General features: G+C 61.8%; 52 protein-coding genes and 2 riboswitches (1 of these 54 only partly in view). Of the genes, 25 read left to right on the top strand and 27 right to left on the bottom strand.

Translation table 11 applies throughout. The annotated features are described in order from the left end of the window. Positions 1 to 556: 556 nt before the first annotated feature. The 3 genes from rpsT to mutM all read right to left on the bottom strand — a co-directional run bounded on the left by rpsT (position 557) and on the right by mutM (position 2,689). A complete protein-coding gene (gene rpsT / locus JHW44_RS13620) occupies positions 557 to 826 on the bottom strand; it encodes a 30S ribosomal protein S20 (protein ID WP_089342393.1) in 270 nt (89 codons plus the stop codon). Between the two features lie 153 nt (positions 827 to 979). After that, positions 980 to 1,756, bottom strand: a complete 777-nt coding sequence (locus tag JHW44_RS13615) for an enoyl-CoA hydratase (protein WP_089342394.1) — start codon at positions 1,754 to 1,756, stop codon at positions 980 to 982. Positions 1,757 to 1,843: 87 nt separating this feature from the next. Next, positions 1,844 to 2,689: a bifunctional DNA-formamidopyrimidine glycosylase/DNA-(apurinic or apyrimidinic site) lyase gene (mutM, locus tag JHW44_RS13610; protein ID WP_089342395.1), complete on the bottom strand. Its 846-nt coding sequence runs from the start codon at positions 2,687 to 2,689 to the stop codon at positions 1,844 to 1,846. Between the two features lie 76 nt (positions 2,690 to 2,765). Between mutM and ubiE the strand changes: the two genes are divergently transcribed. Together ubiE and ubiB are read left to right on the top strand one after the other, a co-directional pair. Beyond that, positions 2,766 to 3,512 (top strand): bifunctional demethylmenaquinone methyltransferase/2-methoxy-6-polyprenyl-1,4-benzoquinol methylase UbiE, encoded by a 747-nt coding sequence (ubiE, locus tag JHW44_RS13605; protein ID WP_089342396.1) that lies wholly within the window; start codon positions 2,766 to 2,768, stop codon positions 3,510 to 3,512. Further along, on the top strand, positions 3,513 to 5,051 hold the full coding sequence (gene ubiB / locus JHW44_RS13600) for a 2-polyprenylphenol 6-hydroxylase (protein WP_089342397.1): 1,539 nt from the start codon (positions 3,513 to 3,515) through the stop codon (positions 5,049 to 5,051). Positions 5,052 to 5,055: 4 nt separating this feature from the next. On the opposite strand, the gene JHW44_RS13595 is transcribed toward ubiB, so the two are convergent. The 5 genes from JHW44_RS13595 to JHW44_RS13575 all read right to left on the bottom strand — a co-directional run bounded on the left by JHW44_RS13595 (position 5,056) and on the right by JHW44_RS13575 (position 9,297). Continuing rightward, positions 5,056 to 5,397, bottom strand: a complete 342-nt coding sequence (locus JHW44_RS13595) for a hypothetical protein (RefSeq protein ID WP_089342398.1) — start codon at positions 5,395 to 5,397, stop codon at positions 5,056 to 5,058. Beyond that, on the bottom strand, positions 5,394 to 6,011 hold the full coding sequence (locus JHW44_RS13590; RefSeq protein WP_089342399.1) for a hypothetical protein: 618 nt from the start codon (positions 6,009 to 6,011) through the stop codon (positions 5,394 to 5,396). The genes JHW44_RS13595 and JHW44_RS13590 overlap by 4 nt, the downstream gene beginning before the upstream one ends. 91 nt (positions 6,012 to 6,102) lie before the next feature. After that, the gene (locus tag JHW44_RS13585; protein WP_089342400.1) at positions 6,103 to 7,425 is read right to left on the bottom strand and encodes an ATP-binding response regulator; all 1,323 of its coding nucleotides are present in this window, start codon (positions 7,423 to 7,425) and stop codon (positions 6,103 to 6,105) included. Continuing rightward, positions 7,415 to 8,590 (bottom strand): FIST N-terminal domain-containing protein, encoded by a 1,176-nt coding sequence (locus JHW44_RS13580; protein ID WP_089342401.1) that lies wholly within the window; start codon positions 8,588 to 8,590, stop codon positions 7,415 to 7,417. The genes JHW44_RS13585 and JHW44_RS13580 overlap by 11 nt, the downstream gene beginning before the upstream one ends. Further along, positions 8,590 to 9,297 carry a response regulator gene (locus JHW44_RS13575; protein WP_089342402.1) on the bottom strand — a complete coding sequence of 236 codons (708 nt, stop codon included), beginning with the start codon at positions 9,295 to 9,297 and terminating at the stop codon, positions 8,590 to 8,592. Before JHW44_RS13575 ends, JHW44_RS13580 begins: the two co-directional genes overlap by 1 nt. Positions 9,298 to 9,511: 214 nt before the next feature. On the opposite strand from JHW44_RS13575, the gene JHW44_RS13570 reads away from it, so the two are divergent. Continuing rightward, on the top strand, positions 9,512 to 9,850 hold the full coding sequence (locus JHW44_RS13570) for an EF-hand domain-containing protein (RefSeq protein ID WP_089342403.1): 339 nt from the start codon (positions 9,512 to 9,514) through the stop codon (positions 9,848 to 9,850). A 51-nt stretch (positions 9,851 to 9,901) separates the two neighbouring features. On the opposite strand, the gene JHW44_RS13565 is transcribed toward JHW44_RS13570, so the two are convergent. From JHW44_RS13565 to pqqA, 6 genes are all read right to left on the bottom strand, one after another. Continuing rightward, on the bottom strand, positions 9,902 to 10,675 hold the full coding sequence (locus JHW44_RS13565) for a quinoprotein dehydrogenase-associated SoxYZ-like carrier (protein WP_089342404.1): 774 nt from the start codon (positions 10,673 to 10,675) through the stop codon (positions 9,902 to 9,904). 3 nt (positions 10,676 to 10,678) lie between these two features. Next, positions 10,679 to 11,812 (bottom strand): pyrroloquinoline quinone biosynthesis protein PqqE, encoded by a 1,134-nt coding sequence (gene pqqE / locus JHW44_RS13560; RefSeq protein ID WP_089342405.1) that lies wholly within the window; start codon positions 11,810 to 11,812, stop codon positions 10,679 to 10,681. Then, positions 11,809 to 12,114 (bottom strand): pyrroloquinoline quinone biosynthesis peptide chaperone PqqD, encoded by a 306-nt coding sequence (pqqD, locus tag JHW44_RS13555; protein ID WP_089342406.1) that lies wholly within the window; start codon positions 12,112 to 12,114, stop codon positions 11,809 to 11,811. The genes pqqE and pqqD overlap by 4 nt, the downstream gene beginning before the upstream one ends. Further along, complete coding sequence (gene pqqC / locus JHW44_RS13550) at positions 12,111 to 12,863, bottom strand: pyrroloquinoline-quinone synthase PqqC (RefSeq protein WP_419182504.1); 753 nt, start codon at positions 12,861 to 12,863, stop codon at positions 12,111 to 12,113. The genes pqqD and pqqC overlap by 4 nt, the downstream gene beginning before the upstream one ends. After that, complete coding sequence (gene pqqB / locus JHW44_RS13545; protein ID WP_089342407.1) at positions 12,860 to 13,741, bottom strand: pyrroloquinoline quinone biosynthesis protein PqqB; 882 nt, start codon at positions 13,739 to 13,741, stop codon at positions 12,860 to 12,862. The genes pqqC and pqqB overlap by 4 nt, the downstream gene beginning before the upstream one ends. A 75-nt stretch (positions 13,742 to 13,816) precedes the next feature. Beyond that, complete coding sequence (gene pqqA / locus JHW44_RS13540; RefSeq protein WP_043131127.1) at positions 13,817 to 13,909, bottom strand: pyrroloquinoline quinone precursor peptide PqqA; 93 nt, start codon at positions 13,907 to 13,909, stop codon at positions 13,817 to 13,819. Between the two features lie 137 nt (positions 13,910 to 14,046). Between pqqA and JHW44_RS13535 the strand changes: the two genes are divergently transcribed. The 10 genes from JHW44_RS13535 to argC all read left to right on the top strand — a co-directional run bounded on the left by JHW44_RS13535 (position 14,047) and on the right by argC (position 25,618). After that, positions 14,047 to 15,108 (top strand): quinoprotein relay system zinc metallohydrolase 2, encoded by a 1,062-nt coding sequence (locus JHW44_RS13535; RefSeq protein WP_089342828.1) that lies wholly within the window; start codon positions 14,047 to 14,049, stop codon positions 15,106 to 15,108. 106 nt (positions 15,109 to 15,214) lie between these two features. After that, on the top strand, positions 15,215 to 16,552 hold the full coding sequence (locus JHW44_RS13530) for an ABC transporter substrate-binding protein (protein WP_245846709.1): 1,338 nt from the start codon (positions 15,215 to 15,217) through the stop codon (positions 16,550 to 16,552). A gap of 85 nt (positions 16,553 to 16,637) precedes the next feature. Beyond that, positions 16,638 to 17,633, top strand: a complete 996-nt coding sequence (locus JHW44_RS13525) for a carbohydrate ABC transporter permease (protein WP_089342408.1) — start codon at positions 16,638 to 16,640, stop codon at positions 17,631 to 17,633. Further along, positions 17,633 to 18,766, top strand: coding sequence for a carbohydrate ABC transporter permease (locus tag JHW44_RS13520; protein WP_089342409.1), 1,134 nt, complete (start codon positions 17,633 to 17,635; stop codon positions 18,764 to 18,766). The genes JHW44_RS13525 and JHW44_RS13520 overlap by 1 nt, the downstream gene beginning before the upstream one ends. Then, a complete protein-coding gene (locus JHW44_RS13515; RefSeq protein ID WP_089342410.1) occupies positions 18,759 to 20,303 on the top strand; it encodes an alpha-glucosidase in 1,545 nt (514 codons plus the stop codon). The genes JHW44_RS13520 and JHW44_RS13515 overlap by 8 nt, the downstream gene beginning before the upstream one ends. A 24-nt stretch (positions 20,304 to 20,327) precedes the next feature. Beyond that, complete coding sequence (locus JHW44_RS13510) at positions 20,328 to 21,464, top strand: ABC transporter ATP-binding protein (RefSeq protein ID WP_089342411.1); 1,137 nt, start codon at positions 20,328 to 20,330, stop codon at positions 21,462 to 21,464. 140 nt (positions 21,465 to 21,604) lie between these two features. Further along, complete coding sequence (locus tag JHW44_RS13505) at positions 21,605 to 22,558, top strand: GAF domain-containing protein (protein ID WP_245846710.1); 954 nt, start codon at positions 21,605 to 21,607, stop codon at positions 22,556 to 22,558. A 137-nt stretch (positions 22,559 to 22,695) separates the two neighbouring features. Continuing rightward, positions 22,696 to 24,222, top strand: coding sequence for an aldehyde dehydrogenase (gene adh, locus JHW44_RS13500; protein ID WP_089342412.1), 1,527 nt, complete (start codon positions 22,696 to 22,698; stop codon positions 24,220 to 24,222). A gap of 79 nt (positions 24,223 to 24,301) precedes the next feature. After that, positions 24,302 to 24,631, top strand: a complete 330-nt coding sequence (locus JHW44_RS13495; protein WP_089342831.1) for a DUF779 domain-containing protein — start codon at positions 24,302 to 24,304, stop codon at positions 24,629 to 24,631. Between the two features lie 69 nt (positions 24,632 to 24,700). After that, positions 24,701 to 25,618, top strand: coding sequence for an N-acetyl-gamma-glutamyl-phosphate reductase (gene argC, locus JHW44_RS13490; protein WP_089342413.1), 918 nt, complete (start codon positions 24,701 to 24,703; stop codon positions 25,616 to 25,618). Positions 25,619 to 25,657: 39 nt separating this feature from the next. On the opposite strand, the gene JHW44_RS13485 is transcribed toward argC, so the two are convergent. Further along, positions 25,658 to 25,975: an antibiotic biosynthesis monooxygenase gene (locus JHW44_RS13485; RefSeq protein WP_089342414.1), complete on the bottom strand. Its 318-nt coding sequence runs from the start codon at positions 25,973 to 25,975 to the stop codon at positions 25,658 to 25,660. A 172-nt stretch (positions 25,976 to 26,147) separates the two neighbouring features. Between JHW44_RS13485 and JHW44_RS13480 the strand changes: the two genes are divergently transcribed. Then, positions 26,148 to 27,200: a glycosyltransferase family 61 protein gene (locus JHW44_RS13480; RefSeq protein WP_089342415.1), complete on the top strand. Its 1,053-nt coding sequence runs from the start codon at positions 26,148 to 26,150 to the stop codon at positions 27,198 to 27,200. Here JHW44_RS13480 and JHW44_RS13475 read toward each other — a convergent pair. The 9 genes from JHW44_RS13475 to fliK all read right to left on the bottom strand — a co-directional run bounded on the left by JHW44_RS13475 (position 27,197) and on the right by fliK (position 36,942). Further along, positions 27,197 to 27,634: a thioredoxin family protein gene (locus JHW44_RS13475; RefSeq protein WP_089342416.1), complete on the bottom strand. Its 438-nt coding sequence runs from the start codon at positions 27,632 to 27,634 to the stop codon at positions 27,197 to 27,199. The genes JHW44_RS13480 and JHW44_RS13475 overlap by 4 nt on opposite strands. Positions 27,635 to 27,655: 21 nt before the next feature. Beyond that, positions 27,656 to 30,493, bottom strand: coding sequence for an aminomethyl-transferring glycine dehydrogenase (gene gcvP, locus JHW44_RS13470; RefSeq protein ID WP_089342832.1), 2,838 nt, complete (start codon positions 30,491 to 30,493; stop codon positions 27,656 to 27,658). An 82-nt stretch (positions 30,494 to 30,575) separates the two neighbouring features. Next, positions 30,576 to 30,932 (bottom strand): glycine cleavage system protein GcvH, encoded by a 357-nt coding sequence (gene gcvH / locus JHW44_RS13465; RefSeq protein ID WP_179217614.1) that lies wholly within the window; start codon positions 30,930 to 30,932, stop codon positions 30,576 to 30,578. A gap of 14 nt (positions 30,933 to 30,946) precedes the next feature. Continuing rightward, a complete protein-coding gene (gene gcvT / locus JHW44_RS13460) occupies positions 30,947 to 32,071 on the bottom strand; it encodes a glycine cleavage system aminomethyltransferase GcvT (RefSeq protein ID WP_089342418.1) in 1,125 nt (374 codons plus the stop codon). Positions 32,072 to 32,216: 145 nt separating this feature from the next. Beyond that, positions 32,217 to 32,307: riboswitch (glycine riboswitch) on the bottom strand. A 95-nt stretch (positions 32,308 to 32,402) separates the two neighbouring features. Further along, positions 32,403 to 33,482, bottom strand: a complete 1,080-nt coding sequence (locus tag JHW44_RS13455) for an ABC transporter ATP-binding protein (protein ID WP_245846711.1) — start codon at positions 33,480 to 33,482, stop codon at positions 32,403 to 32,405. Positions 33,483 to 33,551: 69 nt separating this feature from the next. Further along, positions 33,552 to 34,331, bottom strand: coding sequence for an SDR family oxidoreductase (locus tag JHW44_RS13450; protein WP_089342419.1), 780 nt, complete (start codon positions 34,329 to 34,331; stop codon positions 33,552 to 33,554). Between the two features lie 149 nt (positions 34,332 to 34,480). After that, positions 34,481 to 35,170, bottom strand: coding sequence for a ribulose-phosphate 3-epimerase (rpe, locus tag JHW44_RS13445; RefSeq protein ID WP_089342420.1), 690 nt, complete (start codon positions 35,168 to 35,170; stop codon positions 34,481 to 34,483). 89 nt (positions 35,171 to 35,259) lie between these two features. Further along, a complete protein-coding gene (locus JHW44_RS13440; protein ID WP_089342421.1) occupies positions 35,260 to 35,916 on the bottom strand; it encodes a flagellar hook capping FlgD N-terminal domain-containing protein in 657 nt (218 codons plus the stop codon). A gap of 12 nt (positions 35,917 to 35,928) precedes the next feature. Further along, positions 35,929 to 36,942 (bottom strand): flagellar hook-length control protein FliK, encoded by a 1,014-nt coding sequence (gene fliK / locus JHW44_RS13435; RefSeq protein ID WP_089342422.1) that lies wholly within the window; start codon positions 36,940 to 36,942, stop codon positions 35,929 to 35,931. Between the two features lie 100 nt (positions 36,943 to 37,042). Here fliK and JHW44_RS13430 point away from each other — a divergent pair, with 100 nt between their 5' ends. The 6 genes from JHW44_RS13430 to JHW44_RS13405 all read left to right on the top strand — a co-directional run bounded on the left by JHW44_RS13430 (position 37,043) and on the right by JHW44_RS13405 (position 40,245). Then, entirely contained in the window at positions 37,043 to 37,294 is a 252-nt protein-coding gene (locus tag JHW44_RS13430; RefSeq protein ID WP_089342423.1) for a hypothetical protein, read from the top strand. Then, positions 37,287 to 37,601: a hypothetical protein gene (locus JHW44_RS13425; RefSeq protein ID WP_089342424.1), complete on the top strand. Its 315-nt coding sequence runs from the start codon at positions 37,287 to 37,289 to the stop codon at positions 37,599 to 37,601. The genes JHW44_RS13430 and JHW44_RS13425 overlap by 8 nt, the downstream gene beginning before the upstream one ends. Positions 37,602 to 37,779: 178 nt before the next feature. Further along, positions 37,780 to 38,622, top strand: coding sequence for a flagellin N-terminal helical domain-containing protein (locus JHW44_RS13420; protein WP_089342425.1), 843 nt, complete (start codon positions 37,780 to 37,782; stop codon positions 38,620 to 38,622). Between the two features lie 66 nt (positions 38,623 to 38,688). Continuing rightward, positions 38,689 to 39,051 (top strand): flagellar biosynthesis regulator FlaF, encoded by a 363-nt coding sequence (gene flaF, locus JHW44_RS13415; protein WP_089342426.1) that lies wholly within the window; start codon positions 38,689 to 38,691, stop codon positions 39,049 to 39,051. Beyond that, the gene (flbT, locus tag JHW44_RS13410; protein ID WP_089342427.1) at positions 39,051 to 39,452 is read left to right on the top strand and encodes a flagellar biosynthesis repressor FlbT; all 402 of its coding nucleotides are present in this window, start codon (positions 39,051 to 39,053) and stop codon (positions 39,450 to 39,452) included. The genes flaF and flbT overlap by 1 nt, the downstream gene beginning before the upstream one ends. 10 nt (positions 39,453 to 39,462) lie before the next feature. After that, the gene (locus JHW44_RS13405; protein WP_089342428.1) at positions 39,463 to 40,245 is read left to right on the top strand and encodes a DUF1217 domain-containing protein; all 783 of its coding nucleotides are present in this window, start codon (positions 39,463 to 39,465) and stop codon (positions 40,243 to 40,245) included. 51 nt (positions 40,246 to 40,296) lie between these two features. Here JHW44_RS13405 and thiQ read toward each other — a convergent pair whose 3' ends face one another. The 3 genes from thiQ to JHW44_RS13390 are packed head-to-tail and all read right to left on the bottom strand — an operon-like array spanning position 40,297 to position 43,488. Further along, positions 40,297 to 40,989, bottom strand: a complete 693-nt coding sequence (thiQ, locus tag JHW44_RS13400; protein WP_089342835.1) for a thiamine ABC transporter ATP-binding protein — start codon at positions 40,987 to 40,989, stop codon at positions 40,297 to 40,299. Then, positions 40,982 to 42,526, bottom strand: a complete 1,545-nt coding sequence (locus JHW44_RS13395) for an ABC transporter permease family protein (RefSeq protein ID WP_089342429.1) — start codon at positions 42,524 to 42,526, stop codon at positions 40,982 to 40,984. Before JHW44_RS13395 ends, thiQ begins: the two co-directional genes overlap by 8 nt. Further along, positions 42,502 to 43,488, bottom strand: a complete 987-nt coding sequence (locus JHW44_RS13390; RefSeq protein WP_179217592.1) for a thiamine ABC transporter substrate-binding protein — start codon at positions 43,486 to 43,488, stop codon at positions 42,502 to 42,504. The genes JHW44_RS13395 and JHW44_RS13390 overlap by 25 nt, the downstream gene beginning before the upstream one ends. Before the next feature lie 34 nt (positions 43,489 to 43,522). Beyond that, positions 43,523 to 43,624, bottom strand: a riboswitch (TPP riboswitch). Between the two features lie 100 nt (positions 43,625 to 43,724). Here JHW44_RS13390 and mutS point away from each other — a divergent pair. From mutS to pstA, 5 genes are all read left to right on the top strand, one after another. Further along, positions 43,725 to 46,361: a DNA mismatch repair protein MutS gene (gene mutS, locus JHW44_RS13385; RefSeq protein ID WP_089342430.1), complete on the top strand. Its 2,637-nt coding sequence runs from the start codon at positions 43,725 to 43,727 to the stop codon at positions 46,359 to 46,361. Continuing rightward, complete coding sequence (gene aroC / locus JHW44_RS13380; protein WP_089342431.1) at positions 46,358 to 47,458, top strand: chorismate synthase; 1,101 nt, start codon at positions 46,358 to 46,360, stop codon at positions 47,456 to 47,458. The genes mutS and aroC overlap by 4 nt, the downstream gene beginning before the upstream one ends. 140 nt (positions 47,459 to 47,598) lie before the next feature. Then, positions 47,599 to 48,648: a substrate-binding domain-containing protein gene (locus JHW44_RS13375; RefSeq protein WP_089342432.1), complete on the top strand. Its 1,050-nt coding sequence runs from the start codon at positions 47,599 to 47,601 to the stop codon at positions 48,646 to 48,648. A 60-nt stretch (positions 48,649 to 48,708) separates the two neighbouring features. Beyond that, the gene (gene pstC / locus JHW44_RS13370) at positions 48,709 to 50,085 is read left to right on the top strand and encodes a phosphate ABC transporter permease subunit PstC (RefSeq protein ID WP_089342433.1); all 1,377 of its coding nucleotides are present in this window, start codon (positions 48,709 to 48,711) and stop codon (positions 50,083 to 50,085) included. Between the two features lie 13 nt (positions 50,086 to 50,098). Then, positions 50,099 to 51,386, top strand: partial view of a phosphate ABC transporter permease PstA gene (gene pstA, locus JHW44_RS13365; protein ID WP_089342434.1) — the 5' portion only. The gene runs 5 nt beyond the window's last position; the window shows 1,288 of its 1,293 coding nt (coding positions 1-1,288); it begins with the start codon at positions 50,099 to 50,101; its stop codon lies beyond the right edge, outside the window.

The following is a 51,386-nucleotide window of genomic DNA, read 5'->3' as shown; positions in this document are numbered from 1 at the left end:
CTTCTTGCCCTATCTGTTCTGTCCCCGACCCAGCCGAAAATGCGGCTGGGCGATGGATCCACGACCTGTCCGGGGGGAGGCACGCAACAGATCACCCCTGCGACCAAAACCGGCACGCATGAGTGGGCCACAAGCCCTCAACCATAATAGACACGGAATTCACAGGGCCGATGGCAGCCGGCCATATGAATCCGAGGGCAGAAGAGAGATGACTCTGCTTCGTCGCCTGGCCGGTCCTGATCGGGGCGTGATGACCCGATGGGTGGAGCGGCCCGTCCCCCAAAAGCGACGTGAATCGCAGGGTGAAACTAGCAACAGCTTCAGGCGTCGCGCAACCGAACTATGCGCTTGACAGGTTGTTTACGAATTCGAATCTCGGATGCCTTTGACTCTACAGTAAAAAAACCTAAAGGCATTGAAAATTAACGATTTATTAAGTCGTTTCGCACGTGCGGCAACGGGAATCGGGCGCAAGCTGCATGCTTGCGCCCGATCTGGGTTTCAGGGCCTTGGCAGGCCTATTCACTGGGTTTTTTGGCTGGCTTGCCGTTCGGAATCAGGCCGCCGACAGCGCCTTCACGCGCGCTGCCAGACGCGAGATTTTCCGCGCTGCAGTATTCTTGTGGACGACGCCTTTGGTCACGCCGCGCATCAGTTCGGGCTGGGCTGCCTTCAGGGCGTCACGTGCGGCATCGGCATTGCCCGATGCGATGGCTTCCTCGACCTTGCGCAGATAGGTGCGGATGCGCGAGCGACGTGCCTTGTTGATGTCGGTGCGGCGCAGCGCCTGGCGTGCGCGCTTTTTGGATTGGGGCGTATTGGCCATGGTACAGGTCCTATCGGGTCTTTGACATTTCAATTGCGCAAAAGACCCATTCCTGCCGCTTCGAATGAAACGGACATGATTCTTGCCTAAGCGGGCCCACGCGCATGTAAGCGTGGGTCCTTAAGGCAAGAAAGCCGGAAAGGGAACCCCTAATCAGCGGTCGCGGAACTGGGCCTCGCGCTTTTCAAGGAAAGCGGCCATGCCTTCTTTCTGGTCATCCGTGGCAAACAGCGAATGGAAGGCGCGACGTTCGAACAGCAGGCCTTCGCGCAGCGTGGTTTCATAGGCGCGGTTGACCGATTCCTTGACCACCTTGGTGGCCACGGCGGATTTCTCGGCAATCTTGCGCGCCGCGTTCATCGCCTCGGGAATCAGCTTGGGCGTGGGGACCACGCGGCTGACCAGACCCGAGCGCTCGGCCTCGGCTGCATCCATGAAGCGACCGGTCAGGTTCATGTCCATGGCCTTGGATTTGCCGACAAAGCGGGTCAGGCGCTGGGTCCCGCCGATTCCGGCCACGACGCCAAGGTTGATTTCGGGCTGTCCGAATTTGGCATTCTCGGCAGCAATGATGAAATCGCAGACCATGGCCAGTTCGCAGCCGCCACCCAGGGCATAGCCGCTGACGGCGGCGATGATCGGCTTGCGAATCCGCTGGATGGCCTCGATCTTGGCACCGAACAGATCCTCGGAGTAGACCTCGACAAAGCTCTTCTCGGCCATCTCCTTGATGTCGGCTCCGGCGGCAAAAGCCTTTTCGCTGCCGGTCAGAACGATGCAGCGCACCTTGTCGTTCCTGTCGGCTTCGGTCAGCGCCTCGGAGAGTTCGCCCAGAAGCGTCGCATTCAGCGCGTTCAGGGCCTCGGGCCGGTTCAGTCGCACAAGGGCGACCTCGTCGTCGATTTCCACGATGATGGTTTCATAAGCCATAGGCCTGGACCTCGTTGCGAATAAGCGTTGTGCCGATTCCTATCAGCATGGCGGAGTGAAAGCCAAGCACTTGGCGCGGGTGGGTCGTTACCGCTGACATCGCGGGCAAAAAAAGCTGGATCGGCCCGATTGAACGATTCGGTTTATCTGTCCGTCGCAGCCGGTTCGCGGGCAGGGCCGCCCCTCGCGATCATAGACGTGAAAGCTGTGCTGGAAATAGCCCAGCTCGCCTGTCGCCTGCCGATGATCGCGCAGGGATGACCCGCCTGCGGCAATGGCCTCGGTCAGAACGTCGCGAATATGGCCGGTCAGCCTGGCCAGCCGCGCCCGCCCGATTCGTCCCGCCGCGCGGCGGGGGTCGATACCGGCACGATGCAGGGCCTCGCTGACATAGATGTTGCCCAGACCGGCGACGATCTTCTGATCCAGCAACGCCTGTTTCACGGGCAGGCGCCGGCCGGAAAAGACCCCGGCCAGATAATCAGGAGTGAATTCAAGGTCGAAGGGTTCGGGTCCCAGGTGGTCCAGCAAAGGATGGGATTGCCCGTCGCGGATCAGATCGACCATGCCGAAACGGCGTGCATCATTGAAGGTGATCGTCGTGCCGGCCTCGGTGGTCAGCACGACATGATCGTGGCGGGGCAGAATCGAGGGATCGCGATGAAAGCCGCCAAGCTGGTCGTTCTCGATCAGCATCCGCCCCGACATGCCCAGATGCAGCAGCAGGATGCCGCCGCGATCCAGATCGGCCATCAGGTATTTCGATCGCCGCCGCAGGGTGGTGACGGTGGCGCCGGTCAGCACCTGAACCAGATCCGGCGGCAGGGGCCAGCGCAGATCGGGACGGCGCGCCTCGGCGCGCGCGATCCTTTGCCCTTCAAGATGCGGCATCAGGCCACGCCTGACGGTCTCGACTTCCGGCAGTTCTGGCAATCTGTTCCCTTTCGCTGCATTGTGCGCGCGTCGCACGGGACTTATCTGGCGGCTGAGGCAAGGAACGGCAAGCGGCATGAGTGACAAGAAGCAGACACATTTCGGTTTCCGGACGGTCGACGAGGACGCCAAGGCAGGGATGGTGCATGAGGTCTTTTCCAGCGTCGCGTCACGCTATGACCTGATGAACGACCTGATGAGTGGCGGAATCCACCGCGTCTGGAAGAATGCCATGATGGACTGGCTGGCGCCGCGCGACGGTCAGCATCTGCTGGATGTCGCCGGCGGCACGGGCGATATCGCCTTTCGTTTCCTGGACCGCGCACCGGGCGCGCGTGTCACGGTCTGCGACATGACCGAATCCATGCTGGTCGAGGGGCGCAAGCGTGCCGATGCCGCGGAAAAGATCGACCGCCTGGCCTGGGTCGCGGGCGATGCCATGGCCCTGCCTTTCGCGGACAACAGCTTTGACCGCTATACGATCAGCTTCGGCATCCGCAATGTCACCCGAATTTCCGATGCGCTGAGCGAGGCGTTCCGGGTGCTGCGTCCGGGCGGGCGGCTGATGGTCCTGGAATTCAACAGGATCCCGGTCCCGGCGATGCAATGGGCCTATGACCGCTACAGCTTCAACGTGATTCCCGCCATGGGACAGGCGGTGACCGGGGATCGTGACAGCTACCAGTATCTGGTCGAATCGATTCGCCGTTTTCCCGAACAGCAGGAATTTGCCGACATGATCAGCGCGGCAGGCTTTGACCGTGTGCAATATCGCAACCTGTCGATGGGAATCGCGGCGTTGCATTCAGGATGGAAGCTCTAGATGCGCGGCCCTCACAATCTTTTGCGCCTGATCCGGACGGGCGCCACATTCGAGCGCACCGGAGCCATGCAGGTCGCGCTGGACGCGGTCGAGGCTCCGCCGCGTCTGCGCATCGCGGCGCGCGTGCTGGGCTGGCCGTTTCGCTGGCTGGGCTACAAGGGGGACCCGAATCTGCCGCCGCTGACGCGGGCAATCACCGCGCTGGGACCGGCCTATATCAAGTTCGGGCAGATTCTCTCGACCCGGGCAGATGTCGTGGGCACCGAACTGGCCGATCAGCTGCGGATGCTGCAGGACCGTCTGCCGCCTTTCCCCACCGAGATCGCCAAGCGTACCATCGAATCCGAATTGGGCCAGCCGGTCGACAGCCTGTTTTCCGAGTTCTCGGAACCGGTTGCAGCGGCCTCGATCGCGCAGGTGCATCGGGCGCGCATTGCCGAAACCGGGCAAGAGGTTGCCGTGAAGGTGCTGCGCCCCGGAATCGCGGCCGCCTTTCGCCGTGACATCGACGCATTCCATTTCGCTGCGGGGATCATCGAATTCCTGTCACCGGGCAGTCGCCGTCTGCGCCCGCGCGATGTGGTCAGCCATTTCGAAAGCGTCGTCGCCGGTGAACAGGACATGCGGCTGGAGGCCGCTGCCGCCTCGGAATTTGCAGAAAACACCAGGGATGACGAACGATTTGCGGTGCCCGCGCCGCATTGGCATCTGTCGGGTCGTCGGGTTCTGACCTCGGATTGGGCCGAGGGGCTGCCGATGGGCGACCGCGAGGCGCTGATCGCGGCGGGCCATGATGTCACGCGCATCGCGACACGGGTCATTCAACTGTTCCTGCAACATGCCTTGCGGGACGGTTTTTTCCACGCGGACATGCATCACGGCAATCTGAAGGTCGCGGCGAATGGCGATGTCATTGCCTATGATTTCGGGATCATGGGTGAAATCGATGAATATTCGCGTCGCGTCTATGCCGAGATCCTGATGGGCTTTATCCGCCGCGACTATCGCCGCGTCGCCCGCGTTCATTTCGAGGCCGGATATGTGCCGCGCGACCGTGACGAGGCCGCCTTTGCCCGCGCCCTTCGGGCCGTCGGAGAGCCGATCTTCGGTGTTGATGCCAGCCAGATTTCCATGGCGAATCTGCTGGGCTATCTCTTCGAGGTGACCGAGCGTTTCGGTATGCGGACGCGGACCGAACTGATCCTGCTGCAACGCACCATGGTGGTCGTCGAAGGCGTGGCGCGTTCGGTCGATCCGCAGTTGAACATCTGGGATGCCGCCAAGCCGGTGGTCTCGGATTACATCAAGTCCAATCTGGGTCCCAAGGCCGTGGCGGCCGATATGAGCAAGATCGTCCAGACCGTCGGACGCTATGGCCCGCTGTTGCCGCAGATGGTCGAACAGGCCCTGTGGGAGCGCGCACATCCCGAGGATGTCGCGGCCGAGGCAGACAGCCGCGCGAAGACGCAGGTGCCGCTGTGGCTGGTGACGGTGCTGTCGCTGGCGGCGGGCGCGGCCATCGGGCTGGCGCTGGGATAGGCGGCTAGAAGCAGAGGATTTCTGCTTCAGCCTCGGCCCGGCGCAGGCGTGCGACGAATTCGTTCATCTCGGCCATTCCCTTGAACATCGATGCGCGTTCGCCGCTGATCTGCTGCATGCGCAGCACGGTTTCGGCATTGACGTAATCCTCGTAGGGCAGAACCGAGGCAATCTGGTCGATGGCGCAGGCACAGCGGTCCAGCATGGCGCGGTTCTGGCCATTGGTTGCCATGCAGGTAAAGACATATTCTGCCCGCGCATTGGTCGGATAGTCATTCACCGCCTGACCCCAGCCCGGGGTCGCCGCCGCAAGCGCCAGGCAGGCCGTCGCAAGCCGTTTCTTCATTGCAGAACCATGTGGTTGAGATAGCCGGGGATATCGCCTTCTGTCTCGGCGCGCAGCTCGCGGATGGGCGCGGCCGGATCATCCAGCACGAAGGTCAGCTTCAGTGTCTGGAACCCGTTCATCTTCGCGGCATTGGGATCGGCAGCGAAAGGTTGGAATGTCGCGACGACGGAATCGCCATCCCGTGCGATCTGCCCGCCGCGAAAGACCGCGTCCTTGATGCGGTTGCGGATGTAGAACGGGCTTCCGCCGGTCAGCCGCGCCATGTCGCGCGAGGTCTGTTCAAGGAAAAAGGTCAGCACCGGATCGCCGCCCGAGATCGGAAAGGGACCGATCTTCTGGCTCCGTGCATCCGTCTTGCGGATCAGTTGCAGCGCGGGTTGCTGATCTGACGGGTCGATGATTTCCGCCAGCGTCACCGACCCATCATGCACTGGCAGGAAACCGGGTGCCTCGGGGCCCGCGACATTCACGGTCCAGGCGATCGAACTGTCAGGCAGCGACCATGGGCCCCGATTGGCAAAGACGATATCGCCCGCCTCGCCCGCCACCACAGGCCCGCTGGCAAGCCCCGCCAGCATTGATACCAGCATGATTGCGAATAGGCGTCTCATTGACCTCTCCTCCATGTCCATCTCACAGTTGCGGGGTGTGCGCCGCAGGGCAAGCCCCCGCCTGTCGTCCATCAGCCCTTGGTCGCAGAGCTCAGCCCAGAACCCGTGCCAATGTCTCTCCCAGTTCGGACGGACGCAGCGGCTTTTCCATCAGATGCACGCCCATGGCGGCACAGGTGCGCGCGATATCGGGATCGCGATGGGCGGTGACCATGATTGCGGGAACCGGCTGGTTCAACCGCGAGCGCAGGGCCTCGATCGCGGCAACGCCGGTATCGCCATGTTCCAGGTGGTAATCCGCGATGATCACCTCGGGGGGTTCTTCGCCCATGGTTGCAACCGCTTCGGCGGTGCTGCCGCAAAGCCGCGCCACCATGCCCAGATGATCCTGCAGTGTCAGCTCATAGCCTCGCCGCATGGCTTCGTCATTCTCGATGATCAGGGCTACGCGCCCGCGCAACGTGGTGGTCAGCAGATCCTTGACGGCGGGGCGGGGGCAGTGGTCGCTCTCGGCGGGGGGCAGGCCGACCTTGAAGACGGTGCCGCGCATGGCTTCGGAATTCAGGCTTATCGGATGGCCCAGCTTGTTGCAGGCCCGGCGCACGATGGACAGGCCCAGCCCCATCCCCGGCGTGCCGGAATCATGGCCGAGACGCTGGAATTCCTCGAAGATGCGGTTGCGATCCACGGCAGGTATTCCCGCGCCGGTGTCATAGATGCAGAGCCAGCAGGTGTTTCGCTGCCGGCGCACTCCGACCACGACACCCCCGCGGCTGGTATATTTGATCGCATTCGATATCAGGTTCTGCGCAATGCGTCGCAGGAACACCGGATCGCTTTCGACGACGGCATCGGTCTGGACGAAGGACAGTTTCAGGTTCTTGGCCTCGGCCAGCGGGGCATATTCGGCCGCAAGCTTGCGAAACAGATCGTGCAGCGGCACCGGCTGGCGGTTGAACTCGATCCGCTGGCTGTCCAGCCGGGAAATATCCAATACCGCATGCATCAGTTGTTCCACCGATTCAAAGGCACCTGACAGCCGGTCGGTCAACTCCAGTTGCTGGGGATCCATCGGCGTATCGGTCAATGCCGACAGGAACAGCCGCGCGGCCGAAAGCGGTTGCAGCAGATCGTGGCTGGCTGCACGCAGGAACCGGGTCTTCGAGCGGTTGGCCTCTTCGGCGGCCGCGCGGGCCACGGCCAGTTCACGGTTGCGCTGTGACAGATCGGCCATGGCCTGTTCCAACTGGCGGGTGCGGGTCAGAACCTCTTGTTCCAGTGCGACGGCGGCCTGAAACATCGACCAGGCCGAGCCGCGCGATTCTTCCAGCCGGTCGATACGGTCGATCAGCACTTGGTTGATGCGGGTCAGCTTTTCGACCTTGCGCGCGGCCGAATCGTCCTCACGCAGCATCGGGATTGCCAGTCTGCGCAGCCTTGTCCGGCGCCATGAAGGCCAGTCCGACAAAGGTCTGATTCACATGCATGCCGCTGTGCTGTTCGCCATAGGTGTTGAAACCCGCCACGCGATATTTGGCAAACAGATCGCCCATCCGGTCGCTGAGTCCCGCGCGCTCCAGTGCCAGCCGTCGCAGAATGCAGTCGAAGCCCAGCACCATCAGCGGCGCATGGGGCAGATCGTCCAGCGCATCGGCGAATCCCTGTGTCAGATCGTCGGCCCGCCCCAGCGTCAGCACGGTGCCGGTGTCGATTGCAGACATCAGCGACAGCCCGCCATCCTCGGTGATGGCGCTGATGGCGCGGACATGGTGGCGTCGTCCCATGCGCAGCAACAGCGGATGGCGGGCAAATTCGGTCGGGGTCAGCTGATCCTGGGGGACGCCGATGATACGGGCGTATTCCTCGGCGGCGGGTTCGGCGTTCAGTTCCAGGATCCGGCGCTTGTCGGGCAGGGCGGCGGTGACGACGGCGCGCGTCGCGGTGGGGCTGAAATGGGCAAAGGTGACCTCGCTGATGGTCAAGCCGGTCTCGACCATCAGGAATATGGCTGCATTCGAAATGATCTCGTCATTCAGCAGCAGCGAGGTATGTCCGAACTCCAGCCCGTCCCCGGCCGAGCCGCCAAGCGTGGGAACCGAGGGCAGCGCCGCGTCGATGGTGGCGACCAGCGCGTCCTCCTGTCCGGCCAGCCCGTCCACCAGCAACAGGCCGAACAACGACCGATCCGGATCGGGACAGAAATCCTTGTGCATCCGGCGTAGTGCCGTCATCCATTCCGAGACCGGCAGCCCCGACAGATTGGACAACTGCAGGGCATGGGCGCGGAATTCGGAAGCCGGAAATCCGATGGCCAGCACGCTCTGGCTGGTATAGCCGCAAGGCCCGATCTCCCCGGCCGAGGAACAGCCTGCGACAAGACAGCCGGGCGGCAGTGCGTCGCGCAGCCCCCTTGCCAGATCGCGCAGCCGGGTCTGATCGTCGGTGAACAGCAGCACCAATGCGGGATCGATGCCGCGCAGGCCGGCCAAAAGAGACTCCTGAGCGTCGTCTGCGTCGCGGTCGGCCTGCACAGCCACCGGCCCGATGGCACCCTCCTTTGCAATCAGGCCGGTATTCATCAACCAGCCTCGAACAGCCGGATGGAATTTGCCAGCAGGACTGCCTGAGTCCTGCGGCGTGCGTTGATCTTGGACATGATCGCGGTGATATGCGTCTTGACGGTCGCCTCGGCGATCGACAGTTCGTAGCTGATCTCCTTGTTGGCCTTGCCCTGGCAGATCAGCCGCAGGATGCGCATCTGCTGCGGTGTCAGCGAGGCGAAACGGCGCATCAGTTCCGCCTTGGCCTGTTCATCGGCATCTGCCTCTTCGGGGCGATAGCCCTCGGGGGTGACATGCTCGCCATCCCACATGCGCCGCAGGCTGTCGACCAGAGCCTCGCGGCTGAGCGATTTGCTTATATATCCCTGAGCGCCAGCCGCCATGGCCGCCGAAATCATTGCCGCCTCCAGATCGGCGGAAATCATCGTGATGGGCACGTCGGGCAGTTGCCGGCGCAGCGCGACGATCCCTTCGGATCCGCGCGCATCGGGCAGGTTCAAATCCAGGATGACGGCGTCAGGGGCCCCTTGCGCCTTGATCTGTTCGATGGCCGAGGCAAGGCTGCGTGCGGTACGGACATGTTTCAGTCCGAAACTGATCTTCAATGTCAGCGCCAGCGCGTCACACATGAGTGGATGATCATCCACGATCAGGATTTCTCTGACCTGATCTGCGCACAGTCGTGGCGGATTTGACACGCGCGCCGTTGTGGCTGCGGTGATCATGGTTATTCCTCCCGTTAGAAGAGTGCAGTCAGGCTCCTCCTCCGCTGCAACTCATACTTAGATTGTAGAGGCGGTGGAAGGTAAAGCAAGCCTGCTGTGGGCACAGTCATGCAAATTTGGCGACAGGTTTCGTCGTTTACCCTGCGTTTATTCCGATGGGTCTAAACCTCCTTCAACCGCGGCAATGCCGACGGATGTTTGAAAGGACGACAAAGTGCAAAAGAAAATCATCATCGCCATGACCGGGTTGTCAGTTCTGTTCGCGGGGGTCGCATCGGCCGAGCAGCAGCGCCCGAAGATGGCCCCGGCTGCCATGATGCAGCATCTTGATGCAAACAAGGACGGCAAGATCAGCAAGAAAGAGTTCATGCAGGGGGCCAAGCAACGCGAAGCGAAAAAGGGCGACCGGTCCAAGGGCAAGCATGAAGGTGGCAAGCGCCCGAACATGAACCCCGAAAAGATGTTCGCCCGTCTGGATCAGAACAAGGATGGCGTGGTGACCAAAGGCGAGCTTGCGCATATGGCTGAAGCCCACAAGAAGTCCCGGAAATGAACAGCGGGAATGCGAATTGGCCGCCCGGTTCCGGGCGGCCCTTGTCGCGGTTCAGCCTTTTGCACCAAAGGTCTGATCCCAGACATGGCCATCCAGATCCTCGGCATGCACCGTGATCGGCTGGCCGTTGGGATCATAGGCAAAGCGGAACACCGGATCCTCGCTGACCGAGATGCCCGCCTGCATCGAGAACAGCAGCTCATCTCCCTGGCGAACCTGCAGCCGGTCGATGAAATTCGCCGGAATATTCAGCAATGTGACCTGATCACGCTGCAGGCCCGAAAACATCGGATGACGGATCATCAGGGTGCCGATGCTGCGCCCGTCCTGCATGGTGCTTTTCCAGCGCATCTGCCCCATGGATTGTTCGACCGCGGCCATATCCTTGCCCGCCGGAGCCGAACATCCGCCCGATGCCTTGACGAAACGCCCTGACATGACCTTGCCGCCATCGGCAAGATCGCCAATGGCACGAACATCGGAATAGGCATCGACGCGAACTCGGACTTCGAAATCCAGCGGCATCAGCGCCGGGCCGAATTCATATTCTGCGGCGACCGGCGCGGGGTTTTCATCAATGACCAGCGTCAGGCCGTCAATCGGTGGTGCATCTGTCGGCTGGGTCAGCCGGATGGGCACGATGGCGGCGTCATTGGCGCGCATCGGTGCCTCCAGGTCCAGGATCGCGCTGTTCAGAGGCGGCTCCTCGTCAAGGCCTACGACGGTTTGGCGCAGATCTTCCCAGGTTTCGGATGGCAGCAACGGGTTTTCCTGCGCCAATGCGGGCGACGCCAGAAGCAGCCCGGTCAAAAGCCATGCCTTCATCTCTCATCCTCCCTTTTTCATGCGCCGATAGATGAAATCATCCCTGTCGGTGGCCGCGTCCTCCTCGGCCCGCGCGACGACCTGCGCATGCAGCGGCGATTTCGAGCACACCGGATCGGTCGCCCGCGCCTCTCCCGCCAATGCCATAGCCTGACATCGACAGCCGCCAAAATCCACGTTTTTCCGCTCACATGATCGGCATGGCTCGGCCATCCATTCGGTGCCGCGAAAGGCGTTGAAGGCATCAGACAGGTGCCAGATGTCCGACAGGCTGCGATTGCGGACATTGTCAAAACGCATCCAGGGGATCGACGGTGCGGCGTGGCAGGGCAGGACAGATCCGTCAGGAGCGACATTCAGCCCGGTGCTGCCCCAGCCACCCATGCAGGCCTTGGGGTAAATGGCGTGATGGTCGGCGGGCACATAGTCGATCACCATGCGTCCGCGCAGCCGAATCCGCGCTGCGTTGACCACCTGTCGCGCAATGGCGGCCTGTTCGCGCGTTGGCATCAGTGCGGCGCGGTTCAGATCGGCCCAGCCGTGGAACTGCACGGTCGCGACCTCGATCCGGCGCGCGCCCAGTTCTTCGGCCAAGTCGATCATGTCGGGCAGGCGATCCATGTTCTGGCGATGCACCACCGCGTTGATGGTCAGGGGAAAACCGATTTCCGTCACCCAGTCGGCGAAGGCCATCTTCTTGTCCCATGATCCCGGATGACCGCTGATGCGATCGGCCATGTCGGGGCGGATGCCTTGCAGGGACAGCTGGACATGATCGACCCCGGCGCGATCCAGTTCGATCAGTCGCGTACGGGAGATACCAATGCCCGAGGTGATCAGGTTCACATAGAGCCTGGCATCCTTCGCGCCAGCGACGATCTGCGCCAGATCACGGCGCGCGCCGGGTTCCCCGCCCGATATATGCACCTGCAAGACGCCCAGGTCCGCCGCCTCACGGAAGACCCGCACCCAGTCCTCGGCGGGAAGTTCGGCCTGCGCGCGGGTCAGTTCGACCGGGTTCGAGCAATAGGGACAGGCCAGCGGGCAGCGATGGGTGATCTCGGCCAGCATGGCCATGGGCGGGCCAGAGCTGACCGGGTTGCCATCGATGTCGTGGGGGGCAGGTTGGTCCTTCATGGCGCGTCCTTCACGAAAACCATGCGCCGTTCGATCAGCCCGGTCAGGAATTCGCGCATGTCGGCCGCAATCTGATCCCGGGGGGCCTGATAGCGGGCGGCCAGATGAGCCGCGATCACGGACAGGCTGCGGCTTCCGTCCAGTTCGGACAGGATGGCATCGCCGATCTGGTCCAGCTGTATGGCGCGTTCGGGGGCCTGCAACACGCGAATGCCCCGCACCCTGTCGTCCTGAAGCCGCACCCCGCGTGGCAGATAGGGGATGTCATCCATGCCGATCAGCGGGGAGGAAGGGCTGTTCATGTCGCCATGCCTTCACCGGGACGCCATGCGCCGGGGGGGATGTGGCCCTCGACATAGCCATGCCAAAGGGCGTCAAGCTGCGCCCAGAGAACATCGGTCTTGAAGATCAGCGCCGCTGCCGCCGCATCCTGCTTTTCGCGGGTATCGGCATGGGTCAGCACGTAATCCAGCCCGAATTTCACGTCTTCGGGGGCCTCGGTCAGGCGTTTGCGGAAATAGGCCAGACTGCTGTCATCCGCAAAATCGTAATGGGCCAGCAGGCCTTCGATGCGCTGGGCATGGATCTTGGGCGCGAACAATTCGGTCAGGCTGGCCGCCACCGCATCCAGCAACGGCATGTCGCGCACGAAGCGCACATAGGCCTCCACGGCGAACCGGGTGGCCGGCATGATGCCGACTCCGCTGGCCACATAGTCGGGATCCAGCCCCACAGCACGGGCCAAGGCCAGCCAGCGGCGCAGCCCGCCGCCTTCGGTCCTGCCGCCGTCATGATCCTCGATCCGCTTGCGCCAGGCGCGGCGCAGGTCGGGATCTTCGACCCGGCTCATGAAGGCGGCATCCTTCATCGGGATGCGCGATTGATACATCCAGCGATTGATGACCCAGGCGCGCACCTCGTCAGGGGTGCAGTCTCCTCCGTGCAGGCGGGCATGGAACGGATGGCGGTCGTGATAGCGCTGTGCGCCAATGGCCCTCAGACGGGCTTCGAATTCCTCGCGGCTTTGCGGGGCGTCGGGCATGTCTTTCATAGGGCGATCTCCATCCCGTCGCGGCCGATCCGCCAGCCCTGCCGTTCGGCCTCATCGGATTCTGCGCTGGACGGGTCGGTCAGCGGATTGGAATTGTTCATATGAACGAACAGGCGTTGTCCCACCGGCACATCGGCCAGGCTGGCGATACTGTCCTGTGCGGCCATATGGCCCATGCGGCGGCCGGTCTTCTTGCCCAGCCCCATGCGGATCATCTCATCGTCCTGCCACAGCGTACCGTCAAACAGCAGCGCATCGGCGCCGGAAATGCGCGCCTTCAGCCAGCCCGGCATTTCGGCACAGCCGGGGATATAAAGGGCGCGCCGTTCGGCACTGCGCAGTTCCACGCCCACGGTCGTCTCGCCCATCAACCCGGTCTCGACGACCTCGCCTTCCTGATACAGCGGTACCTTGCCCGGCACGGCAAACAGGGTTGCCGTCAGACCCGGAAGCAGATCGATCGTCTGATCCAGCGCGAGGGTGCGGCGCGGCACGATATCGGGCTGCAGCGCCCCCATCATCGGGTTGGCGGCCAGCGCGTCATGGATGGCTGCGGTGGCGAACAACGCAAAGGGTTGGCTTTCGCGCAGGGTCAGCAATCCGGCGACATGATCGATATCGCCATTCGTGACCAGCACGGCTCGCAAGGGCATCCGACGCGGGCCCGTGGGGTGCAGAGCCGGCGTCGCGGCCAGTTGCATGCGGATGTCCGGAGAGGCGTTCAGGATCGCCCAATCCGTTCCATCCGCGCTGACCGCGACAGAGCTTTGCGTCAGGGACGGGATGCGCCCCTGTCTTGCTGCGTCACAATTGGCGCAACCACAGTTCCATTGTGGCAGGCCGCCACCGGCAGCCGCACCCAGAATGACGATTTTCATGTTTCACCAAGGCAGACGGCCCCGCCCGAGGGGATCGGACAGGGCCGTGTATCACGTCTGTTTTCCAAGGAACCCTTAGAACAGTACGGGCTCGTCCTCTGCCGGGGCATACATGTTGATTTCCATGCCGCAGGCGATTTCCTTCAGGATCGGTTTGGTCCAGGCCATATTCGTTCTCCTCCGAAAGCCATGTCGCAACACAGCGACTGGATTTCATGTTAGATGAGGGGCAGGATAGGTCAACACTACTAAGGTAGCAGGGCGCCAAACGCCGTCTTTCCATGCAAATGCAGGAAAACATGCTCATGTTTCATCTTGTTTTGACTGCCTGTTTTGCCGCTTCTTCCCCGCTGTGCATGCCGGTTCTGCTGCCCGCGGGCAGCGCGGCGACAAGGGAAGACTGTCGCCATGGCGCGGCGCGAATCACGCAGGACTGGCTGCAGGATCACCCGGATCTGACGGGGAACGGATTTCGCTGTGTCGCCGGCAATCAGCTTCCGGCGCTGGACCTGCGCGAAATCGCTCCGGGGGTTCATGTCTATCAGGGCCGTCCCGCACAGATGGAAGATACGGCGGACGGGCGGATCGCCAATCTGGGCGTGGTGATCGGCGAGGACCGGATCGCCGTGATCGATTCCGGCGTGTCGCGACGGCAGGGGCAAGAGTTTCTGACCGCCATCCGGCAGATATCGGACAAGCCGATCAGCCATGTGATCCTGACCCATATGCATCCCGACCATGTTCTGGGCGCCGCCGTCTTTGCCGAGGCGGGGGCGCAGGTCGTGGCCCATCATGCGCTGCCGCGGGCGCTGGCCGTGCGGGCGCAGAGCTATCTTGACAACGCATTGCGGCTGTTCGGAGCCGAACAGATGCTGGGCACCGAAATCGTCCTGCCCGATATGGTGGTGACGGACAGCATGACCATAGATCTGGGCGGGCGCAGCCTGTTGCTGCGCACCGCCCGAACTGCACACACGGACAATGATCTGACAGTTTTCGATGACGCCAGCGGCACGCTGTTCACCGGAGATCTGTTGTTCCGGGAACTGACGCCGGTCGTGGACGGATCGCTTCTGGGCTGGATCGACTGGGCAGAGATGCCGCCTTCACCCGTGCCCTCGCTGATCGTGCCCGGACATGGGCGGGTCGCGCAGAACTGGCCAGAGGCGGTGAAGCCACAGCAGGACTTTCTGACGGCGCTGCGCGACGCCACGCGCGAAACCATTCGCGACGGGCTGCCCATGTCCCGGGCCGTGCCCCGGATCGTTGAGGGGATGTCTGCCTGGCGCAATGGCTGGCAGTCCTATGAGGCAACAGTGGCGCGTGATGCGACAGCATCCTTCAAGGAACTGGAATGGGAGCAATAACCTTTGACATATGTATCGCCCCTGTCCAACGTTTGAGGCATCGGCGGACTTGATTGTCGACACCGCCTTTGAGGAAGGGAGGAAGACGTTGAAACAAGTGATGCTCATGACGACTGCCCTGATGTTCCTGACGACAGGGCATGCCCTGGCCGAGATGGTGATCGAACCGGGCAGCGATGACCGGATCAACTGGCAGAGCCTGGATGACTTCAAGGCCGCGCATGGCGATCTGCAGGGACAGGAACTCGACCTTCTCGGGCCTTGGCTTGGTCCTGATCAGGAGCTGTTCACCTCGCTGTTGCCCTATTTCGAGGCGGCAACCGGCGCCAGGGTGAATTACTCGGGGTCCGACAGCTTCGAACAGCAGATCGTGATCGACAGCGAGGCCGGATCGCCCCCCGATATCGCGATCTTCCCGCAGCCGGGACTGGCGGCGGACCTGGCCAGAAAGGGGCATCTGCGGCCCTTGGGTGATGAAACCGGGCAATGGCTGCGCGACAATTACGCCGCCGGAGAAAGCTGGGCCGCCCTGTCGACCTATATGGGCGAGGACGGCAGCGAACATGTCTATGCCTTTCCCTTCAAGGCCGATGTCAAGTCGCTGGTCTGGTATGTGCCCGAGAATTTCGAGGATGCCGGATACGAGGTTCCCCGGTCGTATGAAGACCTCAAGGCGCTGACCGAACAGATTGTGGCCGACGGCGAGACGCCCTGGTGTATCGGGTTGGGTTCGGGCGGTGCGACCGGCTGGCCCGCGACCGACTGGGTCGAGGATCTGATGCTGCGTCTGAACAGCCCCGAGGATTACGATGCCTGGACCACCAATGACCTGGCCTTCAATGATCCGAAGGTGGTCAAGGCGATCGAGGAATTCGGCTGGTTCTCGAAGAATGACGATTTCGTCGCCAATGGCGCGGATGCAGTTGCCTCGACCGATTTCCGCGAAAGCCCCAAGGGTTTGTTCGACAGTCCCCCGGCCTGCTACATGCACCGTCAGGCCAGCTTTATCCCCTCGTTCTTTCCCGAGGGAACCGAGATCGGACTGGATGCGGATTTCTTCTATTTCCCCGCACCCGCCGATGGCAGCATGGGGCAGCCCGTGCTTGGCGGGGGGACGCTGTTTGCGGTTCTGTCCGACAATCCGGCCGCGATGGCCTTTGTCGATTTCCTGAAAACGCCGGCCGCGCATGAAATCTGGATGGCGCAAAAGGGCTTTCTGACACCTTATCAGGGCGTCAATCCCGAAGCCTATGGCGACGAAACCCTGAAGAAGATGGGGGATATCCTGCTGGGCGCCACGACCTTCCGCTTTGACGGTTCGGACCTGATGCCGGGTGCCATTGGTGCCGGGGCATTCTGGACCGGAATGGTCGATTTCGTCGGCGGAAAATCCGCGCAAGAGGTCGCCGACAGCATCCAGCAGACCTGGGCGACGCTGAACTGAGGGCAGATTCCGCTTTCGGTCTGACCCAAGCTTCCGTGGCGGCAATCCCTCTGGCCTGCCGTCACGGCCAGACAGGGAGAATGCGATGGAACTGATGTGGCTTGCCATAAGCACGATTGCGATTGGTCTGTTTGGCTGCGTCGCCTGGTTCTGGGGCTCGAACATGGTTCTGGACGCCATCTATCCGCCGCGCGGTGAAAACGCCGGAGACAATATCCGCAGGGCCAATCAGATCCGTCCCTGGCTGTTTCTGGGACCGGCGCTTCTGTTTCTGGGGCTGTATCTGGTCTATCCGGTGATCGACAGCTTTTGGCGGTCGCTGCACAGTTCCGATGGCAGCCGCTTTGTCGGGGGTGCGAATTACGTCTGGCTGCTGGGCGACGACAAGTTCCGGGAATCGATGCTGAACAACATGCTGTGGCTGCTGGTGGTGCCGGCGCTGTCCACACTGTTCGGGCTGATCGCGGCGCAGCTGACGGACCGGATCCGCTGGGGCAATATCGGCAAATCACTGATCTTCATGCCCATGGCGATCAGTTTCGTCGGGGCCGGCGTCATCTGGAAATTCATCTATGAATACCGCGCTGCAGATCAGGCGCAGATCGGCCTGCTGAACTGGATCGTCACCCGCTTCGGGGGCGAGCCGCAAATCTGGCTGACCCTGATGCCCTGGAACAATTTCTTTCTGATGATCGTGCTGGTCTGGATCCAGACGGGTTTCGCCATGGTCATCCTGTCGGCGGCACTGCGTGGCATCCCCGAGGAAACCATAGAGGCGGCGATTCTGGACGGGGCCTCTCCCTGGCAGGTGTTCTTCCGCATCAAGGTGCCCCAGATCATGGGCACGATCGCGGTGGTCTGGACGACGATCACCATCGTGGTGCTGAAGGTCTTCGACATCGTTTTCGTCATGACCAATGGGCAGTGGGGAACCCAGGTTCTGGCCAATCTGATGTATGACTGGATGTTCCGTGGCACGCCCGATTACGGGCGCGGCTCGGCGATCGCGATGGTTCTGATGGTTCTGGTGACGCCGATCATGATCTGGAACATCCGCAACACCCGCAGGGAGATGCGCTGATGGAAGGGATGGCCGGGCAGAAATCCTCACTGGTCTGGGCGGTCAATATCAGCGCCTTCCTGCTGGTTCTGCTGTGGACGATCCCGACGCTGGGGCTGTTCGTGTCGTCCTTCCGTGACCGCGACCAGATTGCCTCCAGTGGCTGGTGGCAGTCGTTTTCCGGGTCCGAACAGACCGGCTTTGTCCGCACCGGTACCGGGGATGACGCGATCCAGATGGACGGCTTGCATGTCATCGAGGGCAATGTGCTCAAGGGCGAACAGAAGCTGGTCGCCTGGGGCACCGGGGCGCGTGAACCGGCCAGATACCAACCCGGCGATACTGTCGAGATCGAGGAGGGCTGGCAGCTGACGGTAAGGGCGGATGGCAGCTATCGCCTGGCCTCGCGGCAACCTTTCGAGATGCGTCGGGGCGAACGTATCTTCACGACCACCATGGCGCCGCCGAAATTCACCACCGGCAATTATGAGCGTGTTCTGACCGCCGAAGGGCTGGGACGGGCCTTCATGAACACCATGACGGTGACGGTGCCCGCGACGGTGATCCCGATCCTCATCGCGGCCTTTGCCGCCTATGCGCTGGCATGGATGGAATTCCCGGGGCGCGCGTTGCTGACGGCGGCAGTGGTGGGGTTGCTGGTCGTTCCGCTGCAGGTGGCGCTGATCCCCTTGCTGCGGCTGCACAACGATATTGGCATCGGCAAGGGCTATCTGGGAATCTGGCTGGCCCATACCGGCTTTGGCCTGCCTCTGGCGATCTATTTGCTGCGAAACTACATGGTTGGCCTGCCGCGCGAGGTCATCGAAAGCGCACGTGTCGATGGCGCGACCGAATTCCAGATTTTCCGGCGGATCATTCTGCCGCTGTCCTTTCCGGCGCTGGCTTCTTTCGCGATCTTTCAGTTCCTCTGGGTCTGGAACGATCTGCTGGTGGCGACGGTTTTCCTTGGCAACACGCGTGAGCAACTGGTCATGACCGGTGTTCTGCGGGAACTGATGGGGTCAAAGGGCGGCGAATGGGAAATTCTGGCGACTTCGGCATTCATTTCGATCTCGGTGCCATTGATCGTCTTCTTCGCAATGCAAAAATATCTGGTACGAGGTCTTTTGGCCGGGTCGGTGAAAGGTGGTTGATTTGAAGGAAAACAAACAGGACTGGTGGAAGGGCGGGATCATCTATCAGATCTATCCGCGCAGTTTTCAGGACACGACCGGAGATGGAATCGGCGATCTTGCCGGGATCACGCAGCGTTTGCCCTATGTCGCTTCTCTGGGGGTGGACGCAGTCTGGATTTCGCCTTTCTTCACCTCTCCGATGAAGGACTACGGCTATGATGTCAGCGATTATCGCGGCATCGATCCGCTGTTCGGCACCATGGAAGATTTCGACTGGCTGGTCGAGCGTGCCCATGATCTGGGCCTGAAGGTGATGATCGATCTGGTCATGTCCCACAGTTCGGACCAGCATCCGTGGTTTGCCGAAAGCCGGTCCAGCCGCGACAACCCCAAGGCCGACTGGTATGTCTGGGCCGATCCCAAGCCCGATGGAACCGCGCCGACGAACTGGCTGTCCATCTTCGGCGGCGGTGCCTGGCATTGGGATGCGCGGCGCGAGCAGTATTACCTGCATAATTTCCTGACCGCGCAGCCGGATCTGAACTTTCACAATCCCGAGGTTCAGGATGCCCTGCTGGAGATGGCGGATTTCTGGCTGGAAAAGGGTGTGGACGGCTTTCGGCTGGATACGATCAACTTCTATTTCCATGATGCCCAGCTGCGCGACAATCCGCCTCTGGCACCCGAGTTGCGCAAATCCGATACTGCGCCGGCGGTGAACCCCTATAATCACCAAAGCCACAAATACGACAAATCGCAGCCCGAGAACCTGGCTTTTCTGGAGCGTTTTGCCGCCAGGCTGGCACCGCATGGTGCCGTGGTAGTGGGCGAGATCGGTGACAGTGAACGCGGGCTGGAACTGCTGGAACAATATACCGGCGTGCCGGGACGGGTGCAGATGTCCTATGTCTTCGACTTTCTGTCCGGCGACACGCTGACCGCGGAACGCATTGTGCATGTCTTTGACAAGTTGCACACCATTGCGCCCAATGGCTGGCCTTGCTGGGCGATGTCGAACCATGACGTCACCCGCCATGTCAGTCGCTGGAACCTGTCCGATGATGCGGCCAAGGCCTATTGCACGGTGCTGATGTGCCTGCGCGGTTCCGTTTGCCTTTATCAGGGCGAGGAACTGGGCCTGCCCGAGGCCGAACTGGAGTTCGAGGATCTGCGCGATCCATACGGAATCGAGTTCTGGCCCGAATACAAGGGGCGCGACGGATGCCGGACGCCGATGGTCTGGGACATGGGCGTCAATGGCGGCTTTTCGACCAGTCAGCCATGGTTGCCGGTGCCGCATGCGCATCTGCAGCGCACCGTGGTCGGACAAGAGGCCGATGCTCAATCGATGCTGCATCACTATCGATGGGCCATCGGTCTGCGCAACAAGCACAGCGCCCTGCGGCAGGGCGAGATGAGGGATCTGCGCGCCGACGGGCCGATCCTGTCCTTCGTCCGTGCCGACAGCAAGCAGACATTGCTGATACGGGCGAATCTGTCCGATGAGACGGTGGCCGATCTGGCACCGTGGCAGGTTCAGGTCATCGAAGGGTGATCAAGCCACTGGGAGGGGGCGGCAATGGCCGAATTGAAACTGAAGGGAGTCGCCAAGTCCTATGGCGAGGTCGAGGTTCTGAGCAATATCGACCTCGAGATCAGCTCGGGCGAATTCGTGGTTTTCGTCGGCCCCTCGGGCTGCGGGAAATCCACGCTGCTGCGGATGATCGCGGGGCTTGAACGGATCAGCGGCGGCACGCTTGAAATCGACGGCCAGAAGATGAACGACATCCCGCCCAGCCAGCGCGGCATCGCGATGGTGTTTCAGTCCTATGCGCTTTATCCGCATATGACGGTGCGCGACAATATGGCCTTTGCCCTGAGGATCGCCGGACAATCAAGGCAGCAGATCCGCGAGGCGACCGACCGCGCGGGCAGGATGCTGCAGCTGACGCCCTATCTGGATCGTCTGCCCAAGGCCCTGTCTGGCGGGCAGCGTCAGCGGGTGGCCATCGGACGGGCCATCGTGCGCGATCCCAAGGTCTATCTGTTCGATGAGCCGCTTTCGAACCTGGACGCTGCCCTGCGCGTCGCGACGCGGATCGAGATTGCGCAGCTGAAGGAATCGATGCCCGATCGCACGATGATCTATGTGACCCATGATCAGACCGAGGCGATGACCCTTGCGGACCGCATCGTGGTCCTGGCCGGGGGCGGCATTGCCCAGGTCGGTGCGCCGCTGGAACTGTATGAGCGCCCCGTGAACGAATTCGTCGCGCAATTCATCGGAAGCCCTGCGATGAACCTGTTGCCGGGGCGCATTTCCTCGACCGGAGAGATGACGGGCGTCACGCTGGATGGCGGTGGTGAGGCACAGGTCGCCATTTCGACCCGGCCGGAGGAGATGGGGCTGAAGGTCAATCTCGGGGTGCGCCCCGAGGATATGCGCATCACCGATGGCCCCGCCATCTTCAAGGGCGAGGTCGATATGACCGAAGCCCTTGGCGAAGTGACACTATTGTATTTCGGCACCCGAGGAGATGTGACGCCGGTCATTGCCAAGCTGCCCGGCATCCATGCCGGTATGAATGGGCGCAACGTGCGGTTGACCGCCGATCCCGAGGCGCTGCACCTGTTTCACGAAGGCCGCTCCATGCTTTACCGTGACGGGGTCGAGCTTGGCCCCTATGTGCCGCGCGCGGCCTCGCTGCCGGGGTGACATCCGCGGTGGGAGGACCGAAATGACTTCGGGCATCGGCAGGCCTGAAGGGCCGGTCCGCCAATATGCCGGGGTTACAACTAAAGTTGTAACGTATCGCGCCGCGATTTTGATATACTCCCCCCAAGGGGAGAGCGAACATGACGAACCGCAGCCACGCCGATATGGTGGCCGAACAGTCGCAATCGAAATCAGCAACATCGGCATTGGCGGCGTCTTGGCGCCGGTCGATGTTGAAGCATGGGCTCGATCCGGCTGACCGGCGCCGACCCGAGCGTTTGTCGCAATCGGAACTGCAGCAGAGGCGCAGCGCCCGCGAACGTTTCCTGCATGTTGCGGGGCCGCAGCTTGACCAGCTTTACGGGCTGGTGGGCATGTCGGGATGCAACGTGATGCTGACCGATGCCGATGGTATCGTGCTGGACCAGCGTGTCAGCGACAGCGATGCCGCACAATTCCAGGATTGGGGGCTATGGCAGGGTGCCGACTGGTCCGAAAGGATGCAGGGCACCAATGGCATCGGCACCTGTCTGGCCGAGGGACGACAGGTCATCATTCACCGTGACCAGCATTTCCACACCCGCAATACCGGCATGTCCTGCATGGATGCGCCGATCTGGGGGCCGGACGGGCGGCTGCTGGCGGCGCTGGATGTCAGCAGCGCGCGGGCCGATCAGACCGAGCGCTATAACCGCCTGATCGCGGCGCAGGTCGCACAGGCGGCGCGCAGCATCGAGGCAACCTTCTTCCGCGCCAGCTTTCCCAGGGCCCGCATTGTCGTCGCCTCGGGCGGGGACATGACCGAAGCCGCCATGCTGCTGGCGGTGGACAAGGATGATCTGGCTGTCGGTGCCACGCGGGCGGCGCGGCGCGCATTCGGACTGGAGCGCGAGGGCGATCTGCGCCCGCGTCCCGCCGCCGACCTGCTGGGGCGTGACGACGAACTGAGCGGCTTTGACCGGGCCGAACGCGCTGCTGTCGCCCGCGCGCTGGCACGCGCCGAAGGCAATGTCTCGGCCGCGGCACGGGCGCTGGGGATTGGTCGCGCGACCATGTACCGGCGCATGAAGCGGCTGGGTCTGGGCGAAAAATAGATTGAACTGTCTCATCCCTGAGACAGCAAGACAGGTGGGGCGGGGAACGACCCATTGATTTGCAACCTTGTTGCGACAAGCTGTGACACAGCACCCGAAACCGGGAGATTTCGGGCGATGTCAGAGGAGGAAAACCAATGCCGAACGATCAGACACATGAATTCAAGGGCGTGGGCGTCATGCCCTTTGCCAGCAGGTATGACAACTTCATCGGCGGGCAATGGATGCCGCCGAAATCGGGCAAGTATTTCGTCAACACGACGCCGATCACCGGCGGTGCCATCGGCGAAATCGCGCGCTCGAATGCTGAAGATATCGAAGCTGCGCTGGATGCCGCCCATGCGGCCAAGGATCAATGGGGGCAGGCCTCGGCGGCGGAACGTTCGAATGTGCTGATGCGGATTGCCGACCGGATCGAGCAGAACATCGAACTGCTTGCGACGGCGGAAACCTGGGACAATGGCAAGCCGATCCGCGAAACCATGGCCGCCGACCTGCCTCTGGCCATTGATCATTTCCGCTATTTTGCCGGTGTTCTGCGCGCGCAGGAAGGTGGCATCTCCGAGATCGATCACGACACGGTCGCCTATCACTTCCATGAACCTCTGGGTGTCGTGGGGCAGATCATTCCCTGGAACTTCCCGTTGCTGATGGCGACCTGGAAGCTGGCACCCGCTCTGGCCGCCGGCAACTGCGTGGTTCTGAAACCCGCTGAACAGACCCCTGCAAGCATCATGGTGCTGATGGATCTGATCGGGGATCTGCTGCCCGCGGGCGTGTTGAATGTCGTCAATGGCTTCGGGCTTGAGGCTGGCAAGCCGCTGGCCAGCAACCCGCGCATTTCCAAGATCGCCTTTACCGGTGAAACCACCACCGGCCGCCTGATCATGCAATATGCATCGGAAAACCTGATTCCGGTCACGCTGGAACTGGGTGGCAAATCGCCCAACATCTTCTTTGAGGATGTCGCGCGCGAGGATGACGACTATTTCGACAAGGCCATCGAAGGCTTCGTGATGTTCGCGCTGAATCAGGGCGAGGTCTGCACCTGCCCCTCGCGCGCATTGATCGCGGAATCGATCTATGATCGTTTCATGGAACGCGCCTTGCAGCGGGTGAAGGATATCGTGCAGGGCGATCCGCGCGACAGTGCCACGATGATCGGCGCGCAGGCCAGCAGCGAACAGAAGGAAAAGATCCTCAGCTATTTCGACATCGGCCGCAAGGAAGGTGCCGAGGTGCTGACGGGCGGCAAGGCGCCTGATCTGGGCGGCGATCTGTCCGGCGGCTATTACATCGAGCCGACCATCCTCAAGGGCCACAACAAGATGCGGGTCTTCCAGGAGGAAATCTTTGGCCCGGTCGTGTCCGTGACCACCTTCAAGGATCAGGACGAGGCGCTCTCTCTGGCCAATGACACGCTTTATGGTCTGGGTGCCGGTGTCTGGTCGCGCGAGGCCAACACCTGCTATCGCTTTGGCCGCGCCATCAAGGCCGGTCGGGTCTGGACCAACTGCTATCACGCCTATCCGGCCCATGCGGCCTTTGGTGGCTACAAGCAGTCGGGCATCGGGCGCGAAAACCACCGGATGATGCTGGACCACTACCAGCAGACCAAGAACATGCTGGTCAGCTATAGCCCCAAGAAACTGGGCTTCTTCTGATCGGCACATGCCAGCGGCGCGGCCCCCTGCGGGCCGCGCCATGCGCGATTTCGCAGCAACGGCAAGAAAGGTCGATACCATGAGCACTGTCACCGCCACCGAGGGCGCGCTGAAGCTGATTGCGGAAATTGTCGCGGATCATGGTCCGGTGCTGTTTCACCAGTCGGGCGGCTGTTGCGATGGCTCCAGCCCGATGTGCTATCCGCAGGACGACTTCAAGGTCAGCGATCGCGATGTCAAGATTGGCGAGATCGGCGGCATGCCCTTCTATATTTCCGCCAGCCAGTACGAGACCTGGAAACATACCGACCTGATCATTGATGTTGTCGATGGTCGCGGCGGGATGTTCAGCCTGGACAACGGGCGCGAAAAGCGATTCCTGACCCGCTCGGAAATCTGTTCGATCTGAGCCTTCGGGCCAGATTGTTTTGGCACCATGATTGACCTATAAGCAGGGCGTTCCATTGGAGGCCCGATCATGGCGTATAATATCTTCATCGACGGCGAAGCCGGTACCACAGGTCTGCAGATCCGTGAGCGCCTTGCGCCGCGCGAAGATATCAAGCTGATTCAGATCGCCCCCGAACGGCGCAAGGATTCCGATGCCCGGCGCGAGGCGTTTTCGCAGGCCGATGTCGCCATCCTCTGCCTTCCCGATGCCGCCGCCATTGAAGCAGCCGAGCTGACGCAGGATCTGGATGTCCGGCTGATCGATGCCTCGACGGCGCATCGGGTCGATGACGATTGGGTCTATGGTTTCCCCGAATTGTCGGCAGACATGCGCGATCATATCTCCGAAGCGCAACTGGTCAGCAATCCGGGCTGCTATGCGACCGGGGCCATTGCATTGCTGGCACCGCTGATCGAAGCCGGTCTGGTCGATGATGACGAACTGATCTCGATCAACGCCGTCAGCGGCTATACGGGCGGAGGCAAGGCGCTGATCGCCGAATACGAGGATGGCTCTGCCCCCGCGCATTTCTTCTATGGGCTGAATCAGGCGCACAAGCATATTCCCGAGATCATGACCTATGCCGGTCTGACGACCCAGCCGGTGTTTTCCCCCTCGGTCGGCAGCTTTGCGCAGGGAATGGTGGTGCAGATTCCCCTGCATCTGGATGATGAGCGCAGTCTGAAGGCCCTGTTCGACGCATTGGCAGATCACTACGCGGGACAGCAATTCGTGCAGATGATCGCCATGGACCAGGTCGGTTCGCGGATCGTGCCCACGGCGCTGAATGGCACCAACCAGATGCAGATCGGCGTCTGTGGCAGCGATGACAATGGCTGCGGCACGGTCTTTGCAGTCCTGGACAACCTGGGCAAGGGGGCCTCGGGCGCAGCGGTTCAGAACCTGAACATCATGCTGGATCTGGATGAGGCCCAAGGGCTTTGACCCCATGTCGGGCCGGTGTCTTCGGCACCGGCCTTGCCGTCAGGGTCGGCCTGCCGGAGCGGTGTCCTCGATCAGCACCGGCTGGAAATAGCGCTTGCTGCGCTGACCGGTCGTGATCGGGGTGATCAATTCGATACAGCGCCGATAGTGTTCCGTCTGGCCGTGCAGTTTCAGCGCATCTGGTCCTGTAAAGACCTCGTAGACGGTGAAGCTGTTTTCATCTTCGGGATCGACCAGCAGGTCAAAGCGCAGGTTTCCCGGCTCGTTCCGCGTGCCCTCCCAGTTGATCCGAAAGGCTTCGACAAAGGCCTCTCGGTGGCCTGGCACGACCTGAATACTGACGATCTGAACCAACATGTGGCCCCCTGTCTCTGGGAAAAACACGAACACCGGGCAACTGTTTCGTCACGCTGCCGGTATCGCAACCGAAATCGACTGCATTTTGCATGAATTGCAATTGCGCCTCGGTCGGAATGGCTGAAAGCTTGGGCAACACCAGCCCCCCGTTTCAACAGCCTTGCGGAGCCTCATGAAAGACCTGTTCAGACCCTTCAACGCCCGGTTTCGCCGTCTTGTCCGGCTGCCGCAGCCCGATTTCTTCGAAGGTGCCGAGGAAAGCTGGGAGGTTCACCCCGCCCAGACCCTGCAATATCGCCCGTCCCTGGCATTGCCGGGACAGGTCGAGCGGATCCGGGCTTCGGTTTTTGCGCCCTTGCCGGACACGATCGAGGCGCTGACCCGCGAAGGGCTGACCCATGAAGGCCCGACGCGCGCCTGGCGTTTTCAGGGCGTCGATCTGATCGATGGTGTGCTCTATCACAAGGGCGGTGAACATCATCTGCGCCAGAAGCGCCGCCCCCTGTCACTGGCGCGCCGTCCACGGTTGGAACTCAGCGCGACGCTTTATGAAAGCTGGACCACGAATCGTTGGTTCGGAAGTTGGCTGATGGACGCCTGTGTCACCTATGATCTGGCAGCGACCTTCGGGCAGCCGGTTACCACCATGCCCACCGCGCGCTCCGGCAGCCATCAGGCCCGCTACGAGGAACTTGCCGGGATGTCGCCACGGGTGCTGGAAGGCGACGCTCATTTCTCTGATCTGACCTTGTTCGATGATCTGGCCAACAACGGTGGAAAGGCGGCGCGTGCGGTGGCCTTGCGAGAGAAGCTGTTGGCCGGGCGCAGCCCGCGGGCGGTGCCGGGCGTGTTCTTGCTGCGCGGCCATGCCGGGGATCAGCGCCTGTTGGTCAATGAACGTGAACTGGCCGAGAGCCTGGCGCGCGAGCGTGGCTTTCTGATCATGGACCCGCTGGAGGCCACGGTCGATGAACTGATCGAGGCTTGTGGTGCTGCCCGCGCCATTGTCGGGGTCGAGGGCAGCCATCTGGTCCATGGCATCACGGTTGCACCCGAAGGCGCGGCGGTCCTGCCGATCCAGCCGCCCGAGCGCGTTGCCGCCACGCTCAAGCAGCAAAGCGACCGGCTGGGGCAACGTTTCGGCCTGATTGTCGCCGAGGGCAGCGACAGCGAATTTTACCTTGATCGCGACGAATTGTTCGCGACGCTGGACCTGTTCGACTAGCTCTTCCGTGCCTGCTGCGCAAAGCGGATCACCTCGGCTGATTTGCGCGCGCCCGCCAGCCGGCCGATCTCGCGCTGGTTCTGAAACAGCACCAAGGTGGGGATGCCACGGATATTCCATCGTCCGGTGGCCGAAGGATTCGCCTGCGTGTCCAGCTTGGCCAGCCTGACGCGGCCCTTCAGCGCCGCCGCGGCCTTCTGGAATTCGGGGGCCATGACACGGCAGGGACCACACCATGGCGCCCAGAAATCCACCAGCAGCGGCACCTGGTCAAAGCCTGCCGCCTTGGCCAGGATCGCAACGTCTATCGATTGTGGTTTCGCCGTCAGCAGCCCGGCCCCGCAGACCCCGCATTTGGGGTCGGCGGTCAGCCGGTCTTCATCGACGCGGTTCGCCTGACCGCATGAAAGGCAGATCAGTTTTCTGAAGGACATCTTGCCTCTTTGCGTTGTGATCTACTCTGCCGCGTCGGAATAGCTTTCCAGAGGCGGGCAGGTGCAGATCAGGTTCCTGTCGCCATAAGCATTATCGACGCGCCCAACGGGCGGCCAGTATTTATCCACCCGGAACGCGCCTGCCGGAAAACAGCCTTGCTCGCGTGAATAGGGCCGGTCCCATTTCGCGACCAGATCCTCGACCGTATGGGGGGCGCGGCGCAGCGGGCTTTCTTCGACCGCGATACGCCCTTCGGCGATATCGGTGATTTCTTCGCGAATCGCCAGAAGTGCGCTCACGAAGCGATCAATCTCGGCCTTGGTTTCCGATTCAGTCGGTTCGACCATCAGTGTTCCGGCAACCGGCCAGCTCATGGTCGGCGCGTGGAAGCCGTTGTCGACCAGCCGCTTGGCGATGTCATCCACAGTGACCCCATGTTCCGCGAAGGGGCGGGTGTCGATGATGCATTCATGTGCCACGCGTCCGCGGTTGCCCATGAACAGGATCGGATAGGCACCCGACAATCGGCTGGCGATGTAATTCGCATTCAGGATCGCCACACGGGTCGCCTGCGTCAGCCCATCGCCCCCCATCATCAGGCAATAGGCCCATGAGATCAGCAGGATCGACGCGCTGCCATAGGGGGCGGCGCTGACCGCGCCTTCGCCGCCGCGGGGATCGCCTGGCAGGAAGGGCGCCAGATGGGATTTCACCCCGATCGGCCCCATGCCCGGTCCACCACCGCCATGGGGAATGGCAAATGTCTTGTGCAGGTTCAGGTGACTGACATCGCCGCCGATCTCTCCGGGCTTAACCAGACCGACCAGCGCGTTCATATTGGCACCGTCGATATAGACCTGCCCGCCATGCTCATGAGTGATCTGACAGACCCGGCGCACGGTATCCTCGAATACGCCATGGGTGCTTGGATAGGTGATCATCACCGCCGCCAATCGATCGCCCGCAGCAGCAGCCTTGTCCGCGAAATCTTCCAGATCGATATCGCCATTGGGCGCCGATTTCACGACCACGACCTTCATGCCGCACATTTGCGCGCTAGCCGGGTTGGTGCCATGGGCCGAAACCGGGATCAGGCAGATGTCGCGCTGATCGTCGCCCTTGGCGCGGTGATAGGCCTTGATCGTCAGCAGCCCGGCATATTCGCCCTGTGCGCCGCTGTTGGGCTGCATGGAAAAGGCATCATAACCCGTGATCTGACATAGCTTTTCGGTCAGATCCGAGATCGCCTCGTGATAGCCCGCAGCCTGATCTGCCGGAGCAAAAGGATGCAAGGCACTGAATTCGGGCCAGGTGATCGGCATCATCTCGGCGGCCGCGTTCAGCTTCATGGTGCAGGATCCCAGCGGGATCATTGCGCGATCCAGCGCCAGATCCCGATCCGACAGACGGCGCATATAGCGCATCATCTCGGATTCGGCGCGGTTCATGTGAAAGACCGGATGGGTCAGGTAATCGCTGTCGCGCAACAAATCTTCGGGGATTGCGGGGGCCTCGGCCTGACCGGTCGCGTCTTCGATTCCGAAGGCGTCCAGAAGACGCGAAATGACGGTGGCGTCAGTCGTTTCGTCAACGCTGATTCCGACACGGTCGCGTCCGACGCTGCGCAGGTTCAACCCGCGATGACGCGCGGCCGCAAGAATGCCACGCTGGCCGACGCCGACCTTCACCGTCACCGTGTCAAAAAATGCTTCGGGCGCAACCTCGGCTCCGGCGGCGCGCAGTGCATTGGCCACGGTCACCGCGTTCAGATGCACGCGCTGCGCGATCGCCCGCAGCCCCACAGGTCCGTGGAAGACGGCATAGAAAGACGCCATCACCGCCAGAAGTGCCTGCGCCGTGCAGACATTGCTGGTCGCCTTTTCGCGGCGAATATGTTGTTCGCGCGTCTGCAACGACAGCCGATAGGCCTTGTTGCCGGCGGAATCGACACTGACGCCGACAATCCGGCCCGGCATGGCGCGCTTCAGGCCATCGGTGCAGGACATGAAGGCTGCATGCGGTCCTCCATAACCCATGGGCACGCCAAATCGCTGTGCCGAACCCACCGCAATATCGGCCCCCATCGCCCCGGGCTCCTTCAGCAGGCACAGCGCCAGCAGATCTGTGGCGACAATGGCCAGCGCCTTCTGCGCATGCAGGGCCTCGATCTCGGGTGTCAGGTCACGGATATGCCCATAGGTGCCCGGATACTGGAAGATCGCGCCAAAGACCTCTTCAGGGTTCAGGTCATCGACCGAACCGCTGACAATGCGAATCCCCAAGGGCGCGGCCCGTGTCTCGATCACGCTGATGGTTTGCGGATGCAGGTCATGGGCGACGAAGAATGCCTCGGCCTTCGACTTGGACTGGCGGCGCGCCATGGCCATCGCCTCGGCGGCCGCTGTCGCCTCATCCAGCAGTGAGGCATTGGCAATCGGCAGTCCTGTCAGATCTGCAACCATGGTCTGAAAGTTCAGCAATGCTTCCAGCCGGCCCTGCGCGATTTCGGGCTGATAAGGGGTATAGGCCGTGTACCAGGCCGGGTTTTCCAGAATGTTGCGCTGGATTGCCGGCGGGGTCACCGTGCCGTAATAGCCCTGCCCGATCAGGCTGGTCATCACGCGGTTCTTGCGGGCGACCTCCTGCATCCGGGCCAACAGGGCAGCTTCGGACAGGGCGGGCCAGTCCAGGCGGTCAGCCTGCCGGATCTCCACCGGAATGGTCTGTTCGATCAGGGCATCAAGGCTATCCGCCCCGACCGCCTTCAGCATCTCGGCCATCTCGTCGGGCGAGGGGCCGATATGGCGACGGTTGGCGAAATCATCGGGGTTATAGTCGCTCGGCGTCCAACGGGTCATGCGCGTATCCATCGGGGCGGAACGGCCCCTTCTTCTTTGTCCAAATACCCAAACCGGGGGCCATCGGCCCCCGTATCCGGCCTCAGCCAATCAACTCGGCATAGGCAGCTTCATCCATGAATTCCTCCAGCGCATCCATGCTGGCGGGCTTCATGCGAAAGAACCAGGCCTTCATCGGGTCTTCATTCACATCGCCGGGATTGTCGGCCAGATCGCCATTCACGGTGGTGATGACGCCAGCCACCGGTGCAGTGATATCCGAGGCAGCCTTGACCGATTCGATCACCACGATCTCTTCATTGGCTTCGACCTCGCGGCCTTCTTCCGGCAATTCGATGAACACCACATCACCCAGCTGTTCGCTGGCATGTTTGGTGATTCCGACGACGATCTCGTCGCCTTCAGCGCGCAACCATTCGTGTTCGGCGGTATATTTCAGCATGGGTCGGCTCCTCAGCGTTTGTAGCTTGGGGTGATGAAGGGCAGTGGGGTGACAGTGACGGGCAGACGCTTGCCGCGCAGCTCGGCGTAAAGCGTGGCGCCTTCCTCGATCTCGGCGGGAATGCGCGCCATCGCGACCGGTCCGCCGATCGAGGGCCCGAATCCACCTGAACTGACGCTTCCAATCGGCGTGCCACCTTCGGGCAGGGCAAATATCTCGACGCCTTCACGGATCGGAGCGCGACCTTGCGGGCGCAATCCGCGCCGGACCGTCTCGGCGCCTGTCGCAAGTTCCGGCAGAACCACGCTCGCGCCTGGAAATCCACCTTCGCGGCTGCCACCGGTGCGGCGGGCCTTGGAAACTGCCCAGCCCAGACCCGCAGCGGCCGGCGATACGGTCGCGTCCATGTCATGCCCGTAAAGCGGCATCCCCGCCTCCAGCCGCAGGCTGTCGCGCGCCCCCAGCCCGATCAGTGCAACTTCGGCACAGGACAGCAGGGCTTGGGCAAATTCGACCAACAGGGCATCGGGGATGGAAATCTCGAACCCGTCCTCGCCCGTATAGCCAGAACGAGAAATCCACAGTTCCGCATGATTCCAGGTCAGGGCCCGGCTGTCCATGAAGCGCATCTCTGCGACCTCGGGGACAAGGCGGGACAGAACCTCAACCGCCAAGGGGCCCTGCAGGGCCAGCAGGCCGCGATCAGTGACCGCTGTGATCTCGACCCCCGGCACTGCCTGCAGGATGGCGATATCCTGATCGGCACAGGCTGCGTTGACCACCAGCAGATAATGATCGCCGCGATTGGCAAACATCAGGTCATCCAGAATGCCGCCCGCGTCATTGGTGAACAGCCCATAGCGCTGGCGTCCCTCGGGCAAAGAAAGGATGTCGGCAGCGATCACGCCTTCCAGCGCCAGCGCCGCATCGGCCAGATTGCCGCTTTGCGGATGCACCAGCACCTGTCCCATATGGCTGACATCGAACAGTCCGGCCTTTTCGCGTGTGTGAAGATGTTCGGCCATGACCCCCATCGGATATTGGACGGGCATCTCCCATCCGGCAAAGGGAACCATGCGGGCTCCCTGGGCGACATGCAGGTCATGTAAACCGGTTTGGCGTAATGTCTGGGCCATATGGCCTCCTCAGGTCCTCGCCGGACGGACCGGCACCGTGATTGCGGGAAGCGCCCGCGTTCCGATGCCCCCTCTGTCCGTGCCCATGACGGGCGCCTGAGATCGTTATCCCTTCGGCGGGCCTTGCGGCCACTCTCCAGAGTTCTTGTGAAAAACGGTCCTTTTGCCTGAGAGTTCGCCGGGGCGGCTGCTCCTTCGGCACCGGCATTCCTGCCGGCTTCTCCCGAATTTCATTTCCGACTGCTAGCCGCAGCCCGCGCGCGAGGCAAGCATTTTGTCGCAAATCGTGCCGAAACCGTCGTCTCTGATCCTTGCATGATGGGCCGCGGCTTCAGTTCTTGGGGAACACAAAGACCCTGTCGCGACGCAGCATCAGCCACATCGGCGTCGACGGCGGAGGCAGGAAAACGCCGGGGACCGTGGCCGTCAAGGCGATCGCTCCGGCTTCCGTGGTGAATTCGACAAGCGATTCGCGGCCCAGGTAACGCGCGCGGGTGACGCGGGCCAGGGCGGCAGTGCCGTTCTCGCGCGTGGGGGCCGGGCCATGTCCGCCACGATCGAAATCGATCTTCAGATGCTGCGGGCGGATGACGATTTCGACCTCGCTGCCATCGGGGACACCCGGAGTCAGGAATTGCCCGAATGGGGTTTGCGTCAATGCGCCCTGCACGCGCCCGGTCAGAACGTTGATATCGCTGAAAAACGCCGCCGCCATGCGGTCAACCGGTGCATTGTAGAGATTGTAGGGTGCGCCTTGCTGGACAATCGACCCGTTGCGCATCAACAGGATCTGGTCCGCCATCCGCATTGCTTCATGCGGTTCGTGGGTGACCAGCAGAACTGCCGTTCCTTCATCCTTCAACAGGGCAAGCGTGTCGTCGCGGATTCCGTCGCGCAGCCGTTCATCAAGTCCGCTGAAGGGTTCATCCATCAACAGCACGCGCGGTTGCGGCGCAAGCGCGCGGGCCAGGGCGACGCGCTGCTGTTCGCCGCCGGACAATTCATGGGGATAGCTGTCGACATGGCGCGACATATGCACCCGCTCCAGCAAGGCACCGACACGTTCGCGATTGGCCCGATAGCCGCCTTTCAGGCCAAAGGCGACATTCTCGGAGACCGGCAGATGCGGAAACAGCGCGAAATCCTGGAACATCAGGCCGATGGCGCGACGTTCCGGGGGAACCCGGTAGACCGTGTCACAGACCAGCTTGCCATCGACATGAATGCTGCCGCTGTCCTGCATGTCCACGCCCGCAATGATGCGCAGGGTCGTCGATTTCCCACAGCCGGAAGGTCCCAGCAGACAGGCGACTTCACCGGGTGAGACGGTGAATGAAACGTCGTTGACGACCCGTTGGCCATCAAAGGCGCGGATCAGGTTCCGAACCTGCAATCGCGGCGAAGTGGTCACAGTTTTGCCGTTTCATTTACCAAGATTTCGCCTGCCCTAGCAGGGGCAGGCGCGGGTCGCAAGTTTGCGCTAGATCGTGACGTTCAATGCGCCGCCATCCAGCAGGATATTCTGACCGATGATAAAACGTGCATGCTGGCTGCACAGAAAGGCGCAGGTCGCGCCGAAATCCTCGGGCTGGCCATAGGCCTTGGCGGGGATTGCGGCCATGCGGTTCTGACGCGCCTGCTCGATGCTGATGCCTTCCTTTTGCGCCACGGCGCTGTCCAGGCTGTCTGCCCGGTCGGTGGCATGAATGCCGGGAAGGAGGTTGTTCACGCAAACGCCCTTGTCGGCAACCTGACGCGCCATGCCCGCAACAAAACCCGTCAGACCTGCCCGCGCGGTATTTGACAGCCCCAGAACGGCGATGGGGGAACGCACCGATTGCGAGGTGATATTGACCACGCGGCCCCAGCCCCTGTCCATCATGGTGGGAACCAGAGCCTGCATCAGCGCGATGGCTGACAGCATGTTCGCATCGATGGCCCTGATGAAATCATCGCGGGTCCAGTCGGTCCACATGCCCGGCGGCGGACCGCCCGCATTGGTGACAAGAATGTCCACGCCACTGGCGGCAGCCAGAACCTTGGCGCGCCCTTCATCGGTCGTGATATCGGCGGCCACGGGGGTCACGCTGACATTGTATTTTCGGGATATCTCTTGCGCCGTTCGGGTGACGTCGTCCTCGGTGCGGCTGTTGATCACCAGATCGACCCCGGCTTCGGCCAGGGCTTCGGCACATCCCCGGCCAAGACCTTTCGAGGCTGCGCAGACCAGCCCTCGTTTCCCCTTGATGCCCAGATCCATATTGCCCTGCTCCTGTTGTTACCCTGTCTTGCTTTGACCTTCTGCCCTGCAATGGGCCCGGATATGCCCTGTGCCGCGCGGCAGAGGTCGTGCCGGCCACAATGATCCTTGATGACTGCCCATCAACTGACGCCGGGACAGCCGCGAGGTCAATTCCCGGATTCGATCGCCTCGCGCAGTGCACGCATGTTTTCACCATAGATGTCTGCCTTGTCGACAGATCCGCCCTTGAAGACGGCGGAACCTGCAACCAGAACATCCGCGCCCGCCTTGGCAACCAGCGGCGCCGTTTTCGGATCCACGCCGCCATCGACCTGGATGTGGATCGGGCGGTCGCCGATCATGCCGCGCAGACGCGCGATCTTGTCGATCTGGCTATGAATGAATTTCTGGCCGCCAAAGCCGGGGTTCACGGTCATGATCAGCACCATGTCGCAAAGGTCCAGCAGATATTCGACCGACTCCAGCGGCGTGCCCGGATTCAGCGCAATGCCTGCCTTCTTGCCGGTTGCGCGAATCGCCTGAAGCGTGCGGTGCGGATGCGGGCCGGCCTCGACATGGGCGGTGATCATGTCGGCCCCGGCTTCGGCATAGGCCTCGATATAGGGATCGACGGGCGCGATCATCAGATGAACGTCCATGAAGGTCTTCACATGCGGGCGAAATGCCTTCACTGCGGGCGGGCCAAAAGTCAGGTTGGGAACGAAATGCCCGTCCATCACGTCGACATGCACCCAATCGGCCCCCTGCGCTTCGACCGCCTGAATCTCGCGGCCGAAATCGGCGAAATCTGCGGAAAGGATCGAGGGGGCGATCTTGATCTTGCGGTCGAAAGTCATGGCGGTGTCCCTTGTGGTCGCATGCAGCTTGGCATGTCAGGGCCTGCCCCGTTGTGGAACCTGCGTCAAGTCTGCTGTCCGTCTGCAAGCTAGTCCATTTCACGCAGCGCCGTGACCTCATCGGCCAGCACGACGGACCCACCTTCAAGAATGACCTCGGTGCCCTGTGGGCCAAGCTGCGCCTCTACGACCCGGCCATAGGCGCTGGCGGGATCGATGCCGATCACCTCGTCATTGCGGATGCTGATGGTTTCAAAGCTGTATTGCCCTTTGGGAAGGCGATCTCCTTTGCCATCGCGGCCGAACCATTCGATCTGACCTGATCCGGGGCCGATTTCCTCGCGGCTGATTTCAGTGCCGGCGGCATTGCGGGTGACCAGCAGAACACTGTCAGCCGAGGGATCGGGGGTGACTTCCAGCGTCAGGGACGAATCGCCGAACCAGACGGGTTGCGTCGTGCGGGCCTGTTTGCCGATCCATTGCGCCATCTGTCCCAGGTCTCCGCTGGTATGGGCCAGCATCTCTTCCAGCAGTTGGTTGGTTCTGGTTTGCTGTTCGACGCCTGAGAATGTTGCCAGCTGAACGGCGAATTCAGTGCCCTCCATCGGGTTGAGCGGATCCTGATTCTTCAACTGTGCAGTCAGCATTTGCAGAAAAGTGTCGAAATCGGCCGTGCTTGTCGCTGATGTGCTGGTTGTCGCGGCGGTTGTGGCCGTAATTGAAGTTGCACCTGTTGCCTGGATCATGTGGGGGTCCTTTCACAATCGGATGTCGAGTCGACCGTCAATTCGGGCAGGATGAAGCGCGGAGCCGCCCGAGATCACCGGGGCAATCTGCGCAATGGCAACCGATTCGGCGCGTGCAGGGGGTGGGTTGTCGTGCCATTCCTGCTGGCCATCTTGAAAATCGAACGCCGCCCCTTCGAATCCCGCCGCGGAAAAATGCTGATGCAGAAGGGTGGTGTTGCGCCTGATCAGATCCATGACCTCGGGACGTTCTACCCAGACCGAAACATGGGGCGCGCGATCCGGGCCAGAGACGATCAGGCGGATTCGGCCCAGTTCTTCCGGGGACAGCGTGATCTCGATCCGATCGTCCGCAGCGGTGACGAGGGCGTCGGCAATTTGCCCCAATACCGTCTTGATTGCAGCGACGGGCTGTAAGGCAGGTCCGATGTTTCGGACCGCTTCGCCAGATGGCAAGCTCCGCATCATTTCCTCGGGGGGCCGGGAAGCGATCAGAGATGTTGCGCGGGGTTCATGGGCAGGTTCCTGAAAGTCCGGCGCTTCCCCGGCAAGTTCAACTTGACCAGCGGCCTTCGAAGCCGTTGCCGTTGCCGGATCGCCCTCTGGATCGCTCGCGACGCCCCGAACATCCGCCACGTCAGAGGTCTGGGGCGACCGTCGTTCAGAGAATTCCTCACGCAATGTCCCGGCCGGAATGTCCATGACGACTGCCCTGTCCGGACCGGATGGATCGGCGACCGCTGCAGTGATGCCGGTGATCTGTTCGATGAACAGCGACAAGGCATGGGGATCGTCCGAGCTATCCCCCACGGCGGTTTGGTCGGCATTGGATGAGGGGCTGTCTTCCGTCTGTTCGGCCTCGGATGGCACGGTGCTTTCCGGTGCTGCCTTGATCCGCGTGACCTCTTCCCAAGTCTCTTCGAAATCTACCTCGTCCGGATTTCCATCTGAATTGGCCGAAACGCCCCCCCCGCTGCGGACCGCGGGGGGTGTCGGCAAGCCATGTGTCAGCAGTTCACCACTCATGCACTCTGTTCCTCGTTCATGGCCGTATTAATCCGAAACGATTACCAAATATTTACCCGTGTGAATTAAATGCGGTTCTATCAATATTTCTGGAGGTGAGATGCAGGTAGATCAAATTTTCACCAATATTAACCCGGTCAATCCAACCAAGCTCGAAGACGGGCTGGAGGCGATGTTTCTGGAGGAAATGCTGAAATATTGCGGAGCCTCTAAATCCGGTGGCGGCTTTTCCGGTGGACCTGGAGAGGAGCAGTTCTCCAGCTTTCTGACCCGTGAATATGCCGGGCTTATGGCGCAGAAGCTCGATTTCGGATTCGGATCGGTCCTGTCGAAAGGAGGCAAATGTGGCTGATCTGTTGCACATCCTTGATCGGGCCAGGGCCGAGATCATGAAAGGTCATGCCGGAAATGCCCTTGTCGGGCTTGAGGAATTTTCGAATCGTGTCCGTCAGCAAGGTGTTCCAGATCATCTGCGCCCGATCCTTCGGAAACGCATTTCGGAACTGCATGAACTCGCCGAATCCTCGTTACGCGGTGCCCGCAAGGGGGCCGCGGATGTCCGTGCGATCATCCTGGCGGCCCGAAGTCTGCAAACATATGACAACAGCGGACAGCGCCAGGTTACCTTTACGCCCGCGACGGTCGGAAAGAGATATTGAATAAAATTTGCATTGAAGCGTGTTTGAGAAAGGCGGTGAATTCACTATTTGTAAAGAGGGCGCCACGTAAAAGGGTGCGGCGCATAAGAAATATGCGGGGCGGATAATTCCGCCGTCAGGTCAGAAGGCCATCTGTCTCAATCGCGGATGCAAAGCATCCCCATCACAGGAGGACAACATGTCCAGCATTCTGACCAATAATGGCGCCATTGTCGCGCTGCAAACCCTGAAATCGATCAATAGCGATCTGAACAAGGCCCAGTCTGAAATCTCGACCGGAAAATCGGTCGCGAATGCGCAGGACAACTCGGCAATCTGGGCGATTTCCAAGGTCATGGAGACCGACCAGGAAGCCTTCAAGGCCATTCAAAGCGGGCTGAATGTTGCCGAGGCGACGGTGGCGACCGCCCGTGTCGGCGCCGAACAGGTCGTCGATCTGCTGAAAGAGATGAAAAATCTGGCGCTGAATGCCGGAACCGACGGGTTCGACTACACCAAGGTTCAGACCGACATCACTGCCAAGATGGCACAGATCGCGTCGATCGTGTCTGGCACGCAAATGAACGGTATCAATCTGCTCAGCACCAACGGTGTCGATGGTGGGACGTCCTTCACGGTGATGGCTTCGCTGGATCGGGAGGTTGGTGCGGCAACGACAACGGTAAACAGCATCAGCGTCGCATCGCTCGATTTCGAGGGCACTATCGTGGGCGGCACCTTGACTGCCATCGCGGATCAGAGCACGGCGGAAACTGCTGTCGGTGAGCTGGAGATGTTGATCGATACAGCCGTCAACGGTGCGGCTGCCCTTGGTTCGGCGGGCAAGCGTATCTCGGATCAGGCCAACTTTGTTGGCAAACTGGCCGATTCGCTGGACGCGGGCATCGGATCGCTTGTCGATGCGGATATGGAAGAGGCCTCGGCGCGTCTGCAGGCGCTGCAAACCCAGCAGCAGCTTGGCATCCAGGCGCTGTCCATCGCCAACCAGGCGCCGTCTGCAATCCTGTCGCTGTTCCGGTGATGATCCTGCGGGGCGCTTTCGGGCGCCCCATCTTTCTCTGCTCAATGCAAATCGGGAACTGAAACATTGAATGCGGTAACTCCTTTGCCCCAGACCGGCTATGGTGCCAATGCTGTCCGCACAGCGCGCGACGCAGAATATGACGTCATCTCGCGTGTCACTCGTCTCTTGCGTCAGTCTGACCGGGAATGTCGCTCGGCCGAGGCAATCATGGCGGTCCACAAGAATAACGAACTCTGGACCCTTCTTGCCACGGATCTGGCAGCTCCTGGAAACCGGTTGTCGGATGAACTCAAAGCCGGATTGCTGTCCCTGGCGGCTTTTTCGATCCGCCATGGGCACAGGGTGTTGGCAGGAGAGGTCAGTACGGATGCCTTGATCGAGGTGAACATGTCGATCCTGAAAGGGCTGCGCGGAGAGGTGCAGTGATGACGGGCCTTGTGCTGAAGCTTGCCCCGGGCGAACGCGTTCTGATCAATGGTGCTGTCATAGAGAATGGCGAGCGGCGGACGAAGCTGTCGATCGTGACACCGAACGTGAATGTGCTGCGCCTGCGTGACGCGATTCATCCTGACAAGGCCAACACGCCAGTTGCCCGCGCCTGCTATATCGCTCAGTTGATCCTGTCAGGAGATGCAGACCTGGCCGAGGGAAAGAAGCAACTGTCGATGGCGATCGAACAACTAAGCCGGGTTTTCGATGACCGGGATAGTCGGCGTATTCTGACAGAAGCCACCGAACATATTGTCCGCGGCAACGCTTATCAATCATTGCGGCGGCTTCGCGAATTGCTGCCACGCGAGGCCCGTTTGTTGAGTGTCAGGCAATAGGGAGCATGGGATGGCGACATTGGCAATCGGCGCAACTGGGTTGCAGGGATGGCGCATTCTTCAGGATCAGGCCGCGCGACATCTTGAAGTTCTGTCCCAAGATCCTGTTGTGCAACGTTCCACCCAAGAGTTCGAAAAGAACATCAGCTCGATCGATTCTGCAGCCGATCTGGTTCGGGACTACCAAATGCTTCACGTCGCCCTGCGGGCCTTTGGTCTGGACGACGACATAGGCAATAAGGCGTTCATTCAAAAGGTACTCGAATCCGATCTGCAGGATGAAAACTCCCTGGCCAACCGGCTCAGCGACAAACGCTACCTGCGCCTTGCCACCACCTTTGATTTTCAGGCTGGGGGCGCAGATGCAGACAGTATCATTGATACGGTGTCACGGGACTATTTGCAGCGCGAGTTCGAATACAGGGTGGGTGAAGCCGATGAGAATCTGCGTCTGGCGTTGAATGCTCAGCGCGAACTGCAGGGGATGTCAGGGCGTGAGTCGTCGGATCGCACCCTGTGGTACGAAGTCCTTGCAAATACGCCGTTGAAAACGGTCTTTGAAGGGGCCTTCGGCTTTGGTGACGGCTATGCGAATTTGTCGATCGACCGACAGTATGAAGAATTTACCAAGGCCGCCGAGCGGTTCCTGGGAAGCTCGTCCTTTTCCGATCTGACTACCGCAGATGGGATCGAGCGTCTGATCGACAGCTTTCTGCTCCGATCAGAGATGAACAACTCCTCGGCCCAGAACCGCTATAGCATCGCATTGACCTTGCTCTCGGGTACGGCCTGATCGCTTTGGCATGGTCGCCAAAGGTCGGAGCGACGCATGTACGTCGACATATTATCCCAGGTAAGCGCGCAGGCTTGGGGGCGGCGAGGCCAGAAGTTCTGCCGTCGGGGCGGGCTGATGTACGGTGCCATCATCGACCAAGACGGTGTGGGGGGCGAAGTTGCGGGCATCTGCCGGGTCATGTGTGACCATCAGCACAGTGGCCTGCGTTTCGGCGGCGATAGTGCTCAGCAACCGAAGCATCTCGGCTTTCAACGCGGGACCAAGGGCGGCGAAGGGTTCGTCCAGCAACAAGATGGGGCGGGCTCGCAGCAGGACCCGGGCAAGGGCGACCCGGCTTTGTTGACCGCCGGACAGATCAGCGGGGCGCCGTCGGGCCATGCCACCCAGCCCGACCTGTTCCATGACCTGTGTGACACGGCGCTTTTGAGATGCATCCAGCCGCAGATCGGGACGCAGGCCCAGCCCGATATTCTGTGCCACGCTCAGATGTGGAAAGAGATTCTGGTCCTGAAACAGAAAGGATACCGGTCTCTGACCGGGCGGCGTTTCGGTGATATCCTTGCCCCGCCACAGGACGTGCCCGGCATCCGGCGTCAGGAAGCCGCCGATCATCGAAAGCAGGGTGGATTTCCCTGATCCCGACGGGCCGATCACCGCAATGCGGGCACCCGGTTCGACCGTCAGATCGGCCATCAGCCGAAAGGATTCTCGCGTCAGGCGCAAGTCCAGCAATTCAAGCAAGGCGGCCTCCGCGGTCAAAAAGCCAGAACAGGGCAAAGCTGATGGCCATCAGCAACACCGCACATGCCGAAGCATCCGCCATGCGATAGGAATTCATCAGCTGGTACAGCTTCAATGGCAAGGTCGGCTGATCCGTCGCGAAAAGGGTGATCACACCCAGATCCCCCATTGCCAGCGCGGCTGCCAGCCCGGATGAAAAGCCAAGCGGGGCCGCCAGTCTTGGCAGGGTCAGCAGGCGCAGGCGCGCCATGCCGGTCATGTTCAGCGATTCGGCCAGCCGCCCGTAGTCGGCCCGCAATGTCTGTGCTGCGGGTATCAGTGCGCGCAGCCCGAATGGCAGCGCCATGACCGCGTTGATCAGAACCGTGACCGGCAGTGCAAGATCATCGGTCGAGAGATGGCCGCGCAACAGGATGAACAGCCCTGTTCCCAGCACCAGCGGCGAGGCGACCAGCGGCAACATGCCTGCGGCCTCCAGCCAGCTCTTGTTGCTCCGGGCAATCGTCAGTGCAAGGGTCAGGCATAGCCCCGCCGCGAGCAGAGCCGAAAGCAGGGCCATCACGATGGAACGCAGCGCGGCAGCCCAGACATCGGCGGGCAGGGCAGGGATTCGGGGAAGGCCCTGAACGGCCACCGCGCCGATGGGCCACAGCAGGAACAGCGTCGCCAGCGTGATTGCAATGGCATCCGCCAGGCGGTGAAAGCCGCGCGGAGCAGCCGGACCCCGATCAAGGTCCAGTCCCGCGCCAAAGGCAGCCGGTGCCACGATGTGGCGTGCCATCAGCAAGGCTGCAAGGCTCAGCGCGATCTGCACAAGTCCCAGCGCGGCCGCGCGCCCCAGATCGAAATCAAAACGGAACGCCTGGTAGATGGCCAGTTCAACCGTGGTGGCCGAAGGACCGCCCCCCAGCGCCAGCGCTACCGTGAAGGATGTCAGGCAGACCAGGAACACGGCCAGACAGACACCCGGCAGGACCGCGCGCAGCATCGGTCTTTCCAGATGGCGGCTCATGTCGGCGGGCGCAAAGCCAAGGCTTTCCGCCAGGCGGAAACGTTCGACCGGAATGCTCTGCCAGCCCTGCAGAATCAGGCGAACCGACAGGGGCAGATTGAAGAAGACATGGGCCAGGATCACCCCTTGCCAGCCATAGACAGAAAATTCGCCCAGGCCGATGGCACGCAGCGTCTCGTTGATTGCGCCAGTCCTGCCGAATACGGCGATCAGCCCCATGATCGCCACGATCACGGGCAGGATGAAAGGGGCCCCCAGCAGGGTGACAAGGGCCCTGCGTCCCGGAAAGCGCCGCCGAGCCAGCGCACGGGCCACCGGCACCGCCAGAATGGCGGACAGCGCCGCCGACAGGGCTGCCTGCCAGATCGTGAACCAGACGGCGCGCCAATCCCATATCTGCAGTGCCGACAGACCCCTGGCCTGCCATGCAACTGCGGCCAGCGTGCCCAGGATCAGCGCGGCCAGCCCCGAAGCGACCGCGATTCCCCCGGCATCGCGCCTTACCGCGAAAATGCCTGCAGCCATTCATCCAGCGCCGGTTTGCGCAGCTCTTCTGCCTCGTCTTCGCTATAGAAAAGGGTCTTTTCGGGGCGCGGAAGGTTGCGCATCACCTCGGGCCATGCGTCCTGATCCAGCTTGGCGGGCAGGGACCAGTTGGCCAGCGGAATGGTTTTCTGGAAATCGGGCGTCAGGATCCAGTCCATGAAGCTCTGAGCCAGTTCCGGCTGATCGGTCGAGGCAAGCTGCGCGGCCAGTTCGGCCATGAAGTAATGCCCTTCGGGAAAGATCGCGGCATGTTTGCTTTGATCGTCTTCGGCGGCAATATGATAGGCGGGCGATGTCGTGTAGGACAGAACCATATCGGCCTCGCCCTCGGTGAACATGCCATAGCTTTCCGACCAGCCCTTGGTCACGGTCAGCACCTTGGGCGCCAGCCTTTCCCAGGCCTGCGCGGCGTCGTCACCATAGATGGCCTTGACCCACAGCAGCAGTGCCAGCCCTGAAATCGAGGAACGTGGGTCCTGCAGGACGATCTTCAGGTCGTCAGGCGCTGCCAGCAGCTCTTCGAAGCTTGCGGGCGGGTTTTCAAGACGCGTGTCGTCATAAATGAAGGCGGTTTCACCCCAGTTATAGGGCAGAAAGATGTCATCCTGCCATGCGACGGGCAGAGACAGATTCGACACATCCTGACCATGCGGCGCAAACAGCCCCGAGGCACGCGCGCGGGCGGTGACGTCGGTGTTCAGGCCAAAGACGATATCGGCCTCGGTCTTCTCGCCCTCCATCAGGATGCGGGGCAGGATGTCGCCAGTGACGAATTTCAGATCGCATTCGCAGAAGGATTCGAAACCTTCCTCGATTTGCGGGCCGGGACCCCATTCGCTGGCGATGTAATCGCCGGCATAGACGGTCAGAACGGGCTTTTCCTGCGCGGCTGCTGACGTGGCGGTCAGCAGGGCAAGGGTCAGGACAGTCGGTTTCAACATCGCCGGGCCTCCTTTCAGGTTCTGATTGCGAAAGAAAGGACAGCGAAACCTTCCCTCCGCCGGCGCTAACCGGATCAGGTTCAACGGGTCCGCGAATCGCGTCTCAGCCCGGTGCCGGGCCCCCCGAGGTATGCGATGAACATAGTGCGGCGGATGAATGCTGCAAGGTGAAAGCGCGGTTTTCAAGCCGGGCGCAGACAGCTAGAACCGCCTCTAACCGCAGATGAAGGACCCCCATGAGCGATCAGCCCACCCCGATGATGGCGCAATATCTTGCGATCCGCGAGGCGAACCCCGGCGCGCTTCTGTTCTATCGTATGGGCGATTTCTACGAGATGTTCTTTGATGACGCAGTGCAGGCCGCCGCCGCGCTGGACATCGCCCTGACCAAGAGAGGCACGCATGGCGGACAGCCGATCCCGATGTGCGGCGTGCCGGTCCATGCGGCCGAAGGTTACCTGCTGACCCTGATCCGCAAGGGCTTTCGCGTTGCCATTGCGGAACAGATGGAAGACCCGGCCGAGGCCCGCAAGCGCGGCTCGAAATCGGTCGTGGCGCGCGATGTCGTGCGGTTGGTGACGCCGGGCACGCTGACCGAGGAAACCCTGCTGGAGGCGCGGCGTCACAACTTTCTGGCAGCCTTCGCGCAGATCCGCGAGGAAGGAGCGCTGGCATGGGTGGACATTTCGACCGGCGCATTTCAGGTCATGCCCTGTCCCCTGTCGCGCCTTGCGCCGGAACTGGCGCGGCTGGCACCGCGCGAATTGCTGGCGCTCGAGGGATCGGGGCTGGAAGATCTGGCGGCCGAATCCGACGCGCAACTGACCGATCTGCCTGCAGGCGCCTTTGACAGCACCGCCGGCGCGCGCAGGCTTTGTGCGCTTTACGGCGTGGAAACATTGGACGGCTTTGGCAGCTTTGAACGCGCCGAACTGTCGGCAATGGGTGCGATCGTCGACTACCTGGATATGACTCAAAAGGGCAAACTGCCGCTGATGCGCCCACCGGTCCGCGAATCCGCGGGAGGGGCGATGCAGATCGATGCGGCAACCCGGCGCAATCTGGAGCTGACGCAGGCCCTGTCCGGTGGCCGCGAAGGTTCGCTGCTGACGGCGATTGACCGCACGGTGACGGCAGCAGGTGGACGCTTGCTGGAGCGGCGCATCAGTGCGCCGTCGCGGGATCTGGCGCTGATACAGGCCCGGCAGGACGCCGTGGCGCAACTGGTCGAGGATCGGCGGCTGGCCACTGATCTGCGCGAGGCCCTTGGCCGCGTGCCCGATATGGACCGTGCGCTGTCACGTCTGGCGCTGGAGCGCGGCGGCCCGCGTGATCTGGCTGCGATCCGCGCTGGTCTGACGCAGGGGGCGCTGATTGCCGAAACGGTGGCACCGGATTCCGCGCAGATCCTGCGCGAGGCCGCCGCCGATCTGACCGGCCATGACGAACTGATCGATCTTCTGGATGATGCCTTGGTCGCCGAACCGCCGTTGCTGGCCCGCGACGGCGGCTTCGTTGCGCCGGGCTTTGACGAGGATCTGGACGAGACCCGGCGTCTGCGCGACGAAGGTCGCGCGGTGATTGCGGGAATGCAGGCGCAATATGCGGAACTCTCGGGGGTCAGCAGCCTCAAGATCAAGCATAACAACGTGCTGGGCTATTTCATCGAGACGACCGCCACCCATGCTGAAAAGATGCTGGCGCCGCCCTTGAATGAGACCTTCATCCATCGCCAGACCACGGCCAATCAGATCCGCTTTACCACCGTGGAACTGTCCGAGCTGGAAACACGCATCCTCAATGCCCGTGACCGCGCACTGGAGACCGAGCGAGAGATATTCGCCCGGCTGCGTTCGGCGGTGCTGGCGCAGGCGGGTCCGATCGGGACAGCGGCGCGGGCGCTGGCCGAGATCGACCTGACAGCCGCCTTTGCCGATATTGCCGCAGGTGAGGGCTGGACGCGTCCGCAGATGGATGACAGCCGTGCCTTTCAGATCGAGGGTGGCCGTCACCCTGTTGTCGAACGTGCGCTGAAGCGCAAATCGGAAAGCTTCGTGGCCAATGACTGCGACCTGACCAGCGGGGAAACACCTGCAATCTGGCTGCTGACCGGTCCGAACATGGCGGGTAAATCGACCTTCCTGCGCCAGAACGCCCTGATCGCGGTGCTGGCGCAGGCGGGCTCTTTCGTGCCGGCCCGGCGCGCGCATATCGGTCTGGTCAGCCAGCTGTTCAGCCGCGTGGGGGCCGCCGATGATCTGGCACGGGGGCGGTCGACCTTCATGGTCGAGATGGTGGAAACCGCGGCGATCCTGAATCAGGCCGATGATCATGCTCTGGTGATTCTGGATGAAATCGGGCGCGGCACGGCGACCTGGGATGGCCTGTCCATTGCCTGGGCGGTGATGGAGCATCTGCACGCCGCCAATCGTTGTCGCGCCCTGTTTGCCACCCATTACCACGAGATGACGGCCCTTTCCGCGCGTCTGGACGGGGTTGAAAATGCGACTGTGGCCGTGCGCGAATGGGAAGGCGATGTGATCTTCCTGCACGAGGTGCGCAAGGGCGCGGCAGATCGCAGTTATGGGGTGCAGGTGGCGCGGCTGGCCGGGCTGCCCGCTTCGGTGGTCGAGCGCGCGCGCGAAGTTCTGGATGCGCTGGAATCTGGTGAACGCCAGGGGGCCTCGCGCCCGGCAGCCCTGATCGATGATCTGCCGCTGTTTCGCGCCGCGCCCCCTGTGGCCCAGCCCGCCAAAAGTCAGGCCAGCCCTCTGGACGCGCGGTTGAAAGACGTGCATCCCGATGCAATGTCCCCGCGCGAGGCGCTGGAACTGATCTATGAACTCAAATCCCTGTCCGGAGATACCGCATGAGCTATAACACTTTCGGTCGCGAATTCCGGTTCACCACCTGGGGAGAAAGCCACGGTCCTGCGCTTGGCGCGACCGTCGATGGGACACCGCCCGGCGTGCCGCTGAGCGAAGAGTTCATCCAGCAGTTCCTGGACCGTCGGCGCCCCGGCACGTCGAAACACACGACCCAGCGCAAGGAACCCGATCAGGTGCGCATCCTGTCGGGCGTGTTCGAGGGTCGCACCACCGGCACGCCGATCCAGCTGATGATTGAAAACACCGACCAGCGCTCCAAGGATTACGGCGAGATCGCGACCAGCTTTCGCCCCGGCCATGCCGATATCAGCTATCATCTGAAATACGGCCTGCGCGATTATCGCGGCGGCGGGCGTTCCAGCGCGCGCGAAACCGCTGCGCGGGTCGCGGCGGGCGGTGTGGCGCAGGCGGTGTTGGCGCATCTGCTGCCCGAACTGAAGATCACCGGCTACATGGTGCAGATGGGCGAGATGCATCTGGATCGCGCCCGCTTTGATCCGCAGGCCATTTCCGGCAACCCGTTCTTTCTGCCCGATGCGACCGCAGTCCAGGCATGGTCGGATTATCTGGATGGCATCCGCAAATCCCGGAACAGCGTCGGCGCGGCGCTCGAAGTGCTGATCCAGGGCTGTCCCGCCGGGCTGGGTGCCCCCGTCTATGCCAAGCTGGATACCGATCTGGCAGCAGCCATGATGTCGATCAACGCGGTCAAGGGCGTCGAAATCGGCGAAGGCATGGCTGCCGCCGCGCTGACGGGCACGGAAAATGCCGATGAAATCCGCATGGGTCCGGACGGTCCGCAGTTCCTGTCCAATCACGCGGGGGGGATTCTGGGCGGAATCTCGACCGGGCAGGACATCGCGGTGCGCTTTTCGGTCAAGCCGACCAGTTCGATCACAACGCCACGCAAGACGATCAACCAGCATGGGCAGGAGGTCGATCTGATCACCAAGGGCCGTCATGATCCCTGCGTCGGAATCCGTGCCGTGCCGGTGGCCGAGGCCATGGCTGCCTGCGTCCTGTTGGATCATCTGATGATGGATCGTGCCCAGACCGGCGGGAAACGTGGTGAAATCGGCTGAATGTGACAACCGCAGGGTGTCGGCCGGGCTTCTGGTCGGTGCTGTTACATAACTGTCATCTATTTGTCGTGTGAGCGTCATTCTTCACGCTTAGGTCGGGGGCAGCCCTTTCAGGGAAATGACCGACCCAGGAGTGATCCATGAACACCACGAAATTCACCGTATCGGCGATTGCATTGATCGCGGTTTCGGCGACCGCCGCCGCTGCACGCGACCAGATCCGCATCGTCGGTTCGTCGACCGTTTTCCCCTATACCCAAGCCGTGGCAGAAGAATTCGCCAATCAGACCGGAGCGCCCGCGCCGATCGTCGAATCGACCGGCACCGGTGGTGGCATGCAGATCTTCTGCGAGGGCATTGGTGAAGATACCGCCGATCTGACCGGTGCTTCGCGCGCCATGAAGAAATCGGAATACGATCTCTGCGTCAGCAATGGCGTGACCGATATCTCGGAAGCCCTGATCGGATATGACGGTCTGTCGCTGGCCGTCAGCCGCGAGAATGAGACCGACTGGAACCTGACGCTGGCCCAGGTCTTCATGGCTCTGGCCGCCGAAGTGCCCCAGGACGGCAAGATGGTTGCGAACCCCTATACGAAATGGTCGGAAATCGACAGCTCGCTGCCCGACACCGATATCGTTGTTCTGGGCCCGCCCCCGACCTCGGGGACCCGCGATGCTTTCGTCGAGCTGGCCATGCATGCCGGCTGTGAATCGATCGAGGAAATCGAGGCCATCGCCGAAGCTTCGGGCAATGACGACTGGGTCAAGGAAAACTGCTCGCGCATGCGCACCGACGGTCCGTTCATCGAAGCTGGTGAAAACGACAATCTGATCGTGCAGCGTCTGAACAGCGACCCCAACGCCCTGGGCATCTTTGGCTATTCCTTCCTGTTCGAAAACCGGGACACGCTGAAAGACGTCAAGCTGAACGGCGTCGAGTCTACGATGGAGACCATTGCTTCGGGGGACTATCCGCTGTCGCGTCCGCTGTTCTTCTACGTCAAGAACGCGCATCGCGGCGTGATCCCGAATCTGCAGGAATTCGTCGAGGAATACATGTCGGAAAACGCCCTGGCACCCGGTGGATATCTGGAAGAGCGTGGTCTGGTCGCATTGGATGACGCCGAACGCGCTGCGCTGCAGGAAGCTGTCACGACCGGTTCGGTCAAGCTTGAAGTGACCGAGTAACCATTTCTTACCAGCCCCGCCCGGAACCATCCGGGCGGGGCAATTTTGCACGAGGTCGCGATGACGGGAATAGCCTTTGCGATGCTGCTTACGGCGGCGCTTGCTGGATATATGATGAACAGACGGGCCGCATTGGCCCTGCGCGACGGCGGGCAACGTCTCCATTCTCTGGGAATGTTCCACGGATTGTATGCTGCATTGGCCGTTCTGGTGCCCGCCATCGTGGTCACACTCTTGTGGCTGGCCCTGCAGGGGGCGGTCATCAACTCGATCGTGATGGCAGGTCTGCCCCATGAAGCGCTGGATTCATTGGACCATGGCGCACGCCAGTTGGTTCAAAGCGAGATCCAGTCGATTTCGCAGGGACGGATCTTTGGCACCCCCGAGCAGTGGAAGATCGATGCCGCCGCGCGGCTGAACCTGCTGTGGGCGCTTTCGGGCTGGTTGCTGGTCGCGGTTGTTGCCGCGGTGATTGCCGCCGCGCTCTACGTGACGCGCAGGTCGGTCTCGGCCCATTTCCGGGCCCGTCAGGCGGTCGAGCGGATCATTCTCGGGCTGCTGATTTCCTGTTCTGTCGCGGCCATCTTCGTGACCCTGGGCATCGTCCTGTCGCTGGTCTTTGAATCGATCCGCTTCTTCCAGATGGTGCCGCTAACCGATTTCCTCTTTGGCACCCAGTGGGAACCGCAGATGCCGATCCGTGCCGATCAGATTGCCGCAGAAGGCGCATTCGGCTGGCTTCCGGTGCTGATGGGCACGCTGGTCATTACCTTTGTCGCGATCATGATCGCCGTTCCGGTCGGGCTGATGTCGGCGATCTATCTGAACGAATTTGCCAGCAAGCGCTTTCGCGCCGTTGCCAAGCCGGTCCTCGAGATCCTGGCGGGCATCCCGACCGTTGTTTACGGCTTCTTTGCCATTCTGACCGTGGCCCCGGCAATCCGCGCCTGGGGCGAGGCGCTGGGGATTCCGGTGGCCCCCAATACTGCGCTTGCCGCGGGCGGGGTCATGGGGATCATGCTGATCCCGTTCATTTCCTCCTTCGCCGATGATGCGCTGTCAGCGGTTCCCGGCAGCCTGCGCGACGGCAGCATGGCCCTGGGTGCGACGCGCTCGGAAACCGTGTTGAAGGTGCTGTTCCCGGCGGCCATCCCGGGCATCGTCGGGGGCGTTCTTCTGGCCATCAGCCGTGCCATCGGTGAAACCATGATCGTGGTGATGGCGGCGGGTCTTATTGCCAAGATGACGATCAACCCGCTGGACAGTGTCACCACGGTGACCGTTCAGATCGTGACCCTGCTGATCGGCGACACCGCCTTTGACAGCCCCAAGACACTGGCCGCCTTTGCGCTGGGTCTGATGCTGTTCATCGTGACCCTGCTGATCAATATCGTCGCCCTGCGCGTCGTGCACAAATACCGTGAACTCTATGACTGAGGCTCGAAGCGACATGACCGATCAATCAAGCGGCTCTCTGGCGCGCAACCATGACTGGACCTCGGAGCGGTTCCGCAAGAACCTGTCCCGCCGTCGCCGGAACGAGACGATCCTTCGCGGTCTTGGTCTGGGCGCGATCGGATTGGCATTCCTGATGCTGGCGATCCTGCTGTGGACGCTGATCTCGGGTGGGACGCAGGCGTTCCGTCAGACCCATGTTGCAATCGAGGTTCCGGTTTCGGCCGAACTGGTCGATCCCGAGAACCCGGCAAAGGGAAATTATCGCCGCATCATGCGCGACGCGATGCAGGGGACTTTCCCCGAGGCAGACAGTTCGGAACTGAAGGGGCTTTCGGGCATCCTGTCCAATGCCGCCCAGTTCCTGGTGCGTGACGAGGTCGTGGCCGATCCCTCGCTGATCGGCAGATCGGTCGAAATCAATGTGCCGGTCTCGGACCCCTATGATCAGCTGAACAAGGGCAATGTGGATGTCGATTCGGATGAATCGCATCGACGCCTCAGCGATGCGGATATTGCCGCCTTTCAGGAATTGAAGGATCAGGGCCGCATCACCCTGCCGCTGAACTGGGGGCTGATCACCAATGCGGATTCCCGCTTTCCTGAACTCGCCGGTCTGCGCGGTGCGATCATCGGTTCGGCTTATGCGCTGCTTGTCTGCTTTCTGATCTCTTTTCCGCTGGGAATCGGCGCTGCGATCTATCTTGAGGAATTCGCGCCCAAGAACCGGTTCAGCGATGTGATCGAGGTGAATATCAACAATCTGGCCGCCGTGCCCTCGGTCGTTTTCGGCCTGCTTGCCCTGGCGGTGTTTCTGGGCTGGTTCGGGATGCCAAGGTCTGCGCCCTTTGTCGGCGGGCTGACGCTGGCGCTGATGACGCTGCCGACGATCATCATCGCCACCCGTGCGGCGTTGAAGGCGGTGCCGCCCTCGATCCGCGAGGCGGCGCTGGGAATCGGCGCCTCCAAGCAGCAGGTGGTCTTTGGTCACGTCCTGCCTCTGGCCATGCCGGGCATCCTGACCGGCACGATCATCGGCCTGGCGCAGGCCCTTGGGGAAACGGCACCGCTGCTGCTGATCGGCATGAATGCCTTTGTGACGGCGGCACCGGCAACGCCCTTTGATGCCTCGACAGCGCTGCCGACGCAGATCTTCATCTGGGCCGACAGCCCGGAACGGGGTTTCGTTGCACGCACTTCGGCCGCTATTCTGGTGCTGTTGGGCTTTCTCGTGATGATGAACGCAATCGCCATCTTCCTGCGCAGCCGTTTTGAGCGCCGCT

Source organism: Paracoccus seriniphilus, assembly GCF_028553745.1.
Classification (GTDB): domain Bacteria; phylum Pseudomonadota; class Alphaproteobacteria; order Rhodobacterales; family Rhodobacteraceae; genus Paracoccus; species Paracoccus seriniphilus.
This window is presented reverse-complemented; position numbering and strand designations above follow the sequence as displayed.

What these genes read in the sequence shown, in the direction of transcription:
- gcvT (WP_089342418.1), bottom strand. Translation starts at nt 32,071, where the DNA reads ATGGCCCAGACATTACGCCAAACCGGTTTACATGACCTGCATGTCGCC.
- JHW44_RS13590 (WP_089342399.1), bottom strand. Translation starts at nt 6,011, where the DNA reads ATGAGACGCCTATTCGCAATCATGCTGGTATCAATGCTGGCGGGGCTT.
- JHW44_RS13420 (WP_089342425.1), top strand. Translation starts at nt 37,780, where the DNA reads ATGTCCAGCATTCTGACCAATAATGGCGCCATTGTCGCGCTGCAAACC.
- pqqB (WP_089342407.1), bottom strand. Translation starts at nt 13,741, where the DNA reads ATGAAAATCGTCATTCTGGGTGCGGCTGCCGGTGGCGGCCTGCCACAA.
- JHW44_RS13430 (WP_089342423.1), top strand. Translation starts at nt 37,043, where the DNA reads ATGCAGGTAGATCAAATTTTCACCAATATTAACCCGGTCAATCCAACC.
- rpsT (WP_089342393.1), bottom strand. Translation starts at nt 826, where the DNA reads ATGGCCAATACGCCCCAATCCAAAAAGCGCGCACGCCAGGCGCTGCGC.
- JHW44_RS13525 (WP_089342408.1), top strand. Translation starts at nt 16,638, where the DNA reads ATGGAACTGATGTGGCTTGCCATAAGCACGATTGCGATTGGTCTGTTT.
- fliK (WP_089342422.1), bottom strand. Translation starts at nt 36,942, where the DNA reads ATGAGTGGTGAACTGCTGACACATGGCTTGCCGACACCCCCCGCGGTC.
- pqqD (WP_089342406.1), bottom strand. Translation starts at nt 12,114, where the DNA reads ATGAACAGCCCTTCCTCCCCGCTGATCGGCATGGATGACATCCCCTAT.
- JHW44_RS13520 (WP_089342409.1), top strand. Translation starts at nt 17,633, where the DNA reads ATGGAAGGGATGGCCGGGCAGAAATCCTCACTGGTCTGGGCGGTCAAT.
- JHW44_RS13535 (WP_089342828.1), top strand. Translation starts at nt 14,047, where the DNA reads ATGTTTCATCTTGTTTTGACTGCCTGTTTTGCCGCTTCTTCCCCGCTG.
- JHW44_RS13585 (WP_089342400.1), bottom strand. Translation starts at nt 7,425, where the DNA reads ATGCTGCGTGAGGACGATTCGGCCGCGCGCAAGGTCGAAAAGCTGACC.
- JHW44_RS13495 (WP_089342831.1), top strand. Translation starts at nt 24,302, where the DNA reads ATGAGCACTGTCACCGCCACCGAGGGCGCGCTGAAGCTGATTGCGGAA.
- JHW44_RS13480 (WP_089342415.1), top strand. Translation starts at nt 26,148, where the DNA reads ATGAAAGACCTGTTCAGACCCTTCAACGCCCGGTTTCGCCGTCTTGTC.
- flbT (WP_089342427.1), top strand. Translation starts at nt 39,051, where the DNA reads ATGACGGGCCTTGTGCTGAAGCTTGCCCCGGGCGAACGCGTTCTGATC.
- pqqC (WP_419182504.1), bottom strand. Translation starts at nt 12,863, where the DNA reads ATGAAAGACATGCCCGACGCCCCGCAAAGCCGCGAGGAATTCGAAGCC.
- JHW44_RS13390 (WP_179217592.1), bottom strand. Translation starts at nt 43,488, where the DNA reads ATGTTGAAACCGACTGTCCTGACCCTTGCCCTGCTGACCGCCACGTCA.
- JHW44_RS13615 (WP_089342394.1), bottom strand. Translation starts at nt 1,756, where the DNA reads ATGGCTTATGAAACCATCATCGTGGAAATCGACGACGAGGTCGCCCTT.
- pqqA (WP_043131127.1), bottom strand. Translation starts at nt 13,909, where the DNA reads ATGGCCTGGACCAAACCGATCCTGAAGGAAATCGCCTGCGGCATGGAA.
- JHW44_RS13580 (WP_089342401.1), bottom strand. Translation starts at nt 8,590, where the DNA reads ATGAATACCGGCCTGATTGCAAAGGAGGGTGCCATCGGGCCGGTGGCT.
- JHW44_RS13440 (WP_089342421.1), bottom strand. Translation starts at nt 35,916, where the DNA reads ATGATCCAGGCAACAGGTGCAACTTCAATTACGGCCACAACCGCCGCG.
- JHW44_RS13530 (WP_245846709.1), top strand. Translation starts at nt 15,215, where the DNA reads ATGACGACTGCCCTGATGTTCCTGACGACAGGGCATGCCCTGGCCGAG.
- JHW44_RS13510 (WP_089342411.1), top strand. Translation starts at nt 20,328, where the DNA reads ATGGCCGAATTGAAACTGAAGGGAGTCGCCAAGTCCTATGGCGAGGTC.
- argC (WP_089342413.1), top strand. Translation starts at nt 24,701, where the DNA reads ATGGCGTATAATATCTTCATCGACGGCGAAGCCGGTACCACAGGTCTG.
- JHW44_RS13565 (WP_089342404.1), bottom strand. Translation starts at nt 10,675, where the DNA reads ATGAAGGCATGGCTTTTGACCGGGCTGCTTCTGGCGTCGCCCGCATTG.
- JHW44_RS13595 (WP_089342398.1), bottom strand. Translation starts at nt 5,397, where the DNA reads ATGAAGAAACGGCTTGCGACGGCCTGCCTGGCGCTTGCGGCGGCGACC.
- JHW44_RS13485 (WP_089342414.1), bottom strand. Translation starts at nt 25,975, where the DNA reads ATGTTGGTTCAGATCGTCAGTATTCAGGTCGTGCCAGGCCACCGAGAG.
- JHW44_RS13505 (WP_245846710.1), top strand. Translation starts at nt 21,605, where the DNA reads ATGACGAACCGCAGCCACGCCGATATGGTGGCCGAACAGTCGCAATCG.
- ubiE (WP_089342396.1), top strand. Translation starts at nt 2,766, where the DNA reads ATGAGTGACAAGAAGCAGACACATTTCGGTTTCCGGACGGTCGACGAG.
- JHW44_RS13375 (WP_089342432.1), top strand. Translation starts at nt 47,599, where the DNA reads ATGAACACCACGAAATTCACCGTATCGGCGATTGCATTGATCGCGGTT.
- gcvP (WP_089342832.1), bottom strand. Translation starts at nt 30,493, where the DNA reads ATGACCCGTTGGACGCCGAGCGACTATAACCCCGATGATTTCGCCAAC.
- pqqE (WP_089342405.1), bottom strand. Translation starts at nt 11,812, where the DNA reads ATGAAGGACCAACCTGCCCCCCACGACATCGATGGCAACCCGGTCAGC.
- JHW44_RS13575 (WP_089342402.1), bottom strand. Translation starts at nt 9,297, where the DNA reads ATGATCACCGCAGCCACAACGGCGCGCGTGTCAAATCCGCCACGACTG.
- aroC (WP_089342431.1), top strand. Translation starts at nt 46,358, where the DNA reads ATGAGCTATAACACTTTCGGTCGCGAATTCCGGTTCACCACCTGGGGA.
- adh (WP_089342412.1), top strand. Translation starts at nt 22,696, where the DNA reads ATGCCGAACGATCAGACACATGAATTCAAGGGCGTGGGCGTCATGCCC.
- JHW44_RS13405 (WP_089342428.1), top strand. Translation starts at nt 39,463, where the DNA reads ATGGCGACATTGGCAATCGGCGCAACTGGGTTGCAGGGATGGCGCATT.
- JHW44_RS13395 (WP_089342429.1), bottom strand. Translation starts at nt 42,526, where the DNA reads ATGGCTGCAGGCATTTTCGCGGTAAGGCGCGATGCCGGGGGAATCGCG.
- JHW44_RS13450 (WP_089342419.1), bottom strand. Translation starts at nt 34,331, where the DNA reads ATGGATCTGGGCATCAAGGGGAAACGAGGGCTGGTCTGCGCAGCCTCG.
- mutS (WP_089342430.1), top strand. Translation starts at nt 43,725, where the DNA reads ATGAGCGATCAGCCCACCCCGATGATGGCGCAATATCTTGCGATCCGC.
- ubiB (WP_089342397.1), top strand. Translation starts at nt 3,513, where the DNA reads ATGCGCGGCCCTCACAATCTTTTGCGCCTGATCCGGACGGGCGCCACA.
- rpe (WP_089342420.1), bottom strand. Translation starts at nt 35,170, where the DNA reads ATGACTTTCGACCGCAAGATCAAGATCGCCCCCTCGATCCTTTCCGCA.
- pstC (WP_089342433.1), top strand. Translation starts at nt 48,709, where the DNA reads ATGACGGGAATAGCCTTTGCGATGCTGCTTACGGCGGCGCTTGCTGGA.
- JHW44_RS13475 (WP_089342416.1), bottom strand. Translation starts at nt 27,634, where the DNA reads ATGTCCTTCAGAAAACTGATCTGCCTTTCATGCGGTCAGGCGAACCGC.